The organism is Lawsonibacter celer (genome assembly GCF_014281125.1).
Lineage (GTDB): Bacteria > Bacillota > Clostridia > Oscillospirales > Oscillospiraceae > Lawsonibacter_B > Lawsonibacter_B celer.
The window spans coordinates 111,152-152,438 of the sequence record NZ_JACOEA010000007.1; the positions used below are offsets into that span (position 1 = coordinate 111,152).

Genomic DNA, 41,287 nt, shown 5'->3' on the forward strand with positions numbered 1-41,287 from the left:
GTGATGCCCACAATGCAGTTGTCCACCAGGGTGTTCACCGCGTAGGTCAGAAACTCCACCGCGTGGGTCAGATTCCAGAAGATGATGGGCTCAAAGGCGTTGAGTTCCAGCTGGCCGGCCTCGGCGGCCAGGGTGATGGTCAGGTCGTTGCCCATGATGTTGAAAGCCACCTGATTGACCACCTCCGGAATCACCGGGTTGACCTTGCCAGGCATAATGGAGGAGCCGTTCTGCCGGGGGGGCAGGTTGATCTCGTTAAAGCCGCAACGGGGCCCGGAGGACATGAGCCGCAAGTCGTTGGACATCTTGGACAGGTTCACCGCACAGGTCTTGACCGCACCGGAGACCGCTACAAACTCGTCCAGGTTCTGTGTAGCGTCAATCAGATTGAATGCCTGCACCAAGTTCAGCCCGGTGACCTTGGACAGGTTGGGCACAATGCGGCGCAGGTACTGCTCGTCGGCGTTGATGCCGGTGCCGATGGCCGTGCCGCCCATGTTCAGGCAGCGCATCTCGTCCTTGGCCCGCTCGAACCGGGCCAGATCCCGGCGCACCGCCTCGCTGTAGGCCCTGAACTCCTGACCCAGGCGGATGGGCACCGCGTCCTGCATCTGGGTGCGGCCCATCTTGATCACATCGTCAAACTCGTCTGCCTTCTCCACCAGGGCCTTGTACAGGCGCTCCAGCTGGATCTGGGCGCGCACCAGAAGCTTGAGTACCGCCAGCTTGCCCGCGGAGGGAAACACATCGTTGGTGGACTGGCCGTAGTTGACGTGATCGTTGGGGTTAACCAGGCTGTAGTCCCCCTTCTCGCCGCCCAGCAGCTCGATGGCCCGGTTGGCGATGACCTCGTTGGCGTTCATGTTCAGGCTGGTGCCCGCGCCGCCCTGGATGGGGTCCACAATAAAGGCGTCATGGAGCTTACCCTCCACAATCTCCTCGCAGGCGGCAACGATCGCGTCGGCCACCCGTTTGTCCAGCAGGCCGATCTCATAGTTGGTAATAGCCGAGGCCATTTTAATCTGGGCGATGGAGTTGATAAGCTCCGGATGCATGGTCAGGCCGGTAATATGGAAGTTCTCCGCGGCCCGCAGGGACTGCACGCCGTAATATACGTCCTTTGGGACGGCACGCTCTCCCACCGAGTCGTGCTCAGAGCGATAAAGAGTCGTTGCTTCTTCCATGGTGCCTCTCTCCTTTGCAGGTCATCTTTCAATTTTGCAGTTGTATTGTAGCATTACTCTGTCTTTTTTGCAAGTACTCCTGCAAAATATTTTACTGTTTTATGCTCCAAGTGCGGCACGCGGAACCTCTCTCCCTGCAATACAGTCCGGAAAGGCTTGCTTTGGCGCAGATTTGTGGTATACTAGCTTGGATAAATCAGGCACATCTGTGCGCGATAAGGAGCTTACCATGATCACTGTGACCGACCTGGGGCTGAATTACAGCGGGACGCCCCTCTTTTCTCACGTGGACCTGCAATTCATCAAGGGCAACTGCTACGGCATTATTGGCGCCAACGGCGCGGGCAAGTCCACCTTTCTCAAGATCCTCTCCGGCGAGCTGGAGCCCACCTCCGGCGAGGTGAACATCCTGCCCAAGACCCGCATGTCCGTGCTCAAGCAGAACCAGAATGCCTACGACGCATACAACGTGATGGACACGGTCATTATGGGCAACCAGCGGCTGTATGACATCGGCAAGGAGAAGGACGCCCTCTACGAAAAGGAGGAGATGACCGAGGAAGACGGCATCAAGGCCTGCGAGCTGGAGGAGGAGTTTGCCGAGCTGGGAGGCTGGGAGGCCGAGTCCGACGCGTCCCGCATTCTCCAGGGCCTGGGCATCGGAACCGAGCTGCACTACAACGACATGGCCACCCTGGACGCCCGGCTGAAGGTGAAGGTGCTGCTGGCCCAGGCACTGTTCGGCAATCCCGACATCCTGATGATGGACGAGCCCACAAACAATCTGGACATCAACGCCGTCAACTGGCTGGAGGACTTTCTGCTGGACTTTGAGGGAACCGTCATCGTGGTGTCCCACGACCGGCACTTCCTGAACACCATCTGCACCCACATCGTGGACATCGACTACAACAAGATCAAGCTGTACGTGGGCAACTATGACTTCTGGTACGAATCCTCCCAGCTGGTGCAGTCCCTGATCAAGAACCAGAACAAGCGCAACGAGGAGAAGATCAAGGAGCTGCAGGACTTTATCTCCCGCTTCTCCGCCAACAAGTCCAAGTCCAAGCAGGCCACCGCCCGGCGCAAGCTGCTGGACAAACTGACCGTGGAGGAGATGCCCGCCTCCTCCCGCCGCTACCCCTTCGTGGGCTTCACCCCCGACCGGGAGGTGGGCAAGGACATCCTCTTCGTCACCGACGTGAGCAAAACCATCGACGGGGTAAAGGTGCTGGACAAGGTAAGCTTTATCGTGGGCCATGGGGACAAGATTGCCTTCGTGGGGGACAACGAGAACGCCCACACCGCGCTCTTTAAAATTCTCACCGGGGAGCTGGAGCCCGACGAGGGCACGGTGAAGTGGGGCCAGACCGCCACCTTCTCCTATTTCCCCAAGGACAATACCGCCTTCTTCGAGGGGCACGACGAAAATCTGGTGGAGTGGCTGCGCCAGTTCTCCTCCGACCCCCACGAGGCCTATCTGCGGGGCTTTCTGGGCCGGATGCTCTTCTCCGGGGACGAGGTGTACAAGCCGGTCAAGGTGCTCTCCGGCGGGGAGAAGGTGCGGTGCATGCTCTCCCGCATGATGCTCTCCGGGGCCAATGTGCTCCTGCTGGACCAGCCCACCAACCATCTGGATTTGGAGTCCATCGCCGCGCTGAACAAGGGGCTGGAGGCGGTGAAGTGCAACATGCTCTTCTCCTCCCACGACCACCAGCTGGTGCAGACCGTGGCCAACCGGGTGTTTGACTTCACCTCCGACGGCAGGCTCATCGACCGCAAGATGACCTACGACGAGTATCTGGAGAGTACGTCGGAGGCCCGCGCGTAACCGAAGCCAAGACAGGGGTGCCCCCTCGGGGGCGCCCCTGTCTCATCTCTCGCCGCGCTCAGATGCCCCGGCGGAGCACGCCAAACCGATACCACAAAAAGCCCGCCAAGTCGGCCAGGCCCCAGCCGATGGGGATGGCCCACCAGATGGCCTTCAGACCGAAGGCCGGGTTAGGCGCCAGGGCATAGGCCATGGCCACCCGGGTCCCCAGGGAGATTACCGTCAGCACCAGAGACATGGCGGGCCGGCCGATGGCCCGGTACAGGCCGTAGAGCAGGAACAGGCAGCCGATGCCGCAGTAGCAGGCCCCCTCAATGCGCAGGTACTCCACGCCCACAGCCACGATCTCCGTCTCCCCTGGCTGGGTAAACAGTCCCATCAGCTGAGGGGCAAAAAGCGCCACCAGAACCGAGATGACCACGCAGAACGCCAGCGCGGTGACCACTGCCGAGCGGATCCCCTTCCGAATGCGGCCGGTCTCCCCGGCTCCGTAGTTCTGGGCGATAAAGGTGGAAAAGGCGTTGCCGAAGTCCTGCACCGGCATATAGGCGAAGGCGTCGATCTTCACCGCCGCGGCAAAGGCGGCCATCACACTGACGCCGAAGGAGTTCACCAGCCCCTGGATCATCAGGATGCCGAAGTTCATCACCGACTGCTGCAGGCAGGTGAGCACCGAGTAGCCCGCGATCTTTCCCGCCAGGTCCCGGCGGAAGCGGCGGTGCCGCCGCTCCGGCAGCAGTCCGGGGGCCCAGCGGACGGCGCAGAGAGTCAGCCCCCCAGCGGAGGCGGACTGGGCGATGACGGTGGCCAGGGCGGCCCCCGCCACCCCCATGTCCAGCGTCAGCACGCAAAACAGGTCCAGCACAATGTTGAGCGCCGCCGCGCAGCCCAGCACCAGCAGGGGCAGAAGAGAATTCCCCAGGGCGCGCAGCACCGAGGCCATGTAGTTGTAGACAAAGGTAAAAAACAGCCCCACGAAGATGATGCGCAGGTAGTCGGCCATGCCGCCCCGCACACTGTCCGGAATCTGCAGGGCGGTCAGAATGGGCCCCATCAGCAGCAGGGCCAGGGCGGTGATGACCAGTGTGACCAGCCCCACCAGCACAAAGGAGACAAACAGGCCGGACCTGAGCTCCTCCTCCCTTTTTCCGCCCCAGAGCATGGAGAACACCGCCCCGCTGCCCATGCACAGGCCCAGGATCACTGAGGTAAGAAATGTCATCAGCGTAAAGGCAGAGCCCACGGCGGCCAGGGCCTCCGCCCCCAGTACCCGCCCCACGATGAGGGTGTCGGCCACGTTATAGAGCTGCTGGAGCAGATTGCTTAAGATCAGAGGCGCGGCAAAGCGCAGCATGGAGCCGGTGACACTCCCCTGTGTCAAATCCGTGTGCATAGGACCATCCTTATCCGTTTAAATTGCGCCGCTTCGGAGGCGGGCGGGCCTGTCCGCTCCGCCCGGACGGCGGACGCGACATTCATTATAGCATGATTTTTGAAAAATGCCAGAAATCCCGTGCGTTTTGCGGAAAACTATGGTATACTGCATGTTTAGAATATCCAAGCTATCTTCGTTCCTTGAGAGGTATGTCTATGGACAGAAACTATATTGCCGCGCCCGCCGTGGCCGTGGCCGGCGGCGCCGTGGGCTGCGCCCTCCGCGCCTGGGGCCTTCGCACCGCCTTTGAGCCGGAGACCGGCCTGCCCATCCCGGGCATGCCCGCCACCTGGGCGCTTATCCTGCTCTCCATCGCCATGGCGGCGGTGCTGCTGGTGCTGGTGCGGGGCTGCCGGAACTGCCCCCTGCCCGGCGGTTATGACCAGGCGTTCTCCGCCAAGGGGAGCACGGCCTACATGACCTGCATGGTGCTCTCGGCCTTTGCCCTGCTGGCTGCGGCCGCGGGGATGCTCCTGGACTTTGTGCAGCGGGAGAACACCTCCATGCTACGCCTGATCCTGGCGGTCCTGTGTGTGGTGTCCGCTGTGTGCGTACTGTCCACCGGCCGGAACAATTACCGGGGCGAGGGCCGCGGGAAGTATAACTTCACCCTGCTTATGCCGGCCTACACCTTCTGTGTGTGGCTCATCGCTGCCTATCAGGTACGGGCCGGAGACCCGGTCCAGCTGGACTATATCTATGAGATCCTGGCCATTATCGCCGCCCTGCTGGGCCTGTATTTTACGGCCGGCTTCTCCTTTGAGCGGCCAAAGGCGGCCCGCTCGGCCCTGTTTTCCCTGCTGGGCGTGTATTTTTCCATCGTCACCCTGGCCGACCGGCACGACCTGCCCTCCACCCTGCTCTACTGCTTTGCCATTTTAATGCTTTTGACCTCTGCCCTGACTCTGCTCCGCAACGTCTCCCAGCTGGGGACGGCCTGCGATACCAAAGAAAGCCATAGGGAGGAATCCTCAGATGAACCGTGAGAAATTTTATATTACCACCCCCATCTACTACCCTAGCGACAAGCTGCACATCGGCCACACCTACTGCACCGTGGCCACCGACGCCATGGCCCGCTACAAGCGGCTCAAGGGCTGCGACGTGCTGTTCCTCACCGGCACGGACGAGCACGGCCAGAAGATTGAGGACAAGGCCAGGGAGGCCGGAGTTTCCCCCCAGCAGTTTGTGGACAATATTGTGGAGGGCCCCCGGGGCGTGCTGGACCTGTGGAAGCTGATGAACATCTCCAACGACCGCTTTATCCGCACCACCGACGACTACCATGTCCACGCCATCCAGAAGATTTTTAAGAAGATGTACGAGAACGGGGACATTTACAAGGGCACCTATAAGGGCAAATACTGCAAGCCCTGTGAGTCCTTCTGGACGGAGAGCCAGCTCAAGGACGGCAAGTGCCCCGACTGCGGCCGGGAGGTACAGGACGCGGAGGAGGAGGCCTACTTCTTCCGGCTGAGCAAGTACGCCGACCGCATCCAGGACCTGCTGGAGAACACCGACTTCCTGCAGCCCCGCAGCCGGGTCCACGAGATGGTGAACAACTTCATCAAGCCCGGCCTGGAGGACCTATGCGTCTCCCGCACCTCCTTCTCCTGGGGCGTGCCCGTGGACTTTGACCCGGGCCACGTGGTGTATGTGTGGATCGACGCGCTCTTCAACTACACCACCGCTCTGGGCTTCATGAACGACAAGTACGACGACTACGACAATTTCTGGCCCGCCGATGTCCACTTCGTGGGCAAGGAGATCGTCCGCTTCCACTCCATCATCTGGCCCGCCATGCTCATGAGCATGGGAATGCCCCTGCCCAAGCACGTGTTTGGCCACGGCTGGCTGCTGCTGGACGGCGGCAAGATGAGCAAGTCCAAGGGCAATGTGGTGGATCCCTATGTGCTGGCCGAGCAGTTCGGGGTGGACGCCCTGCGCTTCTTCCTGCTGCGCACCTTCCCCTTCGGCTCCGACGGCAATTTCTCCAACGAGGCCCTCATCAACACCATCAACGTGGATCTGGCCAACGACCTGGGTAATCTGCTCTCCCGCACCACCGCCATGGCGGGCAAATACTTCGGCGGCACCCTGCCCGCCGGCCGCCGGGCGGACGCGCTGGACGACGAGCTGGTGAACATGGTCTCCACCCTGCGGGACCGCTATGAGGAGCAGATGGAGCAGTTCGCCTTCCAGAACGCCCTGGCCGAGGTATTCAAGGTCATCGCCCGGGCCAACAAGTATATTGACGAGACCGCCCCCTGGGTGCTGGCCAAGGATCTGCAGGCCAACGGGGACCGTCTGGCCGCGGTGCTCTACAACCTGCTGGAGACCACCCGCATCTGCGGCGTGCTGCTGACCCCCTTCATGCCCCAGTCCATGGACAAGCTCTTTGCCCAGCTGGGCGCCTGTGAGGGCTGCCGCACCTGGGAGAGCGCCGGGGTGTGGGGCTCCCTGAATCCTACGGTCACGGTGACCAAGGGGGAAAACCTCTTCCCCCGCATCGACCTGGACCAGGCCCTCGCCCAGCTGGAGGCCGCCGTGGCGGCGGCCAAGGGGCCGGCCATTGAGCTGGAGCCCTACACCGAGGAGTTTGTGGATTTCGACACCTTCTGCAAGTCCGACCTCCGGGTGGTGAAGGTCAAAGCCTGCGACGCGGTGAAGAAGAGCAAAAAGCTTCTGCGCTTCACCCTGGACGACGGCTCCGGTATTGACCGGCAGATCCTCTCCGGCATCCACGCCTACTATGAGCCGGAGGAGCTGGTGGGCAAGACTCTGGTGGCCATCCTCAACCTGCCCCCCCGGAAGATGATGGGGCTGGACTCCTGCGGCATGCTCATCTCCGCCGTGCACCAAGAGAATGGGGAAGAGAAGCTCCACCTGCTCATGGTGGACGATGCCATCCCGGCCGGCGCGAAGCTGTGCTGACTTAGGTCCAGGCGGGGACAACATCCCCCCTGGATACGAAATAGTCCCCTCGCCGCCGTGGGCGGCGAAAATTCTGTGAAACAAAAGGGCGGCGGAACGTGATGCGTTCCGCCGCCCTTGCTCTATGCCTTTTCCAGCAATCTACGGTAGGCGGCGTCGATGGCCAGGGCGCCCAGGGGGGCGGTAACCAGGATGGCGATGACCGCCACGGTGAGCACTGTCTCGCCGCAGGACAACCCCATAGCCAGGGGCACACCGCCGATGGCTGCCTGGACCGTGGCCTTGGGCAGGTAGGCCAGCACAGCAAACAGCCGCTCCTTCCCGTTGAGCCCGCCGCCCAGCTGACACAGAAGCACCCCCACGGCCCGGAAGCACAGGGCGCCCAGCACGGCGGCCACCGCCCTAGGACCGGCCAAGGCGGCATAGGGCAGGTTGACCTGGGCGCCCACCAGCACAAAGAGGACCACTTCAGCGGCCACCCACAGCTTGCCGAACTTGGCCGTGAGCCGCCCGGCTGTCCGGGGCCTCCATCGGCGCAGGCCCAGCCCGGCCCCCATCACCGCCAGCAGGCCGGAGAAGGGCAGGGTGCCCTCCAGCGCATGCTCCAGCTCCAACAACAGCAGGGCCAGGGCGAGCAGGAGCAGCACCTTGACGGAATCCCGCATCTGCAGCCGGGCGAACAACTCCGCCAGAAGCAGGCCCAGTGCCAGCCCCGCTGCGCCGCCCAGCAGAATGGACACGGGCACTCCCACCAGGGCGGCGGGGGAAAAGCGCCCCCCCTGGGCCATGCCGGTAAAGGAGGTAAACAAGACAATCACAAACACGTCGTCCACCGAGGCCCCAGCCAGGACCATCCGTGGAATCCCTTTTGCCGCGCCATACCCTTCCTCCATCAGCCGGAGCATCCTGGGCACGATGACCGCAGGGGACACCGCCCCCACCACCGCGCCCATAATGGCGGCGTCCAGGGGGGAGACCCCCAGCAGCCGCGGGGCCAGCAGCCACATACCCAGCACCTCGCAGGCGGCGGGCACAAAGCACATGAGCAGGGCGGGCCGTCCCGCCCGCTTCAGATCGTCCAGCTCCAGGGACAATCCTGCCCGGAGCAGAATGATGACCAGAGCCAGCTGCCTCAGATCGGCGGAGATGGCCAGCAGCTCACCGGAGAGCTGATCAAACCCATAGGGCCCCAGCAGAATACCGGCCAGCAGCATGCCCACCAGCGACGGCATATACAGCCGTTTGGCCAGGCTCCCCAGGGCCAGGCCGAACAGGAAAACATAGGCGATACTGGTCAGCATAGGATGCGCACTCCTCCCAGAGGGCAGCAAAAAAGCCAATGCCCCCTGCAACAGTTTGCAGAAGTCATCAGCCAAAAGGCGGTTCCGGCCTGTCGGCCGCGGGAGCACTTCATTCCCGTGATGAAATTGCGGAGCTATTTTACCAGAGCCGGCCCCCGCTGTCAAGGGCCCGGTCGGGCCGCCCTTCGGGGCGGCCCGACCGGCGCGTCAGTCCAGCTTGGTGATCCAGCCAAAGGGGTCGGGCTGCGTGCCCCACTGGATCCCGGTGAGGGTGTCGTACAGGCGCTGGGTCAGGGGACCGATCTGCCCGCCGTTGACCACCACGTGCCGGTCGTTCCAGCCCATCTCGCCGATGGGGGAGACCACGGCGGCGGTGCCGGAGCCAAAGGCCTCCTCCAGAGCGCCGGCCTCGGCGGCGTCAAAGAGCTCCTGGGCGGTGATGAGGCGCTCCTCCACCGGAACGCCCCAGCTTCTGAGCAGTTCCAGGCAGGACTTGCGGGTGATCCCGGGCAGCACGGAGCCGGTAAGGGCTGGGGTGACCACGGTGCCGTTGATCTTGAAGAGCACGTTCATGGAGCCCACTTCTTCAATATATTTGCGCTCCACACCGTCCAGCCAGAGCACCTGGGCATAGCCCTGCTTTTCGGCCTGTTCCCCTGCGCGGATGGAGGCGGCGTAGTTGCCTCCGCATTTGGCATAGCCCGTGCCGCCCCGGACGGCGCGCACGTCCCGGCTCTCCACATAGATGCGCACCGGGTTGATGCCCTCTTTATAGTAGGAGCCCACCGGGCAGCAGATGATGGCAAAGATGTAATTGTGGGCCGCGTGGACGCCCAGAGTAGGGGTGGTGGCAATGATGAAGGGCCGGATATACAGGGAGGTGCCCGGCTTGGAGGGCACCCAGTCGGCCTCCAGCTCCACCAGCTGTTCAATGGCGGACAGGGCGGTCTCCTCGTCCAGCTGTGGAATGCACATGCGCTCACAGGAGTTGTTCATGCGGCGCACATTTTCCATGGGGCGGAAGAGCTGCACCTTGCCCTGGGGATTACGATAGGCCTTCAGCCCCTCAAAGACCTCCTGGGCGTAGTGGAACACCATGGCGGAGGGCTCCAGGGGCAGAGGGCCGTAGGGGACGATGCGCCCGTCGTGCCAGCCCTTCCCTTCGGTGTAATCCATCTGAAACATGTGGTCGGTAAAGCTGCGGCCAAACACCAGGGTGTCCGGGTCGGGCTTGTCCTTGCGCACGGCGGCGTACTGGACGGGAAATGTTTTCATATTGACGGCCTCCCGAGAGATAGTTTATTTTTTTGATACTGCCCAGTATGACAGTTCAGGCCAAAAAAGAATGTAAAGCATGATACAATGGCGGGATTCTCTGATTTCTTATTATAGCAGGCTGCAACAAAGGACGCAAGCAGACTTGTTTTCGCGCTGAAATATTGGTATAATAATCGTATACACGGCTGTTTTCCGCCTTTACCGCACCCCGGCAGCAGAGCCGGCCTTTGGGAGGTGTCTCCATGCGAAAAAACAAACTGACCCATCTGCTGGAGCCGAGTCTCCGGCTCTATTTTCTCTTTCTGCTGATCTTTGCCCTGATCTCTCTGCTCTTTTCCTGGCCCATGGCTGTGGCGGAGCTGGTTGTGGTGGCCATCCTCTATTTCTATTTCCGCCGCAGCAATGCCCAGCGCCAGAAGGAAATTCTGAACTATATCGAGCGGGTGAGCACCAATATGGATTCGGCCACTAAGGACACCATGGTCAACTCCCCCCTGCCCATGGTCATCTTCCGGCCGGAGAACGACGAGGTCATCTGGTCCAACAGCCGCTTTCTCCAGATCACCGGGGAGCGGGAGCACATGTTTGACATGAAGATCACCGACGCAGTGCCCGACTTCTCCTCCCGCTGGCTGATGGAGGGTAAGACCGAATGTCCCACCGAGGTCCGGCTGGATCAGCGCCGCTTCCTGGTGTTCGGCCACCTGGTGCGCACCGAGGATTCCAGCAGCCGGGGCTATTTGGCCACCACCTACTGGGTGGATATTACCGACTTTGCCCAGACCCGCGACGCCTATTATGCCAACCGTCCAGTGGTGGCCATCCTTACCCTGGACAGCTATGAGGAGCTGATGAAGGGCATCAGCGACAACGCCAAATCCGCCCTGCTCAGCGAAATTGAGGAGAAGATGGCCGCTTGGGCGGCTCCCGCCCAGGGCCTGTTCCGCCGCTATGACCGGGGCCGTTATCTCTTTGTGTTTGAGGAGCGCTGTCTGGCCCAATTCCAGGAAAAGAAGTTTGACCTGCTGGACACCGTGCACGACATCGTAAGCCCCAACGGCATTCCCGCCACCTTGTCCATCGGGATCGGCAAGGATGCGGACAGCTTCCAGGATCTGTTCCAGTACGCCTCCCTGTCGGTGGAAATGGCCCTCTCCCGGGGCGGCGACCAGGCGGTGGTGAAAAACAAATTCAACTTTGAGTTCTACGGCGGGCGCACCAAGGAGCTGGAGAAGCGCACCAAGGTCAAAAGCCGGGTCATGGCCAACGCCCTGGGGGAGCTGGTGGCCGACGCGTCCCGGGTGCTGGTCATGGGCCACAAATTCCCCGACCTAGACTGCATCGGCGCGGCCGCCGGCGTATGCGCCATTGCCCGCAAGAAGGGCACTCCGGTGTGTATTGTGCGGGAGCCGGGCCAGAACCCCGCCAGCGATATGGTGGAGCGGCTGGCCGCTCTGCCCGAGTACCATGAGGTCTTTGTCTCCCCCCAGGACGCCCTCGTCCTTGCGGACGCCAGCGACCTGCTGGTGGTGGTGGACACCAACCGCCCGGAGCAGGTGGTCAGCGAGGATCTGCTGGCCGCGGTGAACAAGGTGGCGGTCATTGACCACCACCGCCGGGCGGCCACCTATATTTCCAACGCCGCCCTCAATTTTCACGAGCCCTATGCCTCCTCGGCCAGCGAACTGGTCACTGAGCTTCTGCAGTATCTGCTGGAGCCCGCCGATCTGCTGCGGGCAGAGGCGGAGGCCCTGCTGGCCGGCGTGGTGCTGGACACCAAGCAGTTTACCATGCGCACCGGCAGCCGCACCTTTGAGGCCGCGGCCTTCCTGCGCCGCTCCGGTGCGGACACCGGGGACGTGAAGAAGCTCTTCCAAAACGACCTGGAGGGCACTATCGCCCGCTACGACATCATCCAGAACGCCCGCATGTACCGGGACGGGGTGGCCGTGGCCGTGGTGGACCACACTGTCGGCCGGGTGACGGCCGCCCAGGCGGCCGATGAGCTGCTGAACATTTCGGGCATTGACACCTCCTTTGTGCTCTTCCCGGACGGAGACCGGGTGATCGTCTCGGCCCGCTCCATGGGAGATGTGAACGTGCAGGTGATTCTGGAGAAGTTGGGCGGCGGCGGCAACGCCGCCACCGCAGGCGCACAGATTCAGAGTGCCACCCTGGACTCCGCCGCCCGCTCCCTGCTGAGGGCCATCGACCAGTATTTTGAGGATGAATGACCCCAGCGCAGAAAAACCGGGAGCCGCGCAGAGCCGCCTGTCCCCCGCTTGGATTTTGAAAGGAGAACATCAGATGAAAGTAATTCTACTGCAGGACGTAAAGGGCCAGGGCAAAAAGGGCCAGCTGGTAGACGCGTCCGACGGATACGCCCGCAACTTCCTGCTGCCCCGCAAGCTGGCGGTGGCCGCCACGGCGGAAAACCTGAACACCATGAAAATGCAGGAGAAAGCCAAAAAGGCCCAGGAGGCCGCCGAGAAGGCGGAGGCTGAGGCCATTGCCGCCAGGCTCAAGGAGCTGAGCGTGAAGATCGTGGCCAAGGGCGGCAACGGCGGGCGGCTCTTCGGCGCCGTGACCTCCAAGGAGATCGCCGACGCCCTGAGCGCCCAGCACGGCATCACCATCAACAAGAGCAAGATCGTCCAGGACGAACCCATCAAGGCCTTCGGCGGCTACGAGCTTAAGTGCAAGCTGGGCTACGAGGTGGTGGGGACCCTGAAGGTCGTCGTGGCGGAGGGCTGAGGCCCGTCCAAAACGGCCCCTCTCCGCATCAGCGCGGCATCCCCGTCCCCCGCAGGGGGCCGCCGCCACACATCCAGGAGGTGATTTCATGGCGACAGAGGAGGAACTGCTGGTCCGCCAGATGCCCCACAGCGTGGAGGCGGAACAGAGCGTCCTGGGTTCCATGCTCATTGACGCCCGCTGCGTGCCCCAGGTCATTGAGGAGCTGAAACCCGAAGACTTTTACCTGCGCACCAACCGGGAGATCTATGAGACCATCTACTCCATGTTCAACTTCTCCCTGACCATTGACCCGGTGACCGTACTGGACCACATGCGCCAGAACGGGGTATACGACGAGAACACCTCCCGCAATTACATCCTCCAGCTGATGGAGATCACCCCCACGGCGGCCAATGTAAAGGAGTATGTGGCCATCGTGAAGGATAAGGCCCTCCTGCGGCGCATTGCCGAGACCGCCGGGGACCTGACCGCCCTCATTCAGGAGGGCACCGGCACCGCCCAGGAGGTGCTGGAGGCAGCGGAGCAGCGGATTTATGCCATCCGGCAGGGCCGCGCCTCCCAGGGACTGGAGCACATCTCCAGCGTGATTCTCGGCGTTTATGAGCGCCTCAACGAGCTGGCCGCCAGCGGCCAGGCAGTGCCGGGGCTAAGCACCGGCCTGCCCGACGTGGACGCGGCCATCTCCGGTCTAAACCGGTCCGACCTGATTCTGCTGGCCGCCCGCCCCGGCATGGGCAAGACGTCCATGGCCCTGAACATCCTGCTGCACGCGGGCAAGTTCTCCGGCAAGACCGTGGTTTTTTTCTCCCTGGAGATGAGCCGGGAGCAGCTGGCCATGCGCCTGATCTCCGGAGAGTCCTTTGTGGACAACAAAAAGCTGGTCACCGGTAAGCTGGCTGAGGAGGACTGGACCAAAATTGCCGCCGCCTCGGCCGCCCTGAACCAGACGCAGATTCTCATTGACGACAACCCGGCCCTGAGCGTGGCGGACATGAACGCCAAATGCCGCCGGGTGGATAATCTGGGGCTGGTGGTCATAGACTACCTCCAGCTCATGACCTCCGCCGGCGGTCCCTCCCGCAGCGGCGACAACCGGCAGCAGATTGTCTCTGACATCTCCCGCGCCCTGAAAATTATGGCCAAGGAGCTGAATGTGCCCGTGCTCTGCCTGTCCCAGCTCTCCCGCGCCAATGAGGCCCGCACCAACAAGCGCCCCATGCTCTCTGACCTGCGCGAGTCGGGCGCCATTGAGCAGGACGCGGACATCGTGATGTTCCTCTATCGGGACGACTACTACAACGAGGACAGCGAAAACCACAACTTGGCGGAATGCATCATTGCCAAAAACCGCCACGGCGAGACGGGGACGGTGGAACTGCAGTGGCTGCCCGAATACACTACCTTCTCCTCCATTGACCGGCGCCACGAGGAGTACTGATATGGGGGCCGAGCAGAGCGCCCGGGCCCTCATCCGGCAATACGGCCTGATCCCGCCCGGAAGCACCGTACTGTGCGCGGTGTCGGGGGGCGCGGACTCGGTGTGCCTGCTCCACCTGCTGCACCGCCTGCAGGGGGAGATTCCCTTCACCCTGGCCGCCGCACACTACAACCACCGGCTGCGGGGGGCAGAGTCGGACCGGGATGAGGATTTTGTCCGGGATTTTACGGCCCGCTTCCTAGATCCCCGGCCGCCCCGGCTGGTGGTGGGCTCCGGGGATGTGGCGCAGGAGGCCAAGCGCCGGGGGACCGGCCTGGAAGAGACCGCCCGAGACATGCGCTACGCCTTCCTTCGGGAGACGGCGCAGGCCCTTGGCGCCCATGTGATCGCCCTGGCCCACAATGCCGACGATCATGCGGAAACCATGCTGCTCCACTTGCTCCGGGGCTGTGCGCTGCGGGGTCTCACCGGTATTCTGCCCCGGCGGGACGACTTGGTGCGCCCGCTGCTGACCACGCCCCGGCGGGAGATCGAGGCCTACCTGCACGCCTACGGCCTGCCCCACGTGGAGGACAGCACCAACGCGGACGACTCCTATGCCCGGAACCGGGTGCGGCACCAGATCCTTCCCCTTCTGCAGGAGATCGACCCCGGCTTTCTCCCCCGTATGTGGAGCACCGCACAACTGCTCCAGACCGACGAGGCCTATCTCTCCGCCCAGGCCCAGGCCGCCTGCTCCCGCGCCCGCTGGGCGGATGGGGAACTGGCGCTTCCGGCCGCCGACCTGGCTGGACTGCCCGATGCACTGGCCCCCAGGGCCGTCCGATTTCTGATCGGGCAGCTACGCTCCGGCAACGACGACTGCACCGCCGCCCACCTGAACGCCGTTGTGGCCCTGGCCCGGGGGAGCGATCCCTCGGCCTCGGTCCGGCTCCCCGGCGGGCTGCTGGCACAGCGCTCCTACCAGGACTTGCTTTTCACCTTTCGGAGTGCGCCCCCCCCTCTCCAGCCCGTCATCCCGGATCTGAACGGAGTAACGGCGGCCGGAGATACACCCTGGCTGCTGCGCTGCCGCAGGACCTTCTGCCCGGAAAATCCCCCCCTGGGCCCCGACGCCTTCTGGGTGTCCCTGGGCCGCCTTTCCGGGCCGCTGACCCTCCGCTCCCGGCAGACTGGGGACCGGCTTTCCCCGCCCGGCCGTGGCGGCAAAACCCTGAAAAAATGGCTGATCGAGACACGCGTCCCCCGTCGGGAGCGGGAGCGCATCCCTGTGCTGGCGGACCAGCTGGGGGTCGTGGCGGTCGCCGGCCTGGGGCCCGACCGGAGCCGCCTGGCCCGCCCGGGGGAGGATGCCCTGGAGCTTCAATTTATTTGTAAAAAGAGAGAGTGAGCGAGATGGAACATATGCTGGACCGGGACATTGAGCGTGTCCTCTTTTCCCAGGAGGAGCTGCGCTGCCGGGTGGGCGAGATTGCCCGCGAAATTGAGCGGGACTACCAGGGGAAGGAGCCTCTGCTGGTAAGCGTGCTGCGGGGCTCCTTTGTGTTTATGGCCGACCTGGTGCGCAGCATTAACCTACCCTGCACGGTGGACTTTATGGCGGTCTCCTCCTACGGCGCCGGCACCGCCTCTTCCGGCCAGGTCAAGATTGTCAAGGACCTATCTGAACACATCGAGGGGAAGGACGTCATCGTGGTGGAGGATATTCTGGACAGCGGAAACACCCTGAATTATCTGCTGAAGATTCTTCAGGCCCGCCACCCCGCCTCCATCCGGCTGTGCACTCTGCTGGATAAGCCCTCCCGCCGGGTCAAGCCGGTGGAGCTGCACTATTCCGGCTTTTCCATCCCCGATTACTTTGTGGTGGGCTACGGCCTGGACTTTGCGGAGCGATACCGCAACCTTCCCTATATCGGGGTGCTCAAGCCCTGTGTATATGAGGAATGAGATGATTCTCCCGGAATAATCCGCTAGTTTTGCCCGGAAAGGACGTGGCCTTTGTTTGAGTAAGAAACGAAACCTGCGGGACGTGGGCTTTTACCTGCTGATCGCCCTGATCCTGCTGATGACGGTCTTTGCCCTGCGGGGCGGACTGGATGCCAGCGAGCGCACCACCTACGGCGAGATCCGCCGCCTGCTGGAGCAGGAGCAGGTGGCCCAGGTCCAGCTGAAGGACTCCACCCTTACCCTCTGGCTCCGGGAGCCGGTGGACGGCCAGGAGTCCGTGACCTTTGAGCTGGCGTATCCCGACTGGTTCTACCACGATTTCAACGACCTGATTGTGGATCAGGTCCACCGGGGTGTGATCAGCGATTATGATTATATCCAGGGCTTCCGCACACCCGCCTGGGTCTCCTTCCTCCCCATCGTGGCCACGTTGGTGGTGGTGGGGCTGCTGTGGTATGTGATGTTTCTGCGCCAGAACGGCGGAGGGGGCGGCGGAGCGGACCGCACCGCCCGCTTCGGCAGGGCCCGCACCCGCACCGGCGCAGATGAGCAGAAGAAGGTCACCTTCGACGATGTGGCCGGCGCGGTGGAGGAGAAGGCCGAGCTGCAGGAAATTGTGGAGTTTCTCCGGGACCCAAAGCGCTTTCTGGAGCTGGGGGCCCGCATTCCCAAGGGCGTGCTTCTGGTGGGCCCTCCGGGCACCGGCAAGACTCTGCTGGCCAAGGCCGTGGCCGGTGAGGCGGGGGTGCATTTCCTGTCCATCTCCGGCTCGGACTTTGTAGAGCTATACGTGGGCGTGGGCGCCAGCCGTGTGCGCGACCTGTTTGACCAGGCCAAGAAAAACGCCCCGGCCATTGTGTTTATTGATGAAATCGACGCCGTGGGCCGCCAGAGAGGTGCAGGTCTGGGCGGCGGCCATGACGAGCGGGAGCAGACCCTTAACCAGTTGCTGGTGGAGATGGACGGCTTCGGCAACAACGAGGGCGTGGTGGTCATGGCGGCCACCAACCGGCAGGACATCCTGGATCCCGCCCTGCTTCGCCCGGGCCGGTTTGACCGGCAGGTGTATGTGGGCTATCCGGACATCAAGGGCCGGGAGGCCATCCTGCGGGTCCACGCCCGCAACAAGCCTCTGGGCGACGACGTAAGCCTGGCCGACCTGGCCAAGGCCACCGGCGGCTTTACCGGCGCGGATCTGGAGAACCTGATGAACGAGGCCGCTCTGCTGGCCGCCCGCCGCCACAACCGCTTTATCTCCATGCAGGACCTGCACGAGGCGGTGATCAAGGTCATCGCCGGCCCGGAGAAGAAGAGCCGGGTGGTGATTGAGCGGGAACGGAAGCTCACAGCCTATCACGAGGCGGGTCACGCCATTGTGATTCACGGTCTGGAGACCCAGGACCCGGTGCATCAGATCACCATCATCCCCCGGGGCATGGCGGGGGGCATGACCATCTCCCTGCCCCAGGAGGACGTCTCTTTCCAGTCCCGGAAGGAGCTGACCGAGCGCATCTCGGTCTGTCTGGGCGGTCGGGCCGCCGAGCAGCTGGCCCTGGGGGATATCTCCACCGGCGCGGGCAGCGACCTGCAGAAGGCCTCCTCCATCGCCCGCAATATGGTCACCCGCTACGGCATGAGTGCCAAGGTGGGCAACGTGGTCTTCGACTCCGGGCATGACGAGGTGTTTATCGGCCGCTCCATGGCCCAGACCAAGAACTACTCGGAGGAGGTGGCCGCCCTCATTGACGAGGAGGTCAAGGCCCTCATCGACCAGGCCTATGCCCGCTGCGAGGAAATTCTCCAGGCCAACCGGGCCCAGCTGGACTTTGTGGCCGACTACCTGCTGAAATACGAGAACATGGACGCCAAGACCTTTGCCCTTGTCTTTACCGATCCGGACGCCGTGCGCCCGCCGGAGGGCTACGGTCCGGACAAACCGGAGCGCGGACATGAAGCGGATTGACACCCTGCTGGGAGACATCACCACGGTCCGCGCCGACGCCATTGTCAACGCCGCCAATTGTACCCTGCTGGGGGGCGGCGGGGTGGACGGCGCCATTCACCGGGCCGCCGGCCCCCAACTTCTGGCGGAGTGCCGCACCCTGAACGGCTGTGAGACCGGGCTGGCCAAGATCACCGGGGGCTACCGTCTCCCCGCCCGGTATGTGATTCATACCCCCGGCCCCATCTGGCGCGGGGGAGGGCATGGGGAACGCGCTCTTTTGGCCTCCTGCTACCGCAGCTGCATGGCCCTGGCGGCAGAGTACGGCTGCCGGAGCGTGGCCTTTCCCTCCATCTCCACGGGCGTGTATCACTTCCCCCTGGAGCTGGCCGCGCCCATCGCCGCCGCCGCGGTGAGCGCCTGCCTCTCGGAGGAGGGTAACAGCGTGCAGCACGTCACATTTGTCTGTTTCAGCCAGGAGGTCAAGGACGCCTACGACGCGGCGCTGGCCGACGTCCGCCGGCTTTAACCAATGACGCATCAGATGGGTGCGGCGGCACGGAGCAACACCGTTCCGCCGCACCTTTTCCCTGTGCCGCCACTTTTCTCCGCAGTTTTGGGGTTGCGAAACCGGTCCTGCCGGTTTATAATTATAATTTGTGGGGCCATTCGGCTCCGTTTTCGATTTGATATTTAAAGGGGTGAACGAAATGGACGCAGGAAGTAGTAGCGGCACAGTGACCGGCCGAAGTCGGATTGGATATCGAATTGCTCCTGTGGCCATTTTATACCCTCTGTAACGCTGGCCGTTTCTGTGTCTCTACTTCCTAATTTCTTGAGATTTAGGAGGAAAGAAACAATGGCAGAACACAACGTCACCATGGAGGCCACCCTGTTGGCGCTCCTCAGTGAAAAAAAGTACTTTTCCCTGCGCGATATTCTCTCTACCATGAACCCGTCTGACATTGCGGCCATTTTTGATGGCCTGGCGGAAGACCGCCTCCCCCTTTTGTTCCGGCTGCTGCCCAAGGATCTGGCCGCCGACACCTTTGTGGAGATGGAGCCGGAGGCCCAGGAGCTGCTGATCTGCGGCTTTTCCGACAGCGAGCTCAAGGAGGTCATTGACGAGCTGTACGTGGACGACGCGGTGGACATCGTGGAGGAGATGCCCGCGAATGTGGTGCGGCGCATCCTGCGGCAGGCTGACCCGGATATGCGCAAGCAGATCAATGAGATCCTCCGCTACCCCGAGGACAGCGCCGGCTCCCTTATGACCACCGAATACGTCACGCTCCGCCCCGACATGGTGGTGGAGGAGGCCTTCAAGCGGATCCGCCGGACCGGGATCGACAAGGAGACCATCTACACCTGCTACGTCACTGTGGACCGAAAGCTGATTGGTATGACCACGGTCAAGGACCTGCTCCTCTGTGAGGACGACCAGGAGACCATTGCCGAGCTGATGGAGGAGAACGTGATCTGCGTCAACACCCTAGAGGACAAGGAAGACGTGGCGCAGATGTTTTCCAAGTACAATTTCCTGGCCCTGCCCGTAGTGGACACTGAGCGCAGGCTGGTGGGCATTATTACCTTTGACGACGCCATGGACGTCATCGAGGAGGAGGCCACGGAGGATATGGAAAAAATGGCGGCCATGCTGCCCTCCGAAAAGCCCTATCTGCGCTCCTCCATTTTTGCTATCTGGAAAAACCGCATTCCCTGGCTGCTGCTGCTCATGGTGTCCGCCACCTTTACCGGCATGATTCTCAACCATTTTGAAGAGGCCCTGGCCGCTCAGATTGTCCTGACCGCCTTCATCCCCATGCTGATGGATACGGCGGGAAACTCCGGCTCACAGACCTCGGTCACCGTGATCCGCGGCCTCTCCCTGGGGGAGATTGAGCTGCGGGATTTGCCGAAGATTCTCTGGAAGGAATGCCGGGTGGCCATTCTCTGCGGACTGACCCTGTCCGCTGCAGTATTTATGAAAATCCTGCTCATTGACAAGCTGCTGCTGGGCGGCGACGGGATTACCCTGGGGGTCATGCTCACAGTGTGCATCACCATGGCGGTTACCGTGCTGTGCGCCAAGCTGGTGGGGGGGACCCTCCCCATTGTGGCGGAGAAATTGGGCTTTGACCCTGCGGTGATGGCCAGCCCCTTCATCACCACCATTGTGGACGCCCTCTCCCTGCTGCTCTATTTTCAGGTGGCCACAGCGCTTCTGCACCTATAACCCGTTGGAACTGCCCGTACGAAGCGTACGGGCAGTTCCGCATCGGCGGCGGAACGGAATTTAGAAAAGTTTAAAAAACAGGCGGGCGGAATCTGTTATAATAGGGGCAAGAATACCGTCGAAAAGAGGAAATGCCCATGGAACAAACCGCCGTACGCCGCCCGCCCACCCGGCGACACAGACGCAGACGCAGGCGCCGGTGCCGCGGCATTCCCTTTGCGGCGCTCCTGCTGGCCATCCTGGCGGCGGGTCTGCTGGCAGGGCGCCTGCTGTCCGGAGACGCCCGGTCCAAAAACCCCAAGGTCAAGCAGCCCCCGGACAATCCAGAGTGGATTACCCAGGCGCTGCTGCCCGTGAACGACTACTCCCGTCCCGGCACGCCGCTGGACGCCATCAACGGGATCGTCATCCACTACGTGGGCAATCCGGGCACCACGGCGGAGCAGAACCACAGCTACTTCGCCGGCCTGGCCCGGAGCGGCGAGACCTACGCCAGCAGCCACTTCCTGGTGGGGCTGGACGGCGAGATCCTCCAGAATGTCCCCCTGGACGAGGTGGCCTACTGCTCCAGCCAGCGCAACAGCGACACGCTATCCATCGAGTGCTGCCACCCGGATGAGGCGGGTGAATTTACCCAGGAGACCTACGACGCCCTGGTCCGGCTGACCGCCTGGCTCATGGACTACTACGGCCTGGATACCAGCCAGGTGATCCGACACTATGATGTAACCGGAAAGGAATGCCCCCGCTACTACGTCCAGCACCCGGAGGCCTGGGAAGCTTTTTTAAGCGATCTGGACACCGGGACAGAATAGTCCGTTTTATGGGACACTTTTTCCGCTATCCTATTCTCAGAACCAATGAGAAGGGAGCGCGGAACGATGGAATACGAAATTCGATATGTACATGGACATGTAGAGGTCTACGACCAGTTCGGCCGCTTCCGCTTTTCCGCTGATACCGAGCGGGAGGCGCTGGCCGACCTGAGGGAGGAGATCGCCGCATAGTCCGGGAGGGAACGCTATGGATACCAGCCACACCCTGCTGCTTCACGACCTGCCCCCATGGATGGTAACGGGGACCTATGGAGCGGTGCTCCACGCTGACGGGAGCGCCCGTGTGTGCGTGGGGTGCTTCTCCTGTTGGGTACGCACCCCTGGTGTGTGCGCCCAGCCGGACCAGTGGTCGCATATGGGGCGGAGCATTGCCGCCTGCGATCGGCTGTGGATCGTCTCCCGCTGCCTTTACGGCGGCCCCGGCCCGGAGGTCAAGGCCCTGCTGGACCGGAGCATCCCCTATATGCACCCGGACTTCGCCATCCGCGGCGGCGAGATGCACCACAAAATGCGCCTGGACCACCACCCCGATCTGTGGGTGCTCTTTTACGGGGATATTACCCAAGCGGAGCGGGAGACGGCCGGGCGCTGGGCCCGCGCCCTGGCCCGGAACCTGGACTTCCCGTTGGAGCGGGTCGCCTTTTATCTATCTGCGGCGGAATTGGAGGGAGAGCTGTGAAGGTAGCACTGATCAACGGCAGCCCCAAGCCCCGGGGCAGCGCCTCCGCCATGCTGCTGGACGGCCTGAGGGCCTGCCTGCCCGCCGGGCTGGAGTGTGTGGAGTGCCCTCTGCACGCCGTCCGTCCGGCGGAGGACCCAGCCCGGCTTCTGCTGGATACCGACGCGCTGGTCCTGGCCTGTCCGGTGTATGTGGACGGCCTGCCCGCCCACCTGCTGACCGCTCTGGAGGGGCTGGAGGCCCCTCTGCGCCGGGGTGGGCATGGCCAACGGGTGTACGCCTTGGTCAACTGCGGTTTTTATGAGGGTGCCCAGACGGTCAACGCCCTGGACATGTTGCGTTGCTGGAGCGGCCGGGCCGGTCTGATCTGGGGCCGGGGCATGGGGGTAGGCGCGGGCGGCGCGCTGCACGCACTGAAAAAAATTCCCATGGGTGAGCCCCCCAAGGCGGCCCTGGGCGAGGCCCTGGCCGGTCTGGCCGCAGACATTGCCGCCGGCGACGGCGGGCCCCACGTTTTTTCCGCTCCGGAGCTCACCCGGGAGGAGCACTGCGACGCTACCCAGCGGGTATGGCGCCGTTTGGCGGCGGCCAATGGCCTGACCGAAGAGGACCTGAACAAGACGGAATTCACTTGAAAAACGGGAGACGGCCTGAACCGTCTCCCGTTTTTTCCTTATGGCTTCATCAGGCGCTCCGCCAGCTCCCGCATATGTTCCAGCGGGAAGGGCGGCCGGGCCAGGGGCTGCAGGGCGATGGACAGCAGCTTTACCGGGTTGTCGTCGGCGGCTGTCCGGTTGGAATGGAGCACGCCGCAGCGGCGGCAGCGGTGGATGACCGCCCACTCGCCGTTTTTCCGCACCCAAACTCCCACCGGATCCATGACGCCGCCGCAGCCGGCGGCCCGGTCCCCGGGCTCGTCGTCTACATGGAGGCTGGACAGGCAGTTGGGGCAGTGATTGCGGTGCCCGCTCCCCGCCCCGGCGGGGTCCACCGCCCGGCCGCACACCTTGCAGGTAAACACCTCATGGCAGGCATGGGCCTTGTAATAGCCTTTTTCCAGCTGCTTTCGTTTGTTTTTGCGATCCAAGAAGAATTCCTCCTAAAAGTGCCAGGCTCCTTTTGGGAGGTATTGCGGAGATTAATTTGCGCAAACCTCCCGGCTTGCCGCAAGCTCCAGTGTACCAATTCGTTTCAAACAGCAAAATTCCTTCCGTTTTTCGTTTTCGGGTTTTCGTCAATCCGGGATATAGGCCCGGATGCGCAGGGTGACCCCCAGGTCCTCGGTGAGCTTTCGGCAGCGCTCCAGCTCCTCCGGAGACTTGTCCTTGTCCACCACGGTCATCACCACATGGGGCACATATTCCCTGGCCCGGCGGGTGAAGTCCAGCATGGCCTGCCACGCCGCCTCCCCATCCCTGGGCTTGGTGACCGCACAGTATTCCTCCGCCGTGGAGCCGTTAAGGGAGATGGAAATCGTGTCAATACGCCCGGCCAACTCGGGCGTCACATCCCGGCCCAGGATCCGATTGGCGTGGCCGTTGGTGTTGATGCGCACCGGGGGCAGGCCGGGCACCCGCTCCTTCAGCCGGTCCACCAGCCACAGCAGGTCGTCCAGGCGGTAGGTGGGCTCCCCAAAGCCGCAGAATACCAGCTCCCGATATTGGGAGAAGTCCCGCGCCAGCAGGTCGTCCAGGGCCTCCTGCCGGGTGGGCTCGTGGTCCAGCCAGAGATCGTCCGCATAGATGGAGCCCTTATGCCCGTTGTGCCGCAGACAGAACACGCAGGCACAGTCGCACCGGTTGGTCAGATTCACATAGAGAGCGCCCTCATACTCATAGCTGATGGTCTCCACGCTTACCCCTCCTTGATGTTAAAAAATCGCTTTCCGTTTTCCAGGGTGATCTCGAGCACCTCTTCCGTGGTCAGCCCCCTGAGCTGGGCCACCGTGGCCGCCATCAGAGGGATGAGGGAGGAGTCGCACCGCTCCCCCCGGTGGGGCTCCGGCGCCATGTAAGGGGCGTCGGTCTCCAGCATCAGCCGGTCCAGAGGCAGCCAGCGCAGGACCTCCGGGGCCCGCCGGGCATTTTTAAAGGTAATGTTCCCGGTGAAGGAGAGCATCCAGCCCCGGTCTACCAGGACCCTGGCGTCCTCCAGGCTGCCGGAGTAGCAGTGGAACACCCCCCGGCTGTCCGGGTGGGCGCGGACAATGTCCAGGCAATCCTTATGGGCATCCCGGTCGTGGACGATGGCGGGCAGATCCAGCTGCTGGGCCAGGGAGAGCTGGGCGTCAAAAAAGTCCCGGGCGTTGGCGCGGCCCTCGGGGGTCCTGACCCAGTAGTAGTCCAGGCCAATCTCCCCCACCGCCACCGCCTTGGGGTGGGCGCACAGCTCCCTGACCTGGTCCAGGGCGGCCAGGGCGGCCCCCTCCAGATTCTCCGGGTGAAAGCCGGCGGCAGCGTAAAGGTAGTCGTATCGCTCCGCCAGGGCCAGGCTGGCTCTGGAAGAGTCCAAGTCGCAGCCGGGGCACACCGCCAGGCGGACCCCCTTTTCCGGCAGGGCGGAGAGCAGCGCGTCCCGATCCGGGTCAAAGGCGCTGTCATAATAATGGGCGTGGGTGTCAAAGATCATGGAAAAACCCCTGTTCTCTCAGCGGGCGGTTGCCCGCGGCTTTCCTTTATGATACAATGTTTGCACCTGCTTTGCAAGGAGGGAAGAAGAAATGCTGCAGGATGAATACGCCGCCTTTCTCAGCGGGCGGGACTGGCTCGTTCAGGGCCGAGGCGTTTTCGGTGTGTGGGGCGGGCTGCCCTTTCAGGTGAATTTTGCGCCCTCGGGCAGGGGGGCCGCGGCCTTCCTGTTCCGGCTGGAGGGCCGCCCGGACCGGGCCGGGCTGAAGGCCCTGGGGAAGGGACTGCCCCGGGGCTGGACTCTGACCGTCCCCAGGGCTGGGTGCTACCACCTGGTGTGTAACGGGGCCAAGCTCCGGAGCGCACGCGCCGATTTTTCCGCCGTGCTGGACCAGACCGTCCGGGCCCTGCGGGAGCTGGGCCTCACGGTGCCGGACCGCTGCCCTCTCTGCAGCCGCCCCGGGTGTGACGCGCTGGCCGCCGGCGGCGGGCTTGGCGAGGGCTATCTGCCCGTGCACCGCGCCTGTGTGGAGGGCCGCAACCGCACTGTCCAGGAGCGCGCGGCGCACAACGAGGCCTCCGGCAGCTACATCACCGGCTTTCTTGGCGCCCTGCTGGGCGGGATCGTAGGCACTCTGCCCACCGTGCTGATCATTCTATTTGCCCAGCGCATCTACGCCTTGCTGTTTGCCCTGATCCCCATCTGCGCCTATTACGGCTATCAGCTTCTGGGGGGCCGGATGGATCGGGGCGCTTTCGTATGCACGCTGGTCTCCTCTGTGTTCAACCTGTTCTCCATCCACTTTCTCACCAACTACATTAGCCTCTGCCAGGCCTTGGGCCGGGCCGTCTCCCTTTGGACCGGCCTGGGTATGTACGCGGACACGGTTGCCTCCGGCTCCATCACCGGTAATCTGATTCAGTCCGGACTGTTTCTGCTGCTGGGCCTTTGGTTCTCCTGGCGCGTTATCACCCGCACCGGCCGGCAGCAGGCGCACCAGGCGGCCGCTGCGGCAGACACGCTGCGCCCCCTGGACGGCGTGGTCCTCACCCGCGCAGAGTGAGCCGCCGAGCAGCGTTTCAGGGAGGTGCCTGTTTTTGAGACGACATTTTCTCGCCCTTTGTCTCCTGCTGGCGCTCCTGGGCGCCGGCTGCACCCAGCCGGTGCCTACGCCGGAACCGGCGCAGCCCTCCGCCTTAGGGGAGGAGCTGGGGCGTCTGGCCGACGCGCAGCTGGGCCTCCTCTCGGACGTCATCACTGCGGAGGAGCGCGGGCGCGCCCTTCTGCTGCTGGAGCAGCTGGAGCCCCTGCGCCGGGCGCGGCTGGAGGCGGGCCGCTGGGAAAAATCCGCCCAGGAGGAGCAGCTTCTGCGCCGGCTGAACCGCCTCTATGAGCGCTGGACCACCCGCTATCTGGGAGACGGCGGGCCCTGGGGGTACAGCAGTCCTCCGGAGCGGGTGCTGGCCGGGTACCGGGTGGTGGAGGGCAGCGCCCTCCGCCCGGCGGACATGGCCGGCCGCCGGGGGACCGACCAGGAGGCGGACGCCGACCTCTGGGCACGCATTGTCGCCCTGCTGCCGGACGGCGACCTGGAGCGATTTACCCGCTTCACCGTGTTTACCGACGGGCCGGAGGAGATGCTGGCCTATGTCATGGCCCTGGACTCCTCCGGCAGCCGCTGGGAGCTGGCGGTGGACCCGGCGGATGCGGAGGATGAAGGCTGGTTTACCGAGACGCTGCTCCACGAGTACTGCCACGCCCTCACCCTCAACGACAGCCAGGTGGTCTACACCCACCGGCAGACGGTGGACACCTATAACGAGGCTGGCATGGTCGCCCGGAGCGGCTCCTATCTGGACGACTTTTACCAGGAGTTCTGGACCGATCTCCTGGACGACCGTCTTGCAAACCCCAACAGCTACGGGTTTTTCCTCCGTCATGAGGAGGATTTCGTCACCGCTTACGCCTCCACCGACCCCTCGGAGGACATTGCGGAGAGCTTTACCTATTTCCTGCTCTGGCCGCCTCTGGAGGGAGACGCGGTGTGGGAGCAAAAGCTCCGCTTTTTCTATGATTATCCGGAGCTGACCCAGTTCCGGGACCAGGTGCGCGCCCATCTGGGTCTGGACGCGGAGGAGCCCTGGAAACAGACCGACAGTATATCGGAGGCCGCATGGAACAGGTATTAGTCTATGGAAAAGAGCATACCTTTCTGGAGCCTGACACCGGTTTGCTCTTTCGAAATTCATTTATCCATCAGACTGCCAAGCTGCACACCCATACGTTTTACGAAATGTTCGTTGTGGCCGAAGGGACCGCCCTGCATATGGTAAACCACGCCATACAGACGCTCCACAGGGGGGACCTTGTCTTTATTCGGCCAAGGGACGTCCACACCTATGAGTTCCATTGCTCAGAGGATTTCCGCATCATCAACATCGGCTTCTCCGAACGGACATTCCAAAGCATTGTGGTTTTCCTCGACCACTACAAGGAGTTTCAGACCCTGATCCATTCTGATCTGCCGGTGATCATCCCATTGAAGGAGGACACCCTGGAAAAGGTGAGTCATGCCTTTTTGACCATCGGCGCTTATATGGACACCGCCCCCGCCGCACAGACTGTTTTTTATGCCAAAAGCTGCCTCAGCTCCGTATTTGCAGATCACTTTTTTCATTATGCAGCCGAGCAAAAGGCAGTCCGCCCTGTCCCGGACTGGTTCTCCGCCATGATCGAGGAGATGCAGAAAATCGAAAATCTGCGATTGGGTTTCCCGCGGATGCAGGAGCTATCCCCCTGTTCGGTCAATCACCTGTGCAGAGCCTGCAGGAAATATTTGTCCGCCACGCCCACACAGTATATCAACCAACGGCGCTTGGAGTACTCCATCTACCTGCTGACCCAGACCTCTGAGGACATTCTGGCCATCAGCTCTCTATGCGGCTTCAACAGCTTGAGCCACTTCTACCACCTGTTCAAGGAGGTATACCACACCTCTCCCGCATTATTCAGAAGGGCCGGCCCATAAGGGGCCGGCCCTTCTGCCTTCACCTGCGGAGCTGATCGGAGCCACTCCCTGTCCCCAATTTCAACCCCGGCATCCATATTTTTTACTTATTCAGATCCAGCACAACGGGAACGGATTTGTAGCCGATCCCCATTCTGTCAATCCCCATGTCGATCAGCTGCAGGAAGTGCTCCCTGGTCCGGATGCAGCCGCTGCCCTTGATCTTGCACTTGTCCCCCACTTCCTCCATCATAATCCGGATGACCTCGGGGGTCGCGCCGTGGGACTCAAAGCCGGTCAGGAAGCCGGTGCTGGTCTTTACAAAGTCCACGCCCGCCTCGATGCAGCAGTGGCAGGTCTTTCTGATCTGCTCCTCATTCAGGGCGTCCGTCTCGAAGATGGCCTTCAGCTGGCGGCCGTACTTGTGGGCCGCATCCGCGCAGGCCTTCAGGTCGGCGGTCACCTTGTCATACTTGCCCGCCCGGATCCATCCGAAGTTGGCGACCACGTCCACTTCCTTCACAGTATCGTACTTGGCCACCATCTCGATCTGCATGACCTTGGACTCAGTGGAGCTGGTGCCGAAGGGGAAGTCCGTCACCGGGCAGAGCATGGTATCGGAGCCCTTCACATAGGGCTCGCACAGATCCATGTAACCGGGGTTGATGCAGATGGTGGCACAGCCCAGCCTGACGCCGTCCTTGGTGAGGTCGATAATCTGCTCCTCGGTAAATTCAGGCTTCAGCACGGAGTAATCGATGTAGGACGCCAGCTCCTTCAGGGTCATTTCGCTTGCTTTCTTTGTGGGTTTCATATTGATTGCCTCCTGTATATCATTTTTCATGTATCTGTTCCATCGGCACATTCTGCCAGTGTTTATAGTATAACATCATTCTTTATTTGGTTCTTGTTGTTTATCACATATTTTTTGTTCTATATTGATATTTTTCTTTCAATGCTCATTCTATAGGCTCCTCATATCGGCCGCGTCTCAAGAGGCGGTAAGACGTTCTGCCGGCCGGATACCCAAAAGCGGCGCCTCCCCCTTTCGGGGGAGGCGCCGCTTTTCATTGCTCAGACACTGTGCCGGGATAGATCCGGGGGATGCTGCCGTGCCTCAGCCCGGGAGGCTCTTGCAGGCGCAGCCACAGGAGACTGAGAACACCAGCTCCCGCAGGGCCTCCTCGTTCTCCCGCACGTTGTCAGGCCGGCCGATCAGGGAGCTGACCACAGCCCGGCCGCTCTCCTCGTCATAGAAAGCCAGCTGGAGCACCCGCACCGGGGCGTCGGACTTGCGCTTAACCAGCCCCAGGGACGCTCGGTATTCGGACACCACAAAGGCCGCCTTCCCACCGCAGAAATCCACGACCTCCATCGTTTCAATGTCATAGGGAGTCTTTTTCAGCTGCCTTGCATACTGCTGGCGGATATTGGCGTAGTAGTTCTCCGCAAACTCCTCGTTGGTGGATTCGGCCGCCTCCCAGTTCAGGCTCAGGGAGAGCTGAGCTCCCTTTTTGGGGACAAAATCCTCAATCCGGAAAAAGCCGGAGTTGTAGGTGACGCCCCGTTTGGGATCAAAGCAGAGCTTCCAGCTTTTGGGATGTTCAATGGAGACATCATAGATTGAAAACAGCGTACGTTCCATCAATGTGGTATCCATAATCCGCACTTCCTTTTTCTTATTTGGCCGCGAGCTGCTCGGGACGGAAGGTGGAGGCGAGGATGGTGTTGCCCACGATCACATTCACGTCAGTGCCGGCGCTGATGTAGTTCTCCACGCGGGTGATGTACTTGTCGACAATTTCATCCGGGCATTTGGTGGCCAGGCTGACCACAATGTAGAGAACAGCATTGACAATCAGGCCCCAAGAGAACGCAGACAGACCCAGAGGCAGGCTGGTGATGAAGAAGGTGCCGATGGTAACCACGATACAGCCGGAGATGGTACCGGCCCAAGCGCCCTGCTTGGTTCCCTTTTTCCAGAACAGGCCGCCGATGGTGGCGGGCATGACCATGCCAAAGTAGGGGGAGGAGAGCTTATAGGCGTAATCCACAATGGCGGCAGGACGGAACCAGACGATAATGAGCATGGCGATCATCATGATAATGACCACGTAGCGGGTCCAGCGGACCGCCTTCTTCTCGTCCACGTCCTTGCCCTTGAGCAGGAAGCGGTGACGGATGAACAAGTCCTTGGTCACCATGGCGGTGCCGGAGAGAAGCATGGACTCGCCGGTGGAGATAGCGAAGGCGAACAGGCACAGCATGGCCACGGAACTGATGATGGGAGGCGCGAAGTTAGTGGCCAGGTAGGGCACGATGGAGTCGGCCTGGGTGAAGCCGGAGCCCAGCAGGGCGGGGGCAATGTAGGTGCCGATGAGAATCAGGCCACTGAACACCATTAGATAGCCAATGGGCAGACCCCACGCCATGACCTCAAAGTTCTTCTTGCTCTTGGCGATGTAGCAGCGGGAGTAAATATGGGGCCACACGATGGTGGCGACTGAGGCGGTGAGCGCCTGGTTGATGACGCCCGCGATATTGAAGTAGCCGGTGGCGCCGGGCGCGCCCAGGTTAGCGTAGGATACCGGGTCGTCCTTCAGTGCGTTAAAGACCGCGACCATGCCGCCGTCAAAGTTGCGCACCACTAGGACCACAACCAGTACCCACAGGGTGCCCACGCCCAGGATGAAATTGAAAGTGTCCATCCAGGCCACCGCCTTCATGCCTCCGCCGAACACGTGGAAGCAGATGATGGCGCAGGCGAAAAGCACCACCAGCATATAGGGCGCGAACCCCTTGGTGGACACGTTCATACCGTCGCCGATGGTGATAAGCTGGAGGGCCACATAGGGGACAATCATGGCCACCATCAGCACGGCGCAGAACACGCCGTAGCCCTCGGAATAATAGCGGCTGCGCAGGAAGTCAATGGGCGTGGTAAATCCGTATTCCTTGCCCAGCAGCCACAGTCGATAGCCGATCACACAGAACTCCAGGCCCACACAGAAGGCGCCCATACCGGAGATATAGCCCACGCCCAGCTTATAGGACGAGGAGGGCCAGCCATAGAACGCCAGGCCGCTGAACACCGACACGGCGGTGGAGCAGACCAGCATAAAGGTGCTCACGCCGCGGTCGGCATTGTAGAAGGTCTCTGTGGATCCGCTGGTTTTCCGATAGTTCGCGAGGCCCTGGACCACCATAAAAATGCCGTAGACACCGCAGAACGCGATACATAATACAGCGTACATATTCATTTGCGTAATACCTCCTCTGTGATTGATTCAAACGCCGCAGGGGATTAGAGGTCCTTTTGGCGGGCAAAAAAGCGGATAAAATAAATACCCCAGATAATGGAACCGATTGGGGCCGTGCCAAAGAACAGCAGATAGTGCAGACTCAGCCACCCAAAGAGAATGGGATTGGGCAGGATGGGAATCACCACGAAGTTGAACGCAAAGAATATAATATTCACGATAACAAACAGGATTGTGCCGGTTTTGCTCTGTTTCATGATACATCCTCCTTAAACTCGAATTCGCCGGAATGCAGGGGGATGGGGCCACGCTTATTTCAGCAGCTGCCCGGCGATTACCACCCGCTGGATCTGATTGGTGCCCTCGAAGATCTGGAATATCTTGGCGTCACGGAGGAGCTTCTCCACCGGGTACTCCCGGGAATAGCCGTAGCCGCCCAGGATCTGAATGGCATCCAGCGCGGACTTGACCGCAGTGTCGCCGGCAAAGCACTTGCAGATGGCGGCCTCGCGGGAGTAGGGCAGGCCGGCCATAATGCGGTTGATGCAGTAAATCACGGTCTGCCGGGCGGCCTCAGTCTGCATATCCATGTCCGCCATCATAAACTGGAGGGCCTGCTGCTTAGCGATGGGCTTGCCGAAGGTCACCCGGGTCTTGGAGTAGGCCACAGCCTCGTCCAGCGCGCGCTGGGAGATACCCACGGCGATGGCGCCGATGAACGGACGGGACAGGTCCAGGGTGCGCATGGCAATCTTAAAGCCCTCGCCCTCTTCCCCTAGGCGGTTGCTCGCAGGCACGCGCACGTCTTCAAAGATCACATCGCAGGTGTTGGACAGGCGGATTCCGAACTTATCCTCCTCTTTGCCGGTACTCACGCCGGGACGGTTGCGCTCCACAATAAAGGCGGTCAGGCCCTTCAGGCCCTTGGAGCGGTCCACCGAGGCGAAGACCACATACACGTCCGCGATGCCGCCGTTGGTGATAAAGCACTTGGAGCCGTTGATGATGTACTCGTCCCCGTCACGGACGGCGGTAGCCGCACAGGCGCCCGCGTCCGAGCCGGCCATGGGTTCGGTCAGGCAGAAGGCCGCAAACTTTTTCTGCCCCAGGATGTCGGCATACATCTGCTTCTGGGCGTCGGTGCCGGCCAGCAGAACCGGCTTGATCGCCAGACCGGTGGCGCCCATGGTAGTGGCGAAGCCGGCGTCCACCTTTCCCATCTCTTCACAGGCGGCCGCCACGGTCATATAGTCCACGCCGCCTCCGCCGAACTCCTCGGGAATTTCCATGCTGTGCAGGCCCATCTCCAGCGCCATGTCATAGGCCGCCATGGGCAGCTCGCCCGTGCGGTCGCATTCCGCGCAGATGGGGGCCACCTCTTTCTCCATGAAGTCTTTGACGGAGCTGACAATGGCCTGTTGGTCTTCGTTAAGCAGATAACCCATATGATCTCCTCCATTTTTCAATTTGGTTCCAGCGTGCGATGCATGCATTCACACAGCTTAAATGCAAGTTCCGTACCAAGTTTTCCCGCCGGTTATCCCCGCCGGTGCGGGATACCGCTTCTCCTGAAAGGCTTTGACCACAAGTCGCTTTTTTGCAAATATTGTCGGCACATGCGAGCAAATTACCCAAAACAAAGAAAGTTGTCCCTTGACTATTCCAGTTATTTTGCCTATAATTAGATTTGAAATCGCAAAATCGAGACAATTTTAAATTCTCATTTTTGCGACTTATCGCAAAAATGAGACGATTTTTTGACCGGAGAGGAGACCCCCGCGTGAGGTGTGAAGAATTTGGTTTTGAAAATTTGCGGAAGGCTTTAAACCATATGAAGGGGACCCTGTTGATTTGTGACCGGGACCGCAATGTAGTGTACTACAATGACGTGGTCTGTTCGGCGCTGAATATCCCGGCCGAACGGTTGGACGGCGCAAATCTGATGGATTTGGCGGAGGAGGGTTATATCCTCAACTCAGCCAGCATCCAGGCCTTTGAAACCAAGCAGCTGAGCATTAAATACGTCCAGGGCAAGATGAAGGTTCCCATTCTGACGGTCTCAAACCCGGTCCTGGACGAGGACGGCGAGGTGGCGCTGGTAGTAGCCATCAGCTTTAATGAGCAGATTACCGAGCTGGTCACCCGTGAGATGATGGAGTCGCGGATCAAATCCACCCAGCTTCTGGACCTGCTGTCCGCCCAGGTGTCGGCCAACACTGTGGTCATTGCGGAGAGCGCGGCCATGAAGAGCATTCTGACCTTTTTAAGCCGGATTGCCGCCATGGACAGCACGGTTCTGCTCACCGGAGAGACCGGTACGGGCAAGGAGGTCCTGGCCAAATACATCCACAACCAGAGCGCTCGCAGCGGCGGAGTCTTTGTCCCGGTCAACTGTGCGGCCATCCCGGAAAGCCTGATGGAATCAGAGTTTTTCGGCTACGCCAAGGGGGCCTTTACCGGCGCCAACCGTGACGGCAAGGCCGGCGTATTTGAACTGGCCGACGGCGGCACCATCTTTCTGGATGAGATTGGGGAAATGCCCATCCTGATCCAGGCAAAGTTCCTTCGGGTCATTGAAACGGGTGAGGTGACCCGGCTGGGCTCGGAGAGCAGCAAAAAGGTGAACTTCCGGCTGGTGGCGGCCACCAACCGAAATCTGGAGGAAATGTGCGCCCAAGGGCTGTTCCGCAGCGATCTCTACTACCGTCTGAACATTCTCTCCGTAGAGATCCCGCCCCTGCGGGAGCGGAGGGACGACATCGTGCCGCTGGCCCGTTTCTTTCTCAATTTGTTTAATAAAAAGTATAATAAGACCAAAATACTGTCTTATTCGGCCATTAAATGGCTGGAACATTACCGCTGGCCGGGCAATGTCCGGGAGCTACGCAACGTCATTGAGCGGCTGTTTATCACCTCCTCCACGGACATTCTGGATTTCGAAAGCGGGTATAACGTTCTGCCCTCAGCCGGATCTGAGCCGCTGGCGGGGCCAGCGGCTCCGGGCCGTACAGGTCCGGAGCCGGCACAGGAGGGCTCCTCCCTGCACGACGCCGTGGAGGCCTATGAAAAGCAGCTGATTCTGGAGACCTTGGATGCCTGCGGCGGCAGCGTCTCCAAGGCGGCCGGAAAGCTGCGCCTGCACAAATCCGTGCTGTACCGCAAGCTGGAAAAATACCGCAGTCAGGCAGCCATTACCCTGCCGGCGCGATAAAAGCGAACAGGGAAAACGGGAGCTTCGGCGGATGCCGGGGCTCCCAATTTTTGTGGGTTGGCACACGATTTGCTTATCTCTTAGGCAGACCGGTAAACCAACTTTCCAAAAAACAAAATGGAGGTAACATCATGAAAACAGGACAAGAGTATAGGGACAGCCTGCGCACCCGCAACATCAAGGTGTACATCAAGGGACAGCTCCTGGACAGCAAGGACGTGATCGACCACCCCTTTATCAAGGGTCATGTCAACTCTGCCGCCATGACCTATGAACTGGCGCAGGATCCCCAGTTTGAGGACCTGATGACCGCTACTTCCCACCTGACCGGAAAGAAGATCAACCGTTTTACCCATATCCACCAGAGTGTAGATGATTTGGTTAAAAAAGTCAAGATGCTTCGTATGATCTCCCTCAATACTGGCACATGTTACCAAAGATGTGTGGGATTCGACGCGGTCAACGCGGTATACAGCGTTACCTTCGAGATGGACCAGAAGCTGGGCACCAACTACCATGAGCGGCTGAAGAAGTACCTGCTGCGCTGGCAGGAGGAGGACCTGATGGTGGCCGGCGCCATGACCGACCCCAAGGGCGACCGCAGCCTGCGCCCCTCCCAGCAGGCGGACCCCGACATGTTCGTGCATGTGGTCAAGAAGGACGACAAGGGCATCTATCTCCGCGGCGCCAAGGCCCATATGACCGGCATGGTCAACTCCCACGAGATGCTCATCATGCCCACCTCCGGCTACGGCGAAGAGGACAAGGACTACGCAGTCTGCTGCGCCCTGCCTGTGGATGCCCCCGGCGTGTTCCATATCTTTGGCCGTCAAACCAATGACGACCGCAAGATGGGCGGCGAGATCGACCAGGGCAACGCCCGCTACGGCGTAGTCGGCGGCGAGTGCCTAACCATTCTGGAAGACGTATTTGTTCCTTGGGACAACGTATTTATGTGCGGCGAGTATCAGTTTTCCGGCATGCTGGTAGAGCGTTTTGCCTGCTATCACCGCCAGAACTACGGCGCCTGCAAGGGCGGTGTGTCCGACATCGTCATTGGCGCGGCTGCCACTGTGGCCGACATGAGCGGCTACGGAAAGGCCACTCACATCAAGGATAAGCTCAACGAGATGATTCACCTGGCCGAGACGGTCTACTGCTGCGCTATCGCCTGCTCTGCTGAGGGTAAGCCCACCGCCGCGGGCAACTACTATGTGGATCCGCTGCTGGCCAACGTTGGCAAGCACAACATCACCAAGATCATTTACGAAATCGACCGGCTGGCTCAGGACGTGGGCGGCGGCATCCTGGCTACCCTGCCCTCCGAGGAAGATTTCCGCAGCCCCGAGATCGGCAAGTATGTAGAGAAGTACATGCGCGGCGTAGCCTCTGTGCCCACTGAAGACCGCATGAGGATGATCCGCCTGCTGGAAGTGATGACCGGCGGCGTGGCGCTGGTGGAATCCATGCACGGCGCAGGTTCTCCTCAGGCTCAGAAGATTATGTACTCCAAGCTCTCCGGCCTGGAGAACAAGAAGAAGGCAGCCATGAAGATCGCCGGCGTGGACCCCAGCAAGTATACAAAGTAAGAAGGCCCCTGCATTGAGAGTAGGCGTAAAGTTCTGCGGCCACTGTGCCCCCCGCATGGATATGGTGCAGCTGTGTGAGGCACTTCGCCTCCAGGCACCCGAACTGGGCTTCCACTATTTTGTCCAAGACCCGGAGGCAGACGTGCTGTTGATCCTTAACGCCTGTCAGGCCGAATGTGCCAGCCGTCCCACCTTTCAGGGGCCGGTAATCTGGGTCTCCCCCGGCACAGTCGATCATTGGCCCACCCCTCCCGAGGAGCTGTGCAGCAGCATCCTCAGGCGAATTCAAGAAGTGAGCGGATCCGGCTGAGTCGGGGCGGCGTCAAACGCAACCAGGGCGGAGGAATTGTCAGCGGGCGGTTCCTCCGCCTTTTGCAACAGTCAAGGGAAGGAGATATTATCATGCGGGAATCGATTGAGCGGGCCCTAGACCAATACGCCCGTCCAGCCCTGCGGGAACACTGCGGTGAGGTGGAAGTAACCCGCATCGAGGGGGACACCGTTTATGTCCGTCTTCTGGGCCAGTGTGCTGGTTGTGCCTCCGCCTACTACACGGTGGAAGCGGTGCTGGAAAAGCCCCTGCGGGAGCATGTGCCTGGTGTGGAGCACGTTGTGCTGGACACCTATGACAGGGACTTTTATCAATATGCCAGGCAGCTGCTGCGCGACCAGGCGCAGACATAGACCCCTGCAGGTTCTTATAACAGGAAAGGAGTGTATTTATGAGCAAAATCGTGAGTATGGACACCGCGCTGGATCTCATCCAGGATAACGCCGTGATCGCCTCTTCCGGCTTTGTGATGGCCGGGACTGCTGAATCCATTTTAAAAGCCCTAGGTGAGCGTTATGAGAAAACAGGTCATCCCAAAAATCTCACCGGCGTGTTTTGCGCCAGTCAGGGCGATGGGGCCGGCTTAGGCTATGACCACCTGGCCAAGGACGGACTTCTGGGCAAGGTAATCGGCGGACATTTCGGTCTTACGCCCGCGCTGGGTAAATACATGGCAGACAATAAGTGCATGGCCTACAACTATCCGCTGGGCGTGATGGCGGCCCTGTTCCGGAACGCCATCCAGCAACGCTCCGGCGAGATGACTAAGGTGGGCCTGAAGACTTTTGTGGATCCCCGTCTGGAGGGCGGTCGGATCAACGCCGTCACCACGGAGGACCTGGTCCAGGTCGTAAAGTTCCAAGGTGAGGAATGGCTCTGGTATCCCACGCCCAAGTTTGATATCGCGATCCTCCGGGGCACCGCCGCCGATGAGGATGGCAATATCACCCTTGAGCATGAGCCGGTCCGTCTGGATCTGCTCTCCATCGCCATGGCTGTCAAGGCCTGCGGCGGCAAAGTCATTTTCCAGGTCAAGCACACCATCCGTTCTGGAAGCCTGACCGCCGACCAGGTAGAGATCCCCGGCACCTTTGTGGACGCTGTGGTGATCTCCCCCAATCCTATGGATGAGCACCGGCAGGTCAAAACCTGTTTCTACGACCCCAGCATGTCCGGCCACATCAACGTTCCAGTGGATTCCATTCCCCCTCTGCCCCTGGACGTACGTAAGGTCATGGCCCGCCGGGCCGCCATGGAACTCAGCCCCAATGCCGTGGTCAACCTGGGGATCGGTGTGCCTGAGGGCGTAGCGGTGGTGGCTGCTGAGGAGGGCTTCGGCGACCAGCTGACCCTGACCACCGAGAGTGGTATTCTCGGCGGCGTTCCCTGTGGAGGCGGCGCCTTCGGCGCAGGCCAAAATGCCCAGGGCGTGCTGGACATGCGCACCATGTTTGACTTCTACGACGGCGGCGGTCTGGATATGACGGTATTGGGCTTAGCTGAGGTCAATGCCAAGGGCGACATCAACGTTGGCCGTTTCGGTCCCAAGAACCCTGGCTGCGGCGGTTTTATCAACATCTCCCAGAACACCCACAAGGCGGTCTTCTGCGGCTCCTTCACTGCGGGCGGTCTGGAGGTGGAAATCGGCGGCGGCGCGCTCCACATTCTGAAGGAGGGGCGCAACCGTAAATTCGTCTCCCAGGTGCAGCAGGTGACTTACAGCGGCGAGTACGGCTCCTCCATCGGTCAGGACGTGACCTATGTGACCGAGCGAGCCGTGTTTAAGCTCACCCGGGAGGGCCTGATGCTCACCGAGGTGGCCCCCGGCATCAACCTGCAGAAGGATGTGCTGGACCAGATGGGCTTTGAGCCCATTCTCTCGAAGAATCTGGGTCTCATGGACCCCCGCATTTTCACAGACGCCAAAATGGGTCTGACCATCTGACCAAAATTTCTACATTTTCGAGAAAGGAAACGATATGATATGAAAGACGTTGTCATTGTCAGCGCATGCCGCACCCCTATCGGAAAATTCAACGGCGCCCTGGCCCAGGTCAGCGCCCGGGAGCTGGCCATTCTGGCCGGCAAGGAGGCCATCCGCCGCGCCGGCCTCTCCCCCGACCAAGTGGAGGAGATCGCCATGGGTCAGCTCTACACCGCCATGCAGGGCTCCCTGCCCGCCCGGCAGGTAAGCATGCGCATCGGCCTGCCCGCCTCCAGCAACGCGGTCAGCCTGAACCAGAACTGCGCCTCCGGCATGCGCGCGCTGGAGGTGGTGTGCAACGACATCGCCCTGGGCAAGACGGAGATCGCCCTGGCCGTGGGCGTGGAGAGCATGACCAACGCCCCCTACCTGCTGCCCAAGGCCCGCCAGGGCTACCGCATGGGCCCCGGCACCATCGAGGACTCCATGCTCCACGACGGCCTGGTGGACGAATTGTCCGGCGGCCACATGGGCGTGACCGCGGAGAACGTGGCCAAGCGCTACGGCATCACCCGCCAGGAGTGCGACGAGCTGGCCCTGCTGAGCCACAACCGGGCCTGCCGGGCCATTGACGAGGGCAAATTCAAGGAAGAGATCATCCCGGTGGAGATCAAGACGAAGCGGGGCGTCACCGTGGTGGACACCGATGAGCACCCCATCCGCGGCGCCAGCCTGGAGAGCATGGCCAAGCTGCCCCCCGCCTTTATCAAGGATGGCGTGGTTACCGCGGCCAACGCCTCCGGCATCAACGACGCGGCCGCCGCCGTGGTGGTCATGTCCCGGGAGAAGGCCGACGCGCTGGGCATTCCGCCCATGGCCAGGATGCTGTACATCTGCGGCGAGGGCGTGGAGGCCGAGGTCATGGGACTGGGTCCGGCGGTGGCCATTCCCAAATGTCTGAAAGCAGTCGGTATGACTGCGGACGATGTGGACTACTGGGAGATCAACGAGGCTTTTGCCGCCCAGTTTATCGGCGTGGAGCGCAAGCTGGAGCAGGACTTCGGCATCAGGCTGGACCGCGGCAAGGTCAATGTCAACGGCTCCGGCATCTCCCTGGGGCACCCGGTGGGCTGCACCGCCCTGCGCATCATCGTCACCCTGCTCTACGAGATGAAGCGGGCAGGTCACAAAATCGGCTGCGCCTCCCTGTGCGTGGGCGGCGGCCCCGCCATGGCCTCCCTGTGGGAAGCGGTCTAGGCCGCCTGAATCCCAGCCCGCGATAAAAGAAAGTGAGGATTTGTATGAACATCTTAATCTGCATCAAACAAGTGCCGGACACGACGGAGATCCGGATCGATCCGGTGAAGAACACACTGATCCGGGACGGGGTGCCAAGCATCCTCAACCCGTTTGACGGGTACGCGCTGGAGGCGGCGGCGCGGATCAAGGATAAAAATCCGGATACAAAGATCGTAGTGGTGAGCATGGGCCCGCCCCAGGCCAGCGCGGTGCTGAAGGAAGCGCTGGCCATCGCGGCGGACAGGGCGTACCTGGTGTCCGGGCGGACCTTCGGCGGGTCGGACACCCTGGCCACCAGCTACATTCTCTCCAACGCGGTGAAGAAAATTGAGGAGCAGGAGGGCAAGTTTGACGCCATCTTCTGCGGCAAGCAGGCCATTGACGGGGACACGGCGCAGGTGGGCCCCGAGCTGGCGGAGCACCTGGGTCTGCCCCAGGTGACCTATGGTCTGGAGGCGGAGCTGGACGGCGACATGCTGAAGGTGAAGAAGGAAGTGGAGGAGGGTGCGGAGATCATCGGCATCCGCCTGCCCTGCCTGGTGACCTTCACCAAGCCCGCGTGGGACCCCCGCTACCCGTCCATCAAGCGGAAAATGGCGGCCAACAAGGCGGAGATCCCCGTGCTGGGGGACGACGCGTTCCCGGAGATCGACACGGCCCGCATCGGCCTGAAGGGCTCTCCCACCCATGTAAAGAAGACGTTTGTGCCCCAAAAGAAGCAGGGGGGCATCAAGATTCAGGAAGCCACCAACGAGGACTCCGCCCGAAAGCTGTTCAGCGTTCTGAGCGAAGCCGGCGTCATCTGAGGGAGGGAGAACGGACATGGAAGCCAAGACGAAAGACCTTTGGGTATTTGTAGAGACCAATGAGGACGGCAGCGCCAAGAACGTGGGTCTGGAGCTGCTCACCCCCGGCAAAGAGATGGCGGCCAAGCAGGGCGGCGCCCTGGCGGCGGTAGTCATCGGCCGCGGCGTGGACGCGGCAGTGGACGCCGCCAACGCCCACGGCGCGGAGAAGATTATCGTGGTGGACGGCCCCGAATATCAGCACTACACCACCGACGCCTACGCCATCGCCCTGTGCGCCCTGGTGGAGAAGTACGGCCCCACCAGCATGCTCATCGGCGCCACCAACAACGGCCGCGACCTGGGCCCCCGCGTCTCCTGCCGCCTGCACACCGGCCTGACCGCCGACTGCACCGCCCTGGACATCGACGCGGAGAGCGGCAACGTGGCCTGGACCCGCCCCGCCTTCGGCGGCAACCTGATGGCCACCATCCTCTGCCCCGACCACCGGCCCCAGATCGGCACCGTCCGCCCCGGCGTGTTCAAAAAGAGCGCCCCCGGGGAGGGCACGGCCGAGATCATCAGGGAGGACATCCGCGTCCCCGCCGAACAGATCCGCACCCAGGTGCTGGAGCTGATTGAGGAGCTGGGCAGCGAGAAGGTGGACCTGGAGGGCGCTGAAATCATCGTCTCCGGCGGCCGCGGCGTGGGCGGCCCCGAGGGCTTTGCCCCCATCCGGGAGCTGGCCGAAGTCCTGGGCGCCACCGTGGGCGCCTCCCGCGCGGCTGTAGACTCCGGCTGGATCCCACACGCCCACCAGGTCGGCCAGACCGGCAAGACCGTGGGGCCCAAACTTTACATCGCCTGCGGCATCTCCGGCGCCATTCAGCATCTGGCCGGTATGTCCGGCTCCGACGTGGTCGTCGCCATCAATAAGGACCCGGACGCCCCCATTTTCGACGTGGCCGACTACGGGCTCGTCGGCAACCTCTTCGAAGTCATCCCCGTCCTTGTCCAGGAGATTAAAAAGGCTAGAGCCTGACGGGACAAGGTCCTCACCACACAGAAGGAGGCAATCCTATGGTATTCGTCAATCTGGAACGGCAAGGCCGCGTGGGAATTATCACCATCAACCGTCCGGAGGCCCTCAACGCCCTTAACAGCGCAGTGCTTCAGGATCTGGAGACGGCCATTGACGCCGCCGCCCAGGACAGTGGAATTGATGTAATCATTCTGACAGGCGCGGGGCGCTCTTTTGTGGCCGGCGCCGACATTGGACAGATGATCTCCTACTCCTCCTATGAGGGGAAGCAGTGGGGGGTCTACGGCGGCGAATTGTTCCTCAAGCTGGAGAATATGAGCAAGCCCGTGATTGCGGCGGTGAACGGCTTTGCCCTGGGCGGCGGCTGCGAGCTGGCCATGTCCTGCGACATCCGGCTGGCCTCTGAGAAGGCC

The 41,287-nt window shown here is 61.6% G+C and carries 39 protein-coding genes and 1 riboswitch (1 of these 40 only partly in view); of the genes, 27 read left to right on the forward strand and 12 right to left on the reverse strand.

Going from position 1 to position 41,287, the window contains the following annotated elements:
* On the reverse strand, positions 1–1,184 hold the 5' portion of the coding sequence (locus H9Q75_RS11245) for an aspartate ammonia-lyase (RefSeq protein WP_186567138.1). It extends 244 nt beyond the left edge of the window; only the first 1,184 of its 1,428 coding nucleotides appear in the window; it begins with the start codon at positions 1,182–1,184; the stop codon falls past the left edge of the window.
* A 229-nt stretch (positions 1,185–1,413) separates the two neighbouring features.
* Here H9Q75_RS11245 and H9Q75_RS11250 point away from each other — a divergent pair, with 229 nt between their 5' ends.
* Positions 1,414–3,015 (forward strand): ABC-F family ATP-binding cassette domain-containing protein, encoded by a 1,602-nt coding sequence (locus tag H9Q75_RS11250; RefSeq protein ID WP_186567140.1) that lies wholly within the window; start codon positions 1,414–1,416, stop codon positions 3,013–3,015.
* A gap of 58 nt (positions 3,016–3,073) precedes the next feature.
* Here the strand turns inward: H9Q75_RS11250 and H9Q75_RS11255 are convergent, their stop codons facing one another.
* The gene (locus H9Q75_RS11255; RefSeq protein ID WP_186567142.1) at positions 3,074–4,408 is read right to left on the reverse strand and encodes an MATE family efflux transporter; all 1,335 of its coding nucleotides are present in this window, start codon (positions 4,406–4,408) and stop codon (positions 3,074–3,076) included.
* A gap of 197 nt (positions 4,409–4,605) precedes the next feature.
* On the opposite strand from H9Q75_RS11255, the gene H9Q75_RS11260 reads away from it, so the two are divergent.
* Both H9Q75_RS11260 and metG read left to right on the forward strand, forming a co-directional pair.
* Entirely contained in the window at positions 4,606–5,436 is an 831-nt protein-coding gene (locus tag H9Q75_RS11260) for a glycosyltransferase family protein (RefSeq protein WP_186567144.1), read from the forward strand.
* Positions 5,426–7,384, forward strand: a complete 1,959-nt coding sequence (metG, locus tag H9Q75_RS11265) for a methionine--tRNA ligase (protein WP_186567146.1) — start codon at positions 5,426–5,428, stop codon at positions 7,382–7,384. Before H9Q75_RS11260 ends, metG begins: the two co-directional genes overlap by 11 nt.
* Before the next feature lie 122 nt (positions 7,385–7,506).
* Here the strand turns inward: metG and H9Q75_RS11270 are convergent, their stop codons facing one another.
* On the reverse strand, positions 7,507–8,685 hold the full coding sequence (locus H9Q75_RS11270) for a cation:proton antiporter domain-containing protein (RefSeq protein WP_186567148.1): 1,179 nt from the start codon (positions 8,683–8,685) through the stop codon (positions 7,507–7,509).
* A 51-nt stretch (positions 8,686–8,736) separates the two neighbouring features.
* A riboswitch (Fluoride riboswitch) is annotated at positions 8,737–8,811 on the reverse strand.
* A gap of 81 nt (positions 8,812–8,892) precedes the next feature.
* Positions 8,893–9,960, reverse strand: coding sequence for a branched-chain amino acid aminotransferase (locus H9Q75_RS11275; protein ID WP_186567150.1), 1,068 nt, complete (start codon positions 9,958–9,960; stop codon positions 8,893–8,895).
* Between the two features lie 245 nt (positions 9,961–10,205).
* Here H9Q75_RS11275 and H9Q75_RS11280 point away from each other — a divergent pair, with 245 nt between their 5' ends.
* From H9Q75_RS11280 to H9Q75_RS11330, 12 genes are all read left to right on the forward strand, one after another.
* Positions 10,206–12,197 (forward strand): DHH family phosphoesterase, encoded by a 1,992-nt coding sequence (locus tag H9Q75_RS11280; RefSeq protein WP_186567152.1) that lies wholly within the window; start codon positions 10,206–10,208, stop codon positions 12,195–12,197.
* Between the two features lie 73 nt (positions 12,198–12,270).
* On the forward strand, positions 12,271–12,717 hold the full coding sequence (gene rplI, locus H9Q75_RS11285; protein WP_186567154.1) for a 50S ribosomal protein L9: 447 nt from the start codon (positions 12,271–12,273) through the stop codon (positions 12,715–12,717).
* An 88-nt stretch (positions 12,718–12,805) separates the two neighbouring features.
* Entirely contained in the window at positions 12,806–14,158 is a 1,353-nt protein-coding gene (gene dnaB / locus H9Q75_RS11290; RefSeq protein WP_186567156.1) for a replicative DNA helicase, read from the forward strand.
* A gap of 1 nt (position 14,159) precedes the next feature.
* Positions 14,160–15,548, forward strand: coding sequence for a tRNA lysidine(34) synthetase TilS (gene tilS, locus H9Q75_RS11295; protein ID WP_186567158.1), 1,389 nt, complete (start codon positions 14,160–14,162; stop codon positions 15,546–15,548).
* A 5-nt stretch (positions 15,549–15,553) separates the two neighbouring features.
* Positions 15,554–16,105 (forward strand): hypoxanthine phosphoribosyltransferase, encoded by a 552-nt coding sequence (hpt, locus tag H9Q75_RS11300; RefSeq protein ID WP_207720834.1) that lies wholly within the window; start codon positions 15,554–15,556, stop codon positions 16,103–16,105.
* Between the two features lie 55 nt (positions 16,106–16,160).
* Positions 16,161–18,068, forward strand: a complete 1,908-nt coding sequence (ftsH, locus tag H9Q75_RS11305; protein ID WP_186567160.1) for an ATP-dependent zinc metalloprotease FtsH — start codon at positions 16,161–16,163, stop codon at positions 18,066–18,068.
* Positions 18,055–18,576, forward strand: coding sequence for an O-acetyl-ADP-ribose deacetylase (locus tag H9Q75_RS11310; protein ID WP_186567162.1), 522 nt, complete (start codon positions 18,055–18,057; stop codon positions 18,574–18,576). Before ftsH ends, H9Q75_RS11310 begins: the two co-directional genes overlap by 14 nt.
* Positions 18,577–18,906: 330 nt before the next feature.
* A complete protein-coding gene (mgtE, locus tag H9Q75_RS11315) occupies positions 18,907–20,283 on the forward strand; it encodes a magnesium transporter (RefSeq protein ID WP_186567164.1) in 1,377 nt (458 codons plus the stop codon).
* Between the two features lie 137 nt (positions 20,284–20,420).
* A complete protein-coding gene (locus H9Q75_RS11320; protein WP_341480946.1) occupies positions 20,421–21,098 on the forward strand; it encodes a peptidoglycan recognition protein family protein in 678 nt (225 codons plus the stop codon).
* Between the two features lie 66 nt (positions 21,099–21,164).
* Positions 21,165–21,290 (forward strand): hypothetical protein, encoded by a 126-nt coding sequence (locus H9Q75_RS12830; protein ID WP_279287674.1) that lies wholly within the window; start codon positions 21,165–21,167, stop codon positions 21,288–21,290.
* Positions 21,291–21,306: 16 nt separating this feature from the next.
* Positions 21,307–21,798, forward strand: coding sequence for a flavodoxin family protein (locus tag H9Q75_RS11325; protein WP_186567168.1), 492 nt, complete (start codon positions 21,307–21,309; stop codon positions 21,796–21,798).
* Positions 21,795–22,433, forward strand: coding sequence for a flavodoxin family protein (locus H9Q75_RS11330; RefSeq protein ID WP_186567170.1), 639 nt, complete (start codon positions 21,795–21,797; stop codon positions 22,431–22,433). The genes H9Q75_RS11325 and H9Q75_RS11330 overlap by 4 nt, the downstream gene beginning before the upstream one ends.
* A 38-nt stretch (positions 22,434–22,471) precedes the next feature.
* On the opposite strand, the gene H9Q75_RS11335 is transcribed toward H9Q75_RS11330, so the two are convergent.
* From H9Q75_RS11335 to H9Q75_RS11345, 3 genes are all read right to left on the reverse strand, one after another.
* Positions 22,472–22,885 (reverse strand): RNHCP domain-containing protein, encoded by a 414-nt coding sequence (locus H9Q75_RS11335; RefSeq protein WP_186567172.1) that lies wholly within the window; start codon positions 22,883–22,885, stop codon positions 22,472–22,474.
* Positions 22,886–23,032: 147 nt separating this feature from the next.
* Positions 23,033–23,650, reverse strand: a complete 618-nt coding sequence (locus tag H9Q75_RS11340; protein WP_186567174.1) for a TatD family nuclease-associated radical SAM protein — start codon at positions 23,648–23,650, stop codon at positions 23,033–23,035.
* Positions 23,651–23,652: 2 nt separating this feature from the next.
* Entirely contained in the window at positions 23,653–24,426 is a 774-nt protein-coding gene (locus H9Q75_RS11345; protein ID WP_186567176.1) for a TatD family hydrolase, read from the reverse strand.
* Between the two features lie 91 nt (positions 24,427–24,517).
* Here H9Q75_RS11345 and H9Q75_RS11350 point away from each other — a divergent pair, with 91 nt between their 5' ends.
* Genes H9Q75_RS11350 through H9Q75_RS11360 form a run of 3 tightly spaced genes read left to right on the forward strand, consistent with a single transcriptional unit; the run spans position 24,518 to position 27,454 of the window.
* Complete coding sequence (locus H9Q75_RS11350) at positions 24,518–25,489, forward strand: hypothetical protein (RefSeq protein WP_186567178.1); 972 nt, start codon at positions 24,518–24,520, stop codon at positions 25,487–25,489.
* Between the two features lie 34 nt (positions 25,490–25,523).
* Entirely contained in the window at positions 25,524–26,615 is a 1,092-nt protein-coding gene (locus H9Q75_RS11355) for a zinc-binding metallopeptidase (protein ID WP_186567180.1), read from the forward strand.
* The gene (locus H9Q75_RS11360; protein WP_186567182.1) at positions 26,600–27,454 is read left to right on the forward strand and encodes a helix-turn-helix transcriptional regulator; all 855 of its coding nucleotides are present in this window, start codon (positions 26,600–26,602) and stop codon (positions 27,452–27,454) included. The genes H9Q75_RS11355 and H9Q75_RS11360 overlap by 16 nt, the downstream gene beginning before the upstream one ends.
* 82 nt (positions 27,455–27,536) lie before the next feature.
* On the opposite strand, the gene deoC is transcribed toward H9Q75_RS11360, so the two are convergent.
* The 5 genes from deoC to H9Q75_RS11385 all read right to left on the reverse strand — a co-directional run bounded on the left by deoC (position 27,537) and on the right by H9Q75_RS11385 (position 32,138).
* On the reverse strand, positions 27,537–28,247 hold the full coding sequence (deoC, locus tag H9Q75_RS11365) for a deoxyribose-phosphate aldolase (RefSeq protein ID WP_186567184.1): 711 nt from the start codon (positions 28,245–28,247) through the stop codon (positions 27,537–27,539).
* A gap of 303 nt (positions 28,248–28,550) precedes the next feature.
* A complete protein-coding gene (locus tag H9Q75_RS11370; RefSeq protein WP_186567186.1) occupies positions 28,551–29,093 on the reverse strand; it encodes a hypothetical protein in 543 nt (180 codons plus the stop codon).
* Between the two features lie 19 nt (positions 29,094–29,112).
* Positions 29,113–30,693: a sodium:solute symporter family protein gene (locus H9Q75_RS11375; protein ID WP_243200804.1), complete on the reverse strand. Its 1,581-nt coding sequence runs from the start codon at positions 30,691–30,693 to the stop codon at positions 29,113–29,115.
* Positions 30,694–30,737: 44 nt separating this feature from the next.
* Positions 30,738–30,950 carry a hypothetical protein gene (locus tag H9Q75_RS11380; protein ID WP_186567188.1) on the reverse strand — a complete coding sequence of 71 codons (213 nt, stop codon included), beginning with the start codon at positions 30,948–30,950 and terminating at the stop codon, positions 30,738–30,740.
* A 54-nt stretch (positions 30,951–31,004) separates the two neighbouring features.
* A complete protein-coding gene (locus tag H9Q75_RS11385; protein WP_186567190.1) occupies positions 31,005–32,138 on the reverse strand; it encodes an acyl-CoA dehydrogenase family protein in 1,134 nt (377 codons plus the stop codon).
* A gap of 386 nt (positions 32,139–32,524) precedes the next feature.
* Between H9Q75_RS11385 and H9Q75_RS11390 the strand changes: the two genes are divergently transcribed.
* From H9Q75_RS11390 to H9Q75_RS11430, 9 genes are all read left to right on the forward strand, one after another.
* Complete coding sequence (locus H9Q75_RS11390) at positions 32,525–33,904, forward strand: sigma-54 interaction domain-containing protein (RefSeq protein ID WP_186567192.1); 1,380 nt, start codon at positions 32,525–32,527, stop codon at positions 33,902–33,904.
* Between the two features lie 131 nt (positions 33,905–34,035).
* Entirely contained in the window at positions 34,036–35,493 is a 1,458-nt protein-coding gene (locus H9Q75_RS11395; RefSeq protein WP_186567194.1) for a 4-hydroxyphenylacetate 3-hydroxylase family protein, read from the forward strand.
* Positions 35,494–35,506: 13 nt separating this feature from the next.
* On the forward strand, positions 35,507–35,803 hold the full coding sequence (locus H9Q75_RS11400; RefSeq protein ID WP_186567196.1) for a hypothetical protein: 297 nt from the start codon (positions 35,507–35,509) through the stop codon (positions 35,801–35,803).
* A 92-nt stretch (positions 35,804–35,895) separates the two neighbouring features.
* A complete protein-coding gene (locus tag H9Q75_RS11405) occupies positions 35,896–36,177 on the forward strand; it encodes a NifU family protein (RefSeq protein WP_186567198.1) in 282 nt (93 codons plus the stop codon).
* Positions 36,178–36,215: 38 nt separating this feature from the next.
* A complete protein-coding gene (locus H9Q75_RS11410) occupies positions 36,216–37,769 on the forward strand; it encodes an acyl CoA:acetate/3-ketoacid CoA transferase (protein WP_186567200.1) in 1,554 nt (517 codons plus the stop codon).
* 39 nt (positions 37,770–37,808) lie between these two features.
* The gene (locus H9Q75_RS11415) at positions 37,809–39,005 is read left to right on the forward strand and encodes a thiolase family protein (protein ID WP_186567202.1); all 1,197 of its coding nucleotides are present in this window, start codon (positions 37,809–37,811) and stop codon (positions 39,003–39,005) included.
* A 44-nt stretch (positions 39,006–39,049) separates the two neighbouring features.
* Complete coding sequence (locus tag H9Q75_RS11420; protein WP_186567204.1) at positions 39,050–39,853, forward strand: electron transfer flavoprotein subunit beta/FixA family protein; 804 nt, start codon at positions 39,050–39,052, stop codon at positions 39,851–39,853.
* 16 nt (positions 39,854–39,869) lie between these two features.
* Positions 39,870–40,874, forward strand: a complete 1,005-nt coding sequence (locus tag H9Q75_RS11425) for an electron transfer flavoprotein subunit alpha/FixB family protein (RefSeq protein ID WP_186567206.1) — start codon at positions 39,870–39,872, stop codon at positions 40,872–40,874.
* A 38-nt stretch (positions 40,875–40,912) separates the two neighbouring features.
* Positions 40,913–41,287 (forward strand): enoyl-CoA hydratase-related protein (locus H9Q75_RS11430; RefSeq protein ID WP_186567208.1); only part of this gene is annotated, 375 nt, incomplete at its 3' end.

Bases quoted from the DNA above. Each gene is read 5' to 3' on its own strand.
- H9Q75_RS11250 (WP_186567140.1), top strand. From the start codon at position 1,414: ATGATCACTGTGACCGACCTGGGGCTGAATTACAGCGGGACGCCCCTC.
- H9Q75_RS11255 (WP_186567142.1), bottom strand. From the start codon at position 4,408: ATGCACACGGATTTGACACAGGGGAGTGTCACCGGCTCCATGCTGCGC.
- H9Q75_RS11260 (WP_186567144.1), top strand. From the start codon at position 4,606: ATGGACAGAAACTATATTGCCGCGCCCGCCGTGGCCGTGGCCGGCGGC.
- metG (WP_186567146.1), top strand. From the start codon at position 5,426: ATGAACCGTGAGAAATTTTATATTACCACCCCCATCTACTACCCTAGC.
- H9Q75_RS11270 (WP_186567148.1), bottom strand. From the start codon at position 8,685: ATGCTGACCAGTATCGCCTATGTTTTCCTGTTCGGCCTGGCCCTGGGG.
- H9Q75_RS11275 (WP_186567150.1), bottom strand. From the start codon at position 9,960: ATGAAAACATTTCCCGTCCAGTACGCCGCCGTGCGCAAGGACAAGCCC.
- H9Q75_RS11280 (WP_186567152.1), top strand. From the start codon at position 10,206: ATGCGAAAAAACAAACTGACCCATCTGCTGGAGCCGAGTCTCCGGCTC.
- rplI (WP_186567154.1), top strand. From the start codon at position 12,271: ATGAAAGTAATTCTACTGCAGGACGTAAAGGGCCAGGGCAAAAAGGGC.
- dnaB (WP_186567156.1), top strand. From the start codon at position 12,806: ATGGCGACAGAGGAGGAACTGCTGGTCCGCCAGATGCCCCACAGCGTG.
- tilS (WP_186567158.1), top strand. From the start codon at position 14,160: ATGGGGGCCGAGCAGAGCGCCCGGGCCCTCATCCGGCAATACGGCCTG.
- hpt (WP_207720834.1), top strand. From the start codon at position 15,554: ATGGAACATATGCTGGACCGGGACATTGAGCGTGTCCTCTTTTCCCAG.
- H9Q75_RS11310 (WP_186567162.1), top strand. From the start codon at position 18,055: ATGAAGCGGATTGACACCCTGCTGGGAGACATCACCACGGTCCGCGCC.
- mgtE (WP_186567164.1), top strand. From the start codon at position 18,907: ATGGCAGAACACAACGTCACCATGGAGGCCACCCTGTTGGCGCTCCTC.
- H9Q75_RS11320 (WP_341480946.1), top strand. From the start codon at position 20,421: ATGGAACAAACCGCCGTACGCCGCCCGCCCACCCGGCGACACAGACGC.
- H9Q75_RS12830 (WP_279287674.1), top strand. From the start codon at position 21,165: ATGGAATACGAAATTCGATATGTACATGGACATGTAGAGGTCTACGAC.
- H9Q75_RS11325 (WP_186567168.1), top strand. From the start codon at position 21,307: ATGGATACCAGCCACACCCTGCTGCTTCACGACCTGCCCCCATGGATG.
- H9Q75_RS11345 (WP_186567176.1), bottom strand. From the start codon at position 24,426: ATGATCTTTGACACCCACGCCCATTATTATGACAGCGCCTTTGACCCG.
- H9Q75_RS11350 (WP_186567178.1), top strand. From the start codon at position 24,518: ATGCTGCAGGATGAATACGCCGCCTTTCTCAGCGGGCGGGACTGGCTC.
- H9Q75_RS11360 (WP_186567182.1), top strand. From the start codon at position 26,600: ATGGAACAGGTATTAGTCTATGGAAAAGAGCATACCTTTCTGGAGCCT.
- deoC (WP_186567184.1), bottom strand. From the start codon at position 28,247: ATGAAACCCACAAAGAAAGCAAGCGAAATGACCCTGAAGGAGCTGGCG.
- H9Q75_RS11370 (WP_186567186.1), bottom strand. From the start codon at position 29,093: ATGGATACCACATTGATGGAACGTACGCTGTTTTCAATCTATGATGTC.
- H9Q75_RS11375 (WP_243200804.1), bottom strand. From the start codon at position 30,693: ATGAATATGTACGCTGTATTATGTATCGCGTTCTGCGGTGTCTACGGC.
- H9Q75_RS11380 (WP_186567188.1), bottom strand. From the start codon at position 30,950: ATGAAACAGAGCAAAACCGGCACAATCCTGTTTGTTATCGTGAATATT.
- H9Q75_RS11385 (WP_186567190.1), bottom strand. From the start codon at position 32,138: ATGGGTTATCTGCTTAACGAAGACCAACAGGCCATTGTCAGCTCCGTC.
- H9Q75_RS11390 (WP_186567192.1), top strand. From the start codon at position 32,525: ATGAAGGGGACCCTGTTGATTTGTGACCGGGACCGCAATGTAGTGTAC.
- H9Q75_RS11395 (WP_186567194.1), top strand. From the start codon at position 34,036: ATGAAAACAGGACAAGAGTATAGGGACAGCCTGCGCACCCGCAACATC.
- H9Q75_RS11405 (WP_186567198.1), top strand. From the start codon at position 35,896: ATGCGGGAATCGATTGAGCGGGCCCTAGACCAATACGCCCGTCCAGCC.
- H9Q75_RS11410 (WP_186567200.1), top strand. From the start codon at position 36,216: ATGAGCAAAATCGTGAGTATGGACACCGCGCTGGATCTCATCCAGGAT.
- H9Q75_RS11415 (WP_186567202.1), top strand. From the start codon at position 37,809: ATGAAAGACGTTGTCATTGTCAGCGCATGCCGCACCCCTATCGGAAAA.
- H9Q75_RS11420 (WP_186567204.1), top strand. From the start codon at position 39,050: ATGAACATCTTAATCTGCATCAAACAAGTGCCGGACACGACGGAGATC.
- H9Q75_RS11425 (WP_186567206.1), top strand. From the start codon at position 39,870: ATGGAAGCCAAGACGAAAGACCTTTGGGTATTTGTAGAGACCAATGAG.